This is a genomic window from Streptosporangium sp. NPDC087985, from assembly GCF_044741965.1.
Taxonomy (GTDB): Bacteria; Actinomycetota; Actinomycetes; order Streptosporangiales; family Streptosporangiaceae; genus Streptosporangium.
The window spans coordinates 604,730-661,279 of sequence record NZ_JBIUTQ010000002.1; the positions used below are offsets into that span (position 1 = coordinate 604,730).

The 56,550-nt window shown below is 70.7% G+C and carries 54 protein-coding genes and 1 riboswitch (2 of these 55 only partly in view); of the genes, 30 read left to right on the forward strand and 24 right to left on the reverse strand.

All coding sequences use genetic code 11. The annotated features are described in order from the left end of the window. Window positions 1-1,932: the 5' portion of an N-acetylmuramoyl-L-alanine amidase gene (locus ACIN94_RS08095; protein WP_400701200.1), read on the reverse strand. Its footprint begins 9 nt before the window's first position; 1,932 of the gene's 1,941 nt are visible here — the first part of the coding sequence; the start codon lies at window positions 1,930-1,932; its stop codon lies beyond the left edge, outside the window. Between the two features lie 158 nt (window positions 1,933-2,090). On the opposite strand from ACIN94_RS08095, the gene ACIN94_RS08100 reads away from it, so the two are divergent. From ACIN94_RS08100 to ACIN94_RS08120, 5 genes are all read left to right on the forward strand, one after another. Further along, window positions 2,091-2,360: a hypothetical protein gene (locus ACIN94_RS08100; RefSeq protein WP_400701696.1), complete on the forward strand. Its 270-nt coding sequence runs from the start codon at window positions 2,091-2,093 to the stop codon at window positions 2,358-2,360. Window positions 2,361-2,371: 11 nt separating this feature from the next. Continuing rightward, window positions 2,372-4,192, forward strand: coding sequence for a glutamine--fructose-6-phosphate transaminase (isomerizing) (glmS, locus tag ACIN94_RS08105; RefSeq protein WP_400701203.1), 1,821 nt, complete (start codon window positions 2,372-2,374; stop codon window positions 4,190-4,192). 103 nt (window positions 4,193-4,295) lie between these two features. Beyond that, entirely contained in the window at window positions 4,296-5,321 is a 1,026-nt protein-coding gene (locus ACIN94_RS08110) for a Bug family tripartite tricarboxylate transporter substrate binding protein (protein ID WP_400701206.1), read from the forward strand. After that, a riboswitch (cobalamin riboswitch) is annotated at window positions 5,320-5,524 on the forward strand. It overlaps the preceding gene by 2 nt. Before the next feature lie 119 nt (window positions 5,525-5,643). Beyond that, on the forward strand, window positions 5,644-7,839 hold the full coding sequence (locus ACIN94_RS08115; protein ID WP_400701209.1) for a ribonucleoside-diphosphate reductase subunit alpha: 2,196 nt from the start codon (window positions 5,644-5,646) through the stop codon (window positions 7,837-7,839). Window positions 7,840-7,865: 26 nt separating this feature from the next. Then, window positions 7,866-8,861: a ribonucleotide-diphosphate reductase subunit beta gene (locus tag ACIN94_RS08120; RefSeq protein WP_400701212.1), complete on the forward strand. Its 996-nt coding sequence runs from the start codon at window positions 7,866-7,868 to the stop codon at window positions 8,859-8,861. 4 nt (window positions 8,862-8,865) lie between these two features. Here ACIN94_RS08120 and ACIN94_RS08125 read toward each other — a convergent pair whose 3' ends face one another. Beyond that, entirely contained in the window at window positions 8,866-9,939 is a 1,074-nt protein-coding gene (locus ACIN94_RS08125) for a DUF5685 family protein (protein WP_400701215.1), read from the reverse strand. A gap of 67 nt (window positions 9,940-10,006) precedes the next feature. Between ACIN94_RS08125 and ACIN94_RS08130 the strand changes: the two genes are divergently transcribed. After that, window positions 10,007-10,762: an enoyl-CoA hydratase/isomerase family protein gene (locus ACIN94_RS08130; protein ID WP_400701218.1), complete on the forward strand. Its 756-nt coding sequence runs from the start codon at window positions 10,007-10,009 to the stop codon at window positions 10,760-10,762. A 38-nt stretch (window positions 10,763-10,800) separates the two neighbouring features. On the opposite strand, the gene ACIN94_RS08135 is transcribed toward ACIN94_RS08130, so the two are convergent. The 7 genes from ACIN94_RS08135 to glgC form a co-directional block, all read right to left on the reverse strand. Next, window positions 10,801-11,403, reverse strand: coding sequence for an energy-coupling factor transporter transmembrane component T family protein (locus tag ACIN94_RS08135; protein ID WP_400701221.1), 603 nt, complete (start codon window positions 11,401-11,403; stop codon window positions 10,801-10,803). Next, window positions 11,400-12,074: an energy-coupling factor ABC transporter ATP-binding protein gene (locus ACIN94_RS08140; protein WP_400701224.1), complete on the reverse strand. Its 675-nt coding sequence runs from the start codon at window positions 12,072-12,074 to the stop codon at window positions 11,400-11,402. The genes ACIN94_RS08135 and ACIN94_RS08140 overlap by 4 nt, the downstream gene beginning before the upstream one ends. Then, on the reverse strand, window positions 12,071-13,216 hold the full coding sequence (locus tag ACIN94_RS08145; RefSeq protein ID WP_400701227.1) for a thiolase family protein: 1,146 nt from the start codon (window positions 13,214-13,216) through the stop codon (window positions 12,071-12,073). Before ACIN94_RS08145 ends, ACIN94_RS08140 begins: the two co-directional genes overlap by 4 nt. A gap of 7 nt (window positions 13,217-13,223) precedes the next feature. Further along, a complete protein-coding gene (locus tag ACIN94_RS08150; RefSeq protein WP_400701230.1) occupies window positions 13,224-14,279 on the reverse strand; it encodes a class I adenylate-forming enzyme family protein in 1,056 nt (351 codons plus the stop codon). Then, entirely contained in the window at window positions 14,276-14,911 is a 636-nt protein-coding gene (locus tag ACIN94_RS08155; RefSeq protein WP_400701233.1) for a biotin transporter BioY, read from the reverse strand. The genes ACIN94_RS08150 and ACIN94_RS08155 overlap by 4 nt, the downstream gene beginning before the upstream one ends. 114 nt (window positions 14,912-15,025) lie before the next feature. Next, on the reverse strand, window positions 15,026-15,190 hold the full coding sequence (locus ACIN94_RS08160; protein WP_400701236.1) for a hypothetical protein: 165 nt from the start codon (window positions 15,188-15,190) through the stop codon (window positions 15,026-15,028). Window positions 15,191-15,280: 90 nt separating this feature from the next. Beyond that, a complete protein-coding gene (gene glgC / locus ACIN94_RS08165; protein WP_400701243.1) occupies window positions 15,281-16,507 on the reverse strand; it encodes a glucose-1-phosphate adenylyltransferase in 1,227 nt (408 codons plus the stop codon). A gap of 48 nt (window positions 16,508-16,555) precedes the next feature. Here glgC and glgA point away from each other — a divergent pair, with 48 nt between their 5' ends. Both glgA and pgeF read left to right on the forward strand, forming a co-directional pair. Next, a complete protein-coding gene (glgA, locus tag ACIN94_RS08170; protein ID WP_400701246.1) occupies window positions 16,556-17,734 on the forward strand; it encodes a glycogen synthase in 1,179 nt (392 codons plus the stop codon). A 144-nt stretch (window positions 17,735-17,878) separates the two neighbouring features. Beyond that, window positions 17,879-18,577, forward strand: coding sequence for a peptidoglycan editing factor PgeF (gene pgeF / locus ACIN94_RS08175; RefSeq protein WP_400701249.1), 699 nt, complete (start codon window positions 17,879-17,881; stop codon window positions 18,575-18,577). Window positions 18,578-18,631: 54 nt separating this feature from the next. Here pgeF and ACIN94_RS08180 read toward each other — a convergent pair whose 3' ends face one another. Together ACIN94_RS08180 and ACIN94_RS08185 are read right to left on the reverse strand one after the other, a co-directional pair. Then, complete coding sequence (locus ACIN94_RS08180) at window positions 18,632-19,447, reverse strand: sirohydrochlorin chelatase (protein WP_400701252.1); 816 nt, start codon at window positions 19,445-19,447, stop codon at window positions 18,632-18,634. Window positions 19,448-19,615: 168 nt separating this feature from the next. After that, window positions 19,616-20,173 carry a GNAT family N-acetyltransferase gene (locus ACIN94_RS08185; protein ID WP_400701255.1) on the reverse strand — a complete coding sequence of 186 codons (558 nt, stop codon included), beginning with the start codon at window positions 20,171-20,173 and terminating at the stop codon, window positions 19,616-19,618. A gap of 166 nt (window positions 20,174-20,339) precedes the next feature. Here ACIN94_RS08185 and ACIN94_RS08190 point away from each other — a divergent pair, with 166 nt between their 5' ends. The 10 genes from ACIN94_RS08190 (at window position 20,340) to ACIN94_RS08235 (ending at window position 31,299) form a co-directional block, all read left to right on the forward strand. Continuing rightward, on the forward strand, window positions 20,340-20,951 hold the full coding sequence (locus tag ACIN94_RS08190; RefSeq protein ID WP_400701258.1) for a helix-turn-helix domain-containing protein: 612 nt from the start codon (window positions 20,340-20,342) through the stop codon (window positions 20,949-20,951). A gap of 204 nt (window positions 20,952-21,155) precedes the next feature. Then, complete coding sequence (locus ACIN94_RS08195; RefSeq protein ID WP_400701261.1) at window positions 21,156-22,433, forward strand: MFS transporter; 1,278 nt, start codon at window positions 21,156-21,158, stop codon at window positions 22,431-22,433. Between the two features lie 16 nt (window positions 22,434-22,449). Further along, on the forward strand, window positions 22,450-23,814 hold the full coding sequence (locus ACIN94_RS08200) for an FAD-dependent oxidoreductase (protein WP_400701264.1): 1,365 nt from the start codon (window positions 22,450-22,452) through the stop codon (window positions 23,812-23,814). After that, window positions 23,811-25,001, forward strand: coding sequence for a CaiB/BaiF CoA transferase family protein (locus ACIN94_RS08205; protein ID WP_400701267.1), 1,191 nt, complete (start codon window positions 23,811-23,813; stop codon window positions 24,999-25,001). Before ACIN94_RS08200 ends, ACIN94_RS08205 begins: the two co-directional genes overlap by 4 nt. Continuing rightward, window positions 24,998-25,798 (forward strand): enoyl-CoA hydratase-related protein, encoded by an 801-nt coding sequence (locus ACIN94_RS08210; RefSeq protein ID WP_400701270.1) that lies wholly within the window; start codon window positions 24,998-25,000, stop codon window positions 25,796-25,798. The genes ACIN94_RS08205 and ACIN94_RS08210 overlap by 4 nt, the downstream gene beginning before the upstream one ends. 45 nt (window positions 25,799-25,843) lie before the next feature. Then, entirely contained in the window at window positions 25,844-26,746 is a 903-nt protein-coding gene (locus tag ACIN94_RS08215) for a dihydrodipicolinate synthase family protein (protein ID WP_400701273.1), read from the forward strand. Further along, complete coding sequence (locus ACIN94_RS08220; protein ID WP_400701276.1) at window positions 26,746-27,519, forward strand: SDR family oxidoreductase; 774 nt, start codon at window positions 26,746-26,748, stop codon at window positions 27,517-27,519. The genes ACIN94_RS08215 and ACIN94_RS08220 overlap by 1 nt, the downstream gene beginning before the upstream one ends. Window positions 27,520-27,564: 45 nt before the next feature. Further along, the gene (locus tag ACIN94_RS08225; protein ID WP_400701279.1) at window positions 27,565-28,995 is read left to right on the forward strand and encodes an aldehyde dehydrogenase family protein; all 1,431 of its coding nucleotides are present in this window, start codon (window positions 27,565-27,567) and stop codon (window positions 28,993-28,995) included. Continuing rightward, complete coding sequence (gene add / locus ACIN94_RS08230) at window positions 28,992-30,050, forward strand: adenosine deaminase (RefSeq protein ID WP_400701282.1); 1,059 nt, start codon at window positions 28,992-28,994, stop codon at window positions 30,048-30,050. The genes ACIN94_RS08225 and add overlap by 4 nt, the downstream gene beginning before the upstream one ends. 109 nt (window positions 30,051-30,159) lie before the next feature. Next, complete coding sequence (locus tag ACIN94_RS08235; RefSeq protein ID WP_400701285.1) at window positions 30,160-31,299, forward strand: alpha/beta hydrolase; 1,140 nt, start codon at window positions 30,160-30,162, stop codon at window positions 31,297-31,299. Window positions 31,300-31,340: 41 nt separating this feature from the next. Here ACIN94_RS08235 and ACIN94_RS08240 read toward each other — a convergent pair whose 3' ends face one another. Beyond that, a complete protein-coding gene (locus ACIN94_RS08240) occupies window positions 31,341-31,532 on the reverse strand; it encodes a ferredoxin (RefSeq protein WP_400701288.1) in 192 nt (63 codons plus the stop codon). Between the two features lie 279 nt (window positions 31,533-31,811). Here ACIN94_RS08240 and ACIN94_RS08245 point away from each other — a divergent pair, with 279 nt between their 5' ends. The 4 genes from ACIN94_RS08245 (at window position 31,812) to ACIN94_RS08260 (ending at window position 36,043) form a co-directional block, all read left to right on the forward strand. Next, complete coding sequence (locus ACIN94_RS08245) at window positions 31,812-33,119, forward strand: aminotransferase class V-fold PLP-dependent enzyme (RefSeq protein ID WP_400701291.1); 1,308 nt, start codon at window positions 31,812-31,814, stop codon at window positions 33,117-33,119. A 181-nt stretch (window positions 33,120-33,300) separates the two neighbouring features. Beyond that, complete coding sequence (locus ACIN94_RS08250; protein ID WP_400701294.1) at window positions 33,301-33,648, forward strand: hypothetical protein; 348 nt, start codon at window positions 33,301-33,303, stop codon at window positions 33,646-33,648. Between the two features lie 83 nt (window positions 33,649-33,731). Further along, window positions 33,732-34,790: a PLP-dependent cysteine synthase family protein gene (locus ACIN94_RS08255; RefSeq protein WP_400701297.1), complete on the forward strand. Its 1,059-nt coding sequence runs from the start codon at window positions 33,732-33,734 to the stop codon at window positions 34,788-34,790. Then, window positions 34,790-36,043: an MFS transporter gene (locus ACIN94_RS08260; protein ID WP_400701300.1), complete on the forward strand. Its 1,254-nt coding sequence runs from the start codon at window positions 34,790-34,792 to the stop codon at window positions 36,041-36,043. Before ACIN94_RS08255 ends, ACIN94_RS08260 begins: the two co-directional genes overlap by 1 nt. Before the next feature lie 54 nt (window positions 36,044-36,097). On the opposite strand, the gene ACIN94_RS08265 is transcribed toward ACIN94_RS08260, so the two are convergent. Next, a complete protein-coding gene (locus ACIN94_RS08265) occupies window positions 36,098-36,553 on the reverse strand; it encodes an NUDIX hydrolase (protein ID WP_400701303.1) in 456 nt (151 codons plus the stop codon). A 226-nt stretch (window positions 36,554-36,779) separates the two neighbouring features. Continuing rightward, window positions 36,780-37,214 (reverse strand): Lrp/AsnC family transcriptional regulator, encoded by a 435-nt coding sequence (locus tag ACIN94_RS08270; protein WP_400701306.1) that lies wholly within the window; start codon window positions 37,212-37,214, stop codon window positions 36,780-36,782. A 143-nt stretch (window positions 37,215-37,357) separates the two neighbouring features. Between ACIN94_RS08270 and ACIN94_RS08275 the strand changes: the two genes are divergently transcribed. Beyond that, window positions 37,358-38,212 carry a tryptophan 2,3-dioxygenase gene (locus ACIN94_RS08275; protein ID WP_400701309.1) on the forward strand — a complete coding sequence of 285 codons (855 nt, stop codon included), beginning with the start codon at window positions 37,358-37,360 and terminating at the stop codon, window positions 38,210-38,212. A 90-nt stretch (window positions 38,213-38,302) separates the two neighbouring features. Here ACIN94_RS08275 and ACIN94_RS08280 read toward each other — a convergent pair whose 3' ends face one another. After that, window positions 38,303-39,226: a LysR family transcriptional regulator gene (locus tag ACIN94_RS08280; protein ID WP_400701312.1), complete on the reverse strand. Its 924-nt coding sequence runs from the start codon at window positions 39,224-39,226 to the stop codon at window positions 38,303-38,305. A gap of 71 nt (window positions 39,227-39,297) precedes the next feature. On the opposite strand from ACIN94_RS08280, the gene ACIN94_RS08285 reads away from it, so the two are divergent. Then, complete coding sequence (locus tag ACIN94_RS08285; RefSeq protein ID WP_400701315.1) at window positions 39,298-40,164, forward strand: 4-hydroxy-tetrahydrodipicolinate synthase family protein; 867 nt, start codon at window positions 39,298-39,300, stop codon at window positions 40,162-40,164. On the opposite strand, the gene ACIN94_RS08290 is transcribed toward ACIN94_RS08285, so the two are convergent. From ACIN94_RS08290 to ACIN94_RS08320, 7 genes are all read right to left on the reverse strand, one after another. Further along, entirely contained in the window at window positions 40,165-40,974 is an 810-nt protein-coding gene (locus ACIN94_RS08290; protein ID WP_400701318.1) for an Fpg/Nei family DNA glycosylase, read from the reverse strand. A 33-nt stretch (window positions 40,975-41,007) separates the two neighbouring features. Further along, window positions 41,008-41,412 carry a DUF2809 domain-containing protein gene (locus ACIN94_RS08295; protein ID WP_400701321.1) on the reverse strand — a complete coding sequence of 135 codons (405 nt, stop codon included), beginning with the start codon at window positions 41,410-41,412 and terminating at the stop codon, window positions 41,008-41,010. A 62-nt stretch (window positions 41,413-41,474) separates the two neighbouring features. After that, window positions 41,475-42,761 carry a M1 family metallopeptidase gene (locus ACIN94_RS08300; protein WP_400701324.1) on the reverse strand — a complete coding sequence of 429 codons (1,287 nt, stop codon included), beginning with the start codon at window positions 42,759-42,761 and terminating at the stop codon, window positions 41,475-41,477. A 12-nt stretch (window positions 42,762-42,773) separates the two neighbouring features. Continuing rightward, the gene (locus tag ACIN94_RS08305) at window positions 42,774-46,682 is read right to left on the reverse strand and encodes a Pls/PosA family non-ribosomal peptide synthetase (protein WP_400701327.1); all 3,909 of its coding nucleotides are present in this window, start codon (window positions 46,680-46,682) and stop codon (window positions 42,774-42,776) included. A gap of 272 nt (window positions 46,683-46,954) precedes the next feature. Continuing rightward, on the reverse strand, window positions 46,955-47,458 hold the full coding sequence (locus ACIN94_RS08310; protein ID WP_400701330.1) for an NUDIX hydrolase: 504 nt from the start codon (window positions 47,456-47,458) through the stop codon (window positions 46,955-46,957). 53 nt (window positions 47,459-47,511) lie between these two features. Then, entirely contained in the window at window positions 47,512-48,579 is a 1,068-nt protein-coding gene (locus ACIN94_RS08315; RefSeq protein WP_400701333.1) for a DUF2332 domain-containing protein, read from the reverse strand. A 206-nt stretch (window positions 48,580-48,785) separates the two neighbouring features. Further along, window positions 48,786-49,634, reverse strand: coding sequence for an RNase H family protein (locus tag ACIN94_RS08320; protein ID WP_400701336.1), 849 nt, complete (start codon window positions 49,632-49,634; stop codon window positions 48,786-48,788). 159 nt (window positions 49,635-49,793) lie between these two features. On the opposite strand from ACIN94_RS08320, the gene ACIN94_RS08325 reads away from it, so the two are divergent. Next, on the forward strand, window positions 49,794-51,818 hold the full coding sequence (locus tag ACIN94_RS08325; protein WP_400701339.1) for an N-6 DNA methylase: 2,025 nt from the start codon (window positions 49,794-49,796) through the stop codon (window positions 51,816-51,818). A 19-nt stretch (window positions 51,819-51,837) separates the two neighbouring features. Here ACIN94_RS08325 and ACIN94_RS08330 read toward each other — a convergent pair whose 3' ends face one another. Next, window positions 51,838-52,299, reverse strand: a complete 462-nt coding sequence (locus ACIN94_RS08330) for an ATP-binding protein (protein ID WP_400701342.1) — start codon at window positions 52,297-52,299, stop codon at window positions 51,838-51,840. Between the two features lie 36 nt (window positions 52,300-52,335). On the opposite strand from ACIN94_RS08330, the gene ACIN94_RS08335 reads away from it, so the two are divergent. Next, window positions 52,336-53,211, forward strand: coding sequence for a helix-turn-helix domain-containing protein (locus tag ACIN94_RS08335; RefSeq protein ID WP_400701345.1), 876 nt, complete (start codon window positions 52,336-52,338; stop codon window positions 53,209-53,211). Then, window positions 53,202-53,441: a DUF397 domain-containing protein gene (locus ACIN94_RS08340; RefSeq protein ID WP_400701348.1), complete on the forward strand. Its 240-nt coding sequence runs from the start codon at window positions 53,202-53,204 to the stop codon at window positions 53,439-53,441. The genes ACIN94_RS08335 and ACIN94_RS08340 overlap by 10 nt, the downstream gene beginning before the upstream one ends. A 152-nt stretch (window positions 53,442-53,593) precedes the next feature. On the opposite strand, the gene ACIN94_RS08345 is transcribed toward ACIN94_RS08340, so the two are convergent. Next, a complete protein-coding gene (locus ACIN94_RS08345) occupies window positions 53,594-54,355 on the reverse strand; it encodes an ion transporter (protein ID WP_400701351.1) in 762 nt (253 codons plus the stop codon). 229 nt (window positions 54,356-54,584) lie between these two features. Here ACIN94_RS08345 and ACIN94_RS08350 point away from each other — a divergent pair, with 229 nt between their 5' ends. The 3 genes from ACIN94_RS08350 to ACIN94_RS08360 all read left to right on the forward strand — a co-directional run. Then, window positions 54,585-54,785, forward strand: coding sequence for a DUF6879 family protein (locus tag ACIN94_RS08350; protein WP_400701354.1), 201 nt, complete (start codon window positions 54,585-54,587; stop codon window positions 54,783-54,785). A 304-nt stretch (window positions 54,786-55,089) separates the two neighbouring features. Beyond that, a complete protein-coding gene (locus ACIN94_RS08355; protein WP_400701357.1) occupies window positions 55,090-55,473 on the forward strand; it encodes a hypothetical protein in 384 nt (127 codons plus the stop codon). 342 nt (window positions 55,474-55,815) lie between these two features. Then, a protein-coding gene (locus tag ACIN94_RS08360) for an alpha/beta hydrolase (protein ID WP_400701360.1) crosses the window boundary here: on the forward strand, window positions 55,816-56,550 show its 5' end (the start). It continues 1,170 nt past the right edge of the window; the window shows 735 of its 1,905 coding nt (coding positions 1-735); the start codon lies at window positions 55,816-55,818; its stop codon lies beyond the right edge, outside the window.

The window sequence follows — 56,550 nt, forward strand, 5'->3', positions numbered from 1 at the left end:
GTCTCCGTCGGAGAGCACCCGGACATCGGCGGCCCGGACGAACATGATCCGGTGGCCGAACTGGATCTGCCGGTAAGGGTTGCCCCCCCTGATGATCCGGTGTTGCGACGGGCTGAAGGCGCCCGCCCGCAGGTAGGTGGCAGGGCTCGTCATGCCGAGGCTGTAGAACTGCCCGGCGGGAAACGTGTACTGCAGGGGGACCAGCTCCTGCGGCGGGACCCCCCGGGGATAGGCCGCCGCCTCGGGGTAGGCCCTGCCGTACACCTTGACCGAGGTGAGGCCGGGCCTGGGCGTCACCAGGCGGCCGGTGGCGGGTACGGAGGTGCGGCCGGTCGCCGGATCGTGGAACCACGCCTTCTGCCCGAGGTACCAGATGGCGGTCCAGTCGCCCCTGCGCTCGGCGAGCGCGTAGCGCTGGCCGGTGGAGGCGCGGGCGGCCTGGTCGTAGACGCTGTAGGTGGAGTCGCCTCCCGGATGCTTGCCGACGTCCCTGACCAGCGGGGCCGCCTCCGAGGGGCGGCTGTGCAGCCAGACCGAGGAGGTGCTCCGCGTGGGGCACTCGCCGGACTTGGCGCAGCCGGTGAAGCGGGCCTGGTTGAGAGCGTAGTCCGGTCTGATCATCACCGAGCGCGCGGCGGGGTCGGAGGAGCCGGTCAGAGGGCTGCCGAGCAGTTCGAAGTAGTGGCTCCAGTCCCAGTAGGGGCCGGGATCTGAGTGCATGTCGCGCACGGTCGCCGGGGTGGTGCCCGGCACGTTGTCATGGCCGATGATGTGCGCCCGGTCGAGGGGGACCTTGTACTTGCGCGCGAGGTAGGCGACCAGCCTGGCCGAGGACCGGTACATCGCCTCGGTGTACCATGCGCCGCCCCTGGCCAGGTAGCCCTCGTGCTCCAGGCCGATGGAGCGGCTGTTGACGTACCAGTTTCCCGCGTGCCAGCCGATGTCGCTGCACCGCAGATGCTGGGCGATGTGGCCGTCGCTGGAGCGCAGGGTGAAGTGCCAGCTCAGATAGGCGGGGTCTGCGGACAGCCGGGTCATGGCGTCGTAGCTGGTCTCCCCGTCGTGGATGACGATGTAGTCGATCGGGCGGGAGCCGTTGTAGCGGTCGTGGTTGCCGTAGCCACCCTGCTTGAGCCGCTGGTAGGCGGCGGGCATCCACTCGCAGGAGACGGTGGGCGGGCAGTCGGGCGCGGGCACGGGCGCGGGCGCACGGCGCAGTCCGGCCGCTGTGGGCAGTCGCGGCGGGGGCAGGTCCGGGACAGCCCGCAGGACTACCCGCTCGCCGTCGTCGGTCACGCGTGCGGCTCCGGCGCGGATCGTCGCGTAGACCTCGTCGGCGAAGGAGCTCGCCGCCCCGGTGTCCGCCCCGGTGTCCGGCGGGCCCGGGTAGCGGGCCACCGCGCCGTACCATCGCGCCGGATCGGTGTCCGGTGGCTCACCGAGGTGCCGCTGGTGGTCGGCGAGTAGCGCCGCGCCGCCCTCGATGTTGGCCGCCGGGTCCCGGCGCAGCCGGCCAGGGGCGATCCCGGTCAGCTCCGCCGCCCGGTGCAGGGTGTCCTCGGGCCGGGGCACGGTGACGTCCTGGACGACGGGCGGGTGCGGACGGCGCTCGTCGCCGCGCGGGTCCTCCGCGCTGTGAGGGGGGCGGTCCGGACCGATGCGGGCGTCGACCAGGTGCATGGGGCCGTAGCCCGCCGAGACGCTGGGCAGCCCGTCGTTGACGTCCCACCGGGACTCCAGGTAGGAGACCGCGAGCAGCACGCTCTCCGGTACGCCGTAGGTCCGGGCCGCTCGGGCGAAGGCCGCCTGCCTGCTCTCCGGCGCGCCGTGGGTCCGGGCCGCCTGCCTGCCCTCCGGTGCCGGCTCTCCCGGGACGGGCGGGGCCAGTACGGCGAGAGCGGCGACGACGGCGATCCCCGGCAGACGGCGCATGGTGGTTCCTCCGGCCGATGGCTACGCAGAGTTAGAGTGGATTACCGAATGTCTCACGATTGGACGGGGTTGAGATCCACTGGGGCAAAGCTTGCCCGAAATCGGGCAGAAAACTTGGTGAAGGGCGTCAATGCTGCGTATGGTCCTGCTCTGTGTCCATGGCATGGCATCCGCATGAGGATCTGATTACCCACCTGACCCGGACGAGCGCGCTCGGTCCGGGGGAGGCGGCACGGGTGGTGGCGGACGTGCTGGCGTACTTCTCCGAGCCCGTCGAGGAGTTCGTCCGGCGACGTCACGCCGAGCTCAAGGCCAAGGGGCTGGTCAACGACGAGATCTTCCCCCGGATCGCCGCCGAGATCCTGGCCCGCCGTGTTGCGGCACCTGAACTCTCCCTGCGCCAGCTGCGCCGGATCGTCTACGGATAAGGAGCGGTTAGATGTGCGGAATCGTGGCCTATGTGGGGCCCAAGGACGCTGCGCCCATCCTGCTGGAGGGCCTGCAGCGCCTTGAATACCGGGGCTATGACTCGGCCGGCGTAGTGATCTCCAACAAGGGCCTGAAGATGCGCAAGGTCAAGGGCCGGGTGGCCGATCTGGCGGCGGCCGTGCCGGCGCGGTTCAAGGGCGGCCTGGGCATCGGGCACACCCGCTGGGCCACCCACGGGGCGCCCAGCGACGTCAACGCCCACCCTCACCTGTCCGCCGACGAGCGCATCGCGGTGGTGCACAACGGCATCATCGAGAACGCCGACGAGCTCCGTGCCAAGCTGGAGGCCGACGGCGCGGTCTTCCTGTCCGAGACCGACACCGAGGTGCTGTCGCATCTGATCGCCCGCACCGTCGAGGAGGCCGACTCGCTGGAGGAGGCGGTCCGGATGGCGCTCAAGCGGATCGTCGGCACCTACGGCATCGCGGTGCTCGACGCCCAGCGGCCCGGCGAGGTGGTGGTGGCCCGCAACGGCAGCCCGATCGTGCTGGGCATCGGCGAGAAGGAGATGTTCGCCGCCTCCGACGTCTCCGCGCTGGTCCGCTACACCCGCCAGGTGGTCCACCTGGAGGACGGCGAGCTCGCGGTGCTGAAGGCCGACGGCTTCACCACCTTCGCCGGCGACGCGCGCCAGACGGCCAAGGAGCCGCTGACCGTCGACTGGGAGGCCGGTCACTACGACACCGGCGGCTACGAGCACTACCTGCTCAAGGAGATCTCCGAGCAGCCCGAGACCGTGGCCCGGACGCTGCGCGGGCGGCTGGACGACCGCTTCCACGTCGCCCACCTGGGCGGCCTCAACATGGACGCGCGCGAGACGCGGTCGTTCCGCCGCGTGAAGATCATCGGTTGCGGCTCGGCCTACTACTCGGGCCAGATCGGCGCCCAGCTCATCGAGGAACTGGCGCGGATCCCGGCCGACGCCGAACCGGCCAGCGAGTTCCGCTACCGCAGCCCGGTCGTGGAGCCCGACACCCTCTACGTGGCGATCAGCCAGTCGGGGGAGACCTACGACACCCTCGCCGCCGTCCAGGAGCTCAAGCGCAAGGGCGGCCGGGTGCTCGGCATCGTCAACACCGTCGGCAGCGCCATCGCCCGCGAGTGCGACGGCGGTGTCTACCTGCATGCCGGCCCCGAGGTCTCGGTGGCGAGCACGAAGGCGTTCACCTCGACCGCGGTGGCCTTCGCGCTGCTCGCGCTCCACCTGGGCCGGGTGCGTGACCTGTCCCCGGCCGACGGCCGCCGCATCTGCGAGGGCCTGCGCAGGCTGCCCGGCCAGATCAAGGAGATCCTGGCGCTGGAGCCGCAGATCAGGGAGCTGGCGCACAAGTACGCCGATGCGCCGAGCATGATGTTCGTCGGCAGGGTCCGGGGTTATCCGGTGGCCCGCGAGGGCGCGCAGAAGCTCAAGGAGATTTCCTACGTGCACGCCGAGGCCTATCCGGCCAGCGAGCTCAAGCACGGGCCGCTGGCGCTGATCGGCCCGGAGATGCCGACCGTGGCGATCGTGCCCGATGACGAGCTGCTGGACAAGAACCTCACCACGCTGGGCGAGATCCGCGCGCGCGGGGGACGGGTGCTCATGGTCGGTCACCGTACGGCTGACCCGAAGCTGGCCGACGACTGCGTCGTGGTGCCGAGGAACGAGACCGAGCTGGACCCGATCCTGCTGTCGATCCCGCTCCAGCTCTTCGCGTACCACGCCGCCGTGGCGCTGGAGCGTGACGTGGACAAGCCTCGCAACCTGGCCAAGAGCGTCACGGTGGAGTGAGCCGGCGCCTCGATCCTCATAAGGCGATAAGGCCCCCAATATATGACAGAGAGTGATGCATCTGTAACCTGAGGTATTGAATGGTCTCGGGGAGGGGGCGCCTATGCACCGCCGGCGGTTCTTCGCGCTCGCCCTGGGAGTCATGGTCGCCGGCGGCTGCGGGGCGGGGGGCTCCCCCGCACCCACGGCGGGCCGGCTCACCGTCGTCGCGCCAGCCGCGCGCGGGCAGGGCTGGGACCGGGCCGCACGTGCGCTGGCCATGGTCCTGACCGGCGACCGGATGGCGCGGACGGTTGAGGTGAGCAACTATCCGGGTGGCCTGGGCGCCGCCGCGCTGGGGGCGTTCCCCGCCGCCCACGACCCGTTCATGCGCGAGGGCAGGCTGCTCCTCACCGGGATGCCGATGGTGGCGGGGGCGGAGATCGCCAATGCCGCCTCCGTGGTGAAGTCCACCACACCCCTGGCCCGGCTCGTCGGCGACTGGGCAGCCCTGGTCGTCCCGGCCGGCTCACGCCTGCGCGCCTTCGAGGACTTCGCCGCGGCGCTCCGCCGCGACCCGGCCAAGCTGACGGTGGGCGGCCGGATGGATGGTGGCTCCGACCACGTGCTCTACGGCATGATCAGCAAGTGCCTGGGAGTGGACACCCGGCTGCTGAACTACGCCGGCTACTCCAGCGGGGCCGAGGCCGCGCAGGCGCTCCAGGATGGCCGGGTCGCCGCGCTGCTGGGCTCGGCCCGCTCCTTTGTGCCCGAGATCGCCGCAGGCCGCCTGCGGCCGCTGGTGGTCTCCTCCGCCGAGCGGATCGACGGGATCGACGCGCCGACGATGATGGAGCTGGATATCCGTCTGGAGTACACCGACTGGTGCGGCATCCTCGGCCCCCGCGGCATGAGCTCCGAGGACAGGGACGCGGCCGTCGCTCTGTGTGACCGCGTCGACGCCTCACCCCGCTGGCGGGCCGTCTGCGTGGCCAACGGCTGGAACCGGGTCTACCTGAGCGGGGACGACTTCCGCCAGTGGCTCGTCACGGAGACCGGCCGCACCCGGGAGGTGCTCAACGAACTCGGCCTCCTGAGCACTTTCTCCACAAGTTGTTGGGGTAGTTGCGTCCGGCGGCCCTACATGTAGGATCCTGCTCGTTGCTGGTTCGCCCCCTTGCGAGGGCGAGGCAAGAGGGAACCCGGTGGGAGTCCGGGACTGCCCCGCAGCGGTGAACGGGAACGACCACCGTCATGAGAGCACTGGGCGCGCCATGCCTGGGAAGCGACGGTCAGTAGGCAAGAGTCAGGCGCCCGTGAGTCCGAAAACCTGCCGGCGATATGGAACTGTCCAGGGCTTCGAGGGAGGGCCCGCGGACTGAGGCGGTCCGGCGTGCCCGGAACCGCCCTCGGACGCGTGCGCTTTTCCGGCGAGAGCCGTGCGGGGAATTCGAGCGCGCGAGGGGTAGCACGTGACACAGACTTTGGCCGATGCCGCCGGGAAGACCGGCAACGACCCGGCTGCCCGCCGGTTGGCCATCGAGGAGGCCGCCGCCCGAGTGATCACCGATCCGGAGAACTCCAGGATCGCCGCCGGGCTGCTGGCGGAGCTGATCGCCGACGAGGCGGCTGAGCACGGCGTGCGGACCTTCTCCGAGTCCATCGCCGCCACCCACGAGGCCGGACTCGTCCAGGACGGGCTGGCCGCCTTCGTGGCCGCCCACGCCGAGGTGCTGGACGCGCTGGTGGCGGAGGACGCCGACGGCCGGTTCGAGTACTTCGGGCTGCGCACGGTCTACGACCGTTACCTGCTGCGCCACCCGCGGACCCGCAAGGTCCTGGAACGTCCGCAGCACTTCTTCCTGCGGGTGGCCTGCGGCCTGTCGGAGACGGTCGAGGAGGCCGCCGAGCTGTATGCGCTCATGGCCACCCTGTCCTACCTGCCGAGCTCGCCGACGCTGTTCAACTCCGGCTCGCGCAGGCCCCAGCTGTCGTCCTGCTTCCTGCTCGACTCGCCCCGCGACGAGCTGGAGGCGATCTACGAGCGCTACGGGCAGGTCGCCCGGCTGTCGAAGTACGCCGGGGGCATCGGCATCGCCTGGACCAGGGTCCGCTCGCGCGGCTCGCTGATCCGGGGCACCAACGGCCACTCCAACGGCATCGTGCCGTGGCTGCGCACGCTGGACTCCAGTGTCGCCGCGGTCAACCAGGGTGGCCGCCGTAAGGGAGCGGCCTGCGTCTACCTGGAGTCCTGGCACGCCGACGTCGAGGAGTTCCTCGAACTGCGCGACAACACCGGCGAGGAGGCTCGCCGCACGCACAACCTGAACCTGGCCAACTGGGTCCCCGATGAGTTCATGCGCCGGGTCGAGGCCGACGGCGTGTGGTCGCTGTTCGACCCCAAGGAGGTCCCGCACCTCACCGACCTGTACGGCGCCGCGTTCGAGGAGGCCTACCGGGTCGCCGAGGCCGAGGGCCGCTATGTCAGGCAGGTCCCGGCGCGGTCCCTGTACGGCCGGATGATGCGCACCCTCGCCCAGACCGGCAACGGCTGGATGACCTTCAAGGACGCGGCCAACCGGACCTCCAACCAGACGGCCCGCCCCGAGAACGTCATCCACCTGTCGAACCTCTGCACCGAGATCCTCGAGGTCACCAACGACGCCGAGACGGCCGTCTGCAACCTCGGCTCGATCAACCTCGCCGCCCACCTCGACGGCCAGGAGATCGACTGGGCACGGCTGCGCCGGACCGTCCGCACCGCCGTACGGTTCCTGGACCGGACCATCGACCTGGGCTTCTACCCGACCCCCGAGGCCGAGACGGCCAACCGGAAGTGGCGGCCGATCGGCCTGGGCCTGATGGGCCTGGCCGATGTGTTCTTCGCGCTACGGCTGCCGTTCGACTCGCCGCGGGCGCTGGAGCTCTCCACCCGGATCTCCGAGGAGATCGCGCTGGCGGCCTACGCCACGTCCGCGGACCTGGCCGTCGAGCGGGGCCGTCACCCTTCCTACGACGAGACCCGGGCCGCCGGCGGTGTGCTCCATCCCGACCACTACGGGGCCGGGCGGTCGCCGGAGTGGGAGCGGCTCAGGGAGCGGATCGCCGAGACCGGTCTGCGCAACTCGCTGATGATCGCGATCGCGCCCACCGCCACGATCGCCTCCATCGCGGGCTGCTACGAGTGCATCGAGCCCCAGGTGTCCAACATCTTCAAGCGTGAGACGCTGTCGGGGGAGTTCCTCCAGGTCAACCGCTACCTGGTCCGCGACCTTTCGGCCCGCGGCCTGTGGACCCCGCAGATCCGGGACGCGATCAAGCGGGCCGACGGCTCCATCCAGGACGTTCCCGGTATGCCGGAGGACCTCAAGGCGCTCTACCGGACTGCCTGGGAGCTGCCGCAGAAGGCGCTGATCGACCTGGCCGCGGCGCGCACGCCGTACATCGACCAGTCGCAGTCGCTGAACCTCTTCATGGCCACGCCGACCATCGGCAAGCTCTCCTCGATGTACGCCTACGCGTGGAAGTCCGGTCTCAAGACGACCTACTACCTGCGCTCACGCCCGGCGACCCGGATCGCGCAGACCACGGTGGCCCAGGCCACCCCCGATCCGGAGGCCGTCGCGTGCTCCCTGGAGAACCCCGAGTACTGCGACGCCTGCCAGTAGGCCCCTCTCCGAAAGGCTTCTCTGCGATGTTGCTCGACCCTGGCATGGACCTCACGCTGCGGCCCATGCGCTACCCGGAGTTCTACGAGCGCTACCGGGCCGCGATCCGTAACACCTGGACCGTCGAGGAGGTGGACCTCACCTCCGACCTGGCGGACCTGGCCAGGATGACGCCGGAGGAGCGTCACCTGATCAACCGCCTCGTCGCGTTCTTCGCCACCGGCGACTCGATCGTGGCCAACAACCTGGTGCTCAACCTCTACCAGCACGTCAACGCCCCCGAAGCGCGGCTGTATCTCAGCAGGCAGCTCTTCGAGGAGGCCGTGCACGTCCAGTTCTACCTGACCCTGCTGGACACCTACCTGCCCGACCACGACGAGCGGGTCAAGGCCTTCGCCGCGATCGAGCACATCCCCTCGATCCGCGACAAGGCCGAGTTCTGCTTCCGGTGGATCGACTCGCTGGGCGGGCTGAGGCGACTGGAATCGCAGGACGACCGGCGGGCGTTCCTGCTCAACCTGATCTGTTTCGCCGCGTGCATCGAGGGGCTGTTCTTCTACGGCGCCTTCGCCTACGTCTACTGGTTCCGCTCCCGGGGCCTGCTCAGCGGTCTGGCCACCGGGACCAACTGGGTCTTCCGGGACGAGTCCATGCACATGGAGTTCGCCTTCAGCGTGGTGGACACCGTGCGGGCCGAGGAGCCGGAGCTGTTCGACGACAAGCTCGGCGCGCAGGTCACCCAGATGATCGAGGAGGCGGTGAACGCCGAGCTCGCCTTTGCGGCCGACCTGTGCGGCGACGGCCTGTCCGGAATGGGGGTGGACCAGATGCGGCAGTACCTGGAGTACGTGGCCGACCAGCGCCTGGTCCGGCTCCAGCTCCCCATTCGGTACGGCACGGCCAACCCGTTCGCGTTCATGGAGCTGCAGGACGTGCAGGAGCTGGCCAACTTCTTCGAACGGCGGGTCTCTGCCTATCAGGTGGCCGTTGAGGGGAGCGTCACCTTCGACGAGGCGTTCTGACTCTTCAGGCTCCGCAGCCGCAGTCACAGTCGCAGCCTTCACAGCAACTGCAATCTTCACAGCAGCCGCAACAGTCGCATCCGCCGCATCCGCTGCAGCAGTCGCAATCCCGCAGATAGCAGCGGTCCTCGCACGGTTGCCCGTGCTTACTGCTCCACTCGGGCCGCCACATCCCGCAGGTGAGCAGGGTCGCCACCCCGGCGGCCGACGTGCCGACGACCCCGGGCCGCTTGTCGGATTGGGCGAACGTCCGGTCGACGGCCCGGCGCACCTCGGTGCCGAGCAGCACGTCCACCAAGTGCCGCTCGGCCAGGTCCAGCTCGCGCAGTGCCAGCTCCAGGCCGTGCGCGGCGTCGTCGCAGAGCCGCCGTGCCTCCTGCCGGGTGGTGCCGGTGGCGGCCAGCGGGTTGAACGCCCCGCGTGCGGCGTCTTCGGCCTGGTCCTCCACGGCGTCCAGCAGGTGGGCGATCCGGCCGAAGAACCGGCCCGCCTCCGCCAGCGGCACGGCGTTGCCGGGTCTGCCGGCCAGCACCGCGGTGTGTACGAACGCTGCGGCGACCGCCTCCTCGGTGGGAGCCGTCAGTTCCAGCAGGGTGATCTCCGGCGTACCCTCCCGTTCGAGCTGACGCTCGGCCGTCGAGGTCAGCACGGCCGTGTCGAAACCGATCGACGCGCCCATCCGCGCTCCGGCCGCCTCCCACCGGGCCGCCAGTCCCCGGCGGGCCAGGCCGGTGCCGGGGGCCGAGTCACCGTCGGCCACGTGGTCGCGCAGCTTGCCCGCGGCAAGGAGCAGCGAGACCGTGGCGGCCAGCCGTACCCCCTCGGCCCGCGCGTCCACCACGTCCGCCGGCCTGAACCCGCGCAGCGCGCAGGGCCCGGCGGTCCGGTGCGGGGAGGCGGACGGGCTCTGCGCCTCGGCCAGCACCGAGATGATCAGCCCGTCGTAGTTGGTGGCCAGCCGTGCACCCTGCCCCTGCCCGTCGCGGAGGGCCAGGCAGAGCCCGCACAGGTGTGCCATCCACGCTCGGTGTAACGACGGGCAGGAATGGTCACGGCAAGGGCGAACGATTCCGAACATCCGGCCTCTTCGATTTAGGGGTGGTCTGATTGGTTGATTTCGGGAATGTCCCGGCAGAATCTATCCCGTGCAGATCTCCGACGGTTTCATGCTGTCCATCGACGATCACGTCGCCACGTTACGGATCAACCGCCCCGGCAAGCGCAACGCGATGACCGCGGCCATGTGGCGGGCGCTGCCAGGGGTGCTCGCGCCCCTGGCGGTCGATCCCGCCGTGCGCGTCCTCGTGCTGACCGGTGCGGGCGGGACCTTCTGCTCCGGGGCGGACATCTCCGAGATCGCCGGGCTCTCCGAAGCCGGCGACGACACAAGGCTGACCGTCACCGCGGAACGGGCGCTGGCCGAGTTCCCCAAGCCGGTGATCGCGATGATCGAGGGGTTCTGCGTCGGTGGCGGCTGCCAGCTCGCCCTCGCCTGTGACCTGCGCTTCGCCGCCGAGGACAGCCGTTTCGGCATCACCCCGGCCAAGCTCGGCCTCGTCTACCCGCCCAGCTCCACCCGCCGCCTCGTCGACCTCGTCGGCCCGTCTACGGCCAAGCTCCTGCTCTACTCCGCCGAGCTCATCGACGCCGGCCGGGCGCTGCGCACCGGCCTGGTGGACGAGGTCCTGGCCTCTGCCGAGCTGTCCGAACGGGTGTACGGCCTCGCCCGCATCCTGGCCGGGCGATCCCAGCTCACCCTGGCAGCCGCCAAGGAGATCGTGGAAGGACGGGCCGACGAGGCACGCTTCCACGCGTGGCAGAAGGCGGCGCGCGACGAGGTCCCCGAAGGCGTCGCCGCCTTCCTGGAGCGCCGCCCGCCCCGCTTCACCTGGTCTCCCTGACCTTCCGGGACGTCTTTCAGCCGGAGGACCGGACGGCGTCAGTCGTCGACGCCGCGGGCGGCGAGTGCCTCGCCCAGGTTGTCCGCGTGCCGCAGCGTCCGCACCAGGAGGGGGACGGCGAAAGCGGTGGGGCTGTTGGTGATCCCGCGCGCCCGCTGGGCCTCGCGGACCTCCTGCGCCAGTGCCGCAGTGACGGATACGGCCCGGATCGCGAGGGCGAGTACGAGGGCGACCCGAGCTCCGTCGACACCCAGGAAGCGCAGAGGCCGGCAACCCCGTTCGATCACGTCGAGCAGTTCGCTGCTGCGCGTGGTGAGGGTGACCAGCCCGGCAACGGACACGCAGAGGATGAGCTGCCCGGTGACGACGAGAGCCCGGTCGAGTCCTGCGCTGAACATCTGGAATCCGCCGATGAACAGGGCGATCAGCAGGATCGGCCGCGTCTGTGACCAGGCGAGCCGAGCCGGGACGCCCGCGGCGGCATACAGGCCGGCCACCGACACGAGGGCGGCTCCGACGCTCCCCGGGCCGGGCAGCAGCAGCACGCCCGTCTCGGCCAGCACCAGGCCGAGGAGTTTCGCCCCTGCGGGGGCGCGGTGCAGCCAGGAACCGCCCGGGAGGTAGAGGCCGAGGGTGCTCATCGCATCAGCCGCCGGTAGTGGGCGATCGCGGCCGACGGCGGAGCGTCGCAGACCACCCGGCCCTCGTCGAAGACGAGCACCCGATCGAAGCCGTCCAAGAGGTTCAGATGGTGGGTGACGAGCACGATCCGTTGCGGCAGCGAGGCCAGCAGGTCGCCGACCATCGAGGCGTGGCGCAGGTCCAGCAGCGTCGTCGGCTCGTCGCAGACGAGGACCGACGGCTCCATGACGAGGATGGCGGCCAGGGCGAGCAGCTGTTTCTGCCCGCCGGACAGCAGGTGCGCCGGGGCGTCCGCGAAAGCGCTCAGGCCGAACTTTTCCAGAGCGGTGGCCACCTTCGCCGCGATCTCCGTGCGTGACAGTCCTGACCGGCGCAGGGAGAAGGCCACGTCCTCGGCCACCGTCGGCATGATGATCTGGGCGTCGGGGTTGGTGAAGCAGAAGCCGACCCGGCGCCGGATCTCCCGGCCCTGAGTGCGGCTGTCGAGCCCGTCGACGACGACCGTGCCGGTGGTGGGTATGACGAGCCCGTTGAGCAGGCGCGCGAACGTGGACTTGCCCGAGCCGTTGGCTCCGATCACGCCTACTCTCGCCTCGGTCAGCGTCAGCGAGACATCGCGGAGTACGGTCCGCTCGCCGTAGGCGTGACCGACCCCTTCCAGGCGGATCATCCGACACGCTCCACCAGGATCGAGACGCCCATGCCGCCACCGACGGCAATGGCGGCCAGTCCACGGCCGGCAGCGGGGTCGCGGGTCATCTGGCTGAACAGCCGGACCGCGAGCACGGCACCCGAGGCACCCCATGGGTGGCCCAGCGCCAGCGCCCCGCCCTCGCGGCAGACCCGGTCGGGGTCGAGGCCGAGTGCGTCGTAGCACGCCAGTACCTGACCGGCGAACGCCTCGTTGACCTCGATGACCCCGATGTCGTCCAGGCTCAGCCCGGCCCCGTCGAGCACCCGGCGTACCGCCGGGACCAGTCCGAGCCCGGGCAGGCGGGGATCCACCCCCGCGGTGTCCCAGCCCACGATGGCCAGCCCCGGCCAGCCGAAGCCGGCGCGCACCCGCTCCGGCACGATGACGACGGCGGCCGCGCCGTCGTTCACGCCGCTGGAGTTGCCTGCGGTGACGGTGCCGTCCGCCGCGAACGCCGGACGCAGCCGGGCCAGGCGCTCGACGGTCATCCCGCGGCGTACTCGCTCGTCCCGTTCGAGACCCGCCACGGGGACGGACTCCGCGGCGAAGCGTCCGGCGTCCTGGGCGGCGGCCGCGAGAGCATGGCTTCGGGCGGCGTAGGCGTCCTGGCGCTCACGGCTGATGCCCGCCCGGCGGGCGACCAGCTCAGCCGCCGGCCCCATCTCGGGGTCGCCGATCTCGGATGGCGCGAACGGCGCCCGCGAATAGCGGCGCGGCGCCTCACCGTCGGCCGAGGGGGGCCAGTGCCGCCAGGGCGCGGTGCTCGTGCTCTCGACGCCCCCGGCGATGTAGACGTCTCCGAGTCCGGCGCGGACGAAGGACGCCGCGGTGGTGATGGCGGCCAGGCCGCTACCGCACTGCCGGTCGACGGTGAGTCCCGGTACCGCGGAGGGGAACCCGGCCAGCAAGGTGCAGACCCGGGCGATGTTGCCTCCCGGCCCCATGCAGTTGCCCAGTACGACGTCGGCCACCTGCGCCGGGTCGAGGTCGAGGTCGGCGAGAACGGACCGGAGCACCGGCGCGGCCAGCCGTTCCGCGGTCATGTGACGCAGCGCGTGCCCGGCGGTGCCGATCGGGGTGCGCCGGGCCGCGACGATGACAGGTGTCAGAGGATCCATGGTGTCGTCAGGGAAGCACTCGCGCGCCGAGCGTGCCGTCGGCGAGCCCCTGCCGGATCCGCCCGCGGGCGGGTTTGCCGGCGGGGGTGAGCGGCATCTGGTCCACGGCGTACCAGCGACGGGGGCGGTGCGCCGGGGACAGCCGGGCCGCGGCGTGCCGGCGCAGGGCCGATCCGCTGGGCGGTCCGTCGGTGCTGGGCACGATGACGGCGGTGACCACCTGGCCGAGCGAATGGTGGGGCAGGCCGACCACCACGACGCCGGCCACCCCCGGCGCGTCGGAGATCACCTGCTCGACGTCGCCGGGCAGGACGGACGCGCCACCGGTGAGAACCATCTCGTCGCCGCGGCCGAGGACGGTCAGGCCCTCCGCGTCGCTCCAGACGGCACGGTCGCCGACGCTTGCCCAGCCCTCGTCGTCGCGGGTGAGCGGGCCGGTCGTCCGGCCGTCGTAACCTTCGGCCAGGAAAGGGCTGCGCACCCAGACGACCTCGTCCCTCAGTTCGATCTCGGCACCGGGAAACGCGCGCATCGCCCCGTCAGGGTGGCGGATCGCGACGAACGACAGTTCCGCCGCGCCGTAGTAGTCCACGACCCGGATGCCGGCCAGGTCCGCACGCTCCCGCGTGGCGCGGGGCAGCCCCGCGCCGCCGCAGATCACGGTGCGTAGCGGGCCGCCCGGCGGCAGGCGGTCCAGCAGCGCGTCGAGCATCGGGGGTGTCACGTGGGCCATTGTGCACTCTCCGGCCGCTGCGGCCGCCACCTGGGGGTGCCATCGGGGCAGGTCGAGGATGCCGGCGCCGGCAGCCGCGGTGTGTGCGGCCGCGAACGCGAACAACGAGGAGGACAGGGGAGCCGGGATCAGCACGCGGTCGGCCGCCCGGATCCCGGTGATCTCCGAGAGGGGGTCGAAACTGTCGGTCCACGAGTCGACGGTCCGTACGACGGCACGCGGAACGTCGGTGCTGCCGGACGTGTACAGAACCAGTAACTCGTGCCCGTCGCGGACGTGCAGCAGCCCCGCCCGGGCGAGAACCGCCACCGCGCGGTCGCGCGGGGTCATCTCCGTGCCGATCCCGCGGAGCCGGCGCCAGGCAGCACGGGATAGGCACGCCGGACCCCGCGGGTCACGAACGTGGAGACGACGGCCTTGATCACGTCACCCGGCAGGTAGACCGTAGCGGCGATGAGGGTGCCGACGAACGTTGAGGCGGAGATCCGCCACGACTGCACGGGGATGCCGAAGGCGTAGACGACGACGATGCCGCCGAGGACGTTGGCCAGCAGGCCCACGGGGATCGAGTAGCGGGGCGAGCGTTCGCTGATCCAGCCCGTGACGAACGCTCCGAGTGGCCAGCCGATGAGATACCCGGCGCTCGGGCCCGCGAACACCCCGAGGCCGCCACGGCCGCCGGAGAGCAACGGCAGGCCGATGGCCACCAGGGCGAGGAACACCAGGCAGGCCAGGAAGCCACGGCGTGCGCCGAGGACCGAGCCGGCGAGCATGACACCGAGGGTCTGCAGGGTGACCGGTACCCCTCCGCCGAACAGGTAGATCGGCGGGGCGACCCCCAGGGCGGCGATGAGGCCGGCGAACACGGCGATCAGTGCGAGGTCCTGAGCGGACCGGTGCGGGCGGCCGGGCCGCGCACCCGGTGAGGAGTCGACGTCGGTGTCGGGCGGGGTGTGTCGCATGGGAAACGGTCTTTCTCGGTAGGGCGTCGTTCCCTTGAAGCGGGATCAGCCGCAGCTCTTGGCACACAGGTGTTCACGCGGCGGTTCCGGGTCGATCCGGTGGCCGATGTCGCTCTACGGGACGGGATTCCTGCAGACGCCCGCCCGGCTCAGGGCATCGCCGGCGAGGTACGGCCTGTGGGCCAGGCCGCCCTGCTCGTTGGTCATGGACCATTCGCTGCCCTGCTCCAGCTGGGACTCCAGCGAGGGGTTTTTCAGCGTAGCGTACGTCTCCTCCACGACCTCCGGGTGCAGGCCGGGTCCGGTCCGGGACGACGTGGGGCCGGGCGCCGGGTTCTCACACGCGGCGGCCGAGGCGAGATCGTGCGCCTACCGCTCGATGACCTCGTTCTTACCGATGACCACGATGCCGTTGCGGGTCACCGCGAAGCGGCTGCGGTCGTATTCGAGGTCGAGGCCGATCCGGGCGCCGTCCGGGATGATCACGTTCTTGTCGATGATGGCCTTGCGGACGACGGCGCCCCGGCCCACCTGCACGTTGCCCATCAGCACCGAGTCCTCGACCTGGGAGTGGGAGTGCAGCACCACGCCGGGGGAGAGGACGGAACGCTCCGCCAGACCGCCGGAGACGATCACGCCCGGGGAGACCAGCGAGTCGATCGCCCGGCCGACCCGGTCACCGGCGTTGTGCACGAACTTCGCTGGAGGGAGCGGGTCGTGGCCGGTGTAGATCGGCCACTGGCTGTTGTAGAGGTTGAAGACCGGGTGTGCCGCGATGAGGTCCATGTGCGCCTCGTAGTAGGCGTCGAGGGTCCCCACGTCACGCCAGTAGCCCCGGTCCCGCTCGGTGGAGCCGGGCACGACGTTGTCGGCGAAGTCGTAGACCTCCGCGCTGCCCGACTTCACCATCATCGGGATGATGTTCCCGCCGAGGTCGTGCTTGCTGGCGGGGTCGAGCGCGTCCTCCCGGAGCGCGTCGAGCATCGCCTGGGTCCTGAAGACGTAGTTGCCCATCGACGCGTACACCTGGTCGGGCGCGTCCGGCAGGCCCACCGCGTTCTTGGGCTTCTCGCGGAACGCCACGATCCGCCGCCCCGCGGGATCGGTCTCGATCACTCCGAACTGGTCGGCCAGTGACAGTGGCTGCCGGATCGCCGCCACGGTCACCTCGGCGCCGGAGTCGATGTGCTGTTCCACCATCTGCCGGGGGTCCATCCGGTAGATGTGGTCGGCCCCGAACACGATGACGTGGTCGGGCATCTCGTCGTAGATCAGGTTCAGGTTCTGGAACAGCGCGTCGGCGGACCCGGAGAACCAGTGCGGCCCGAGCCGCTGCTGCGCGGGCACCGGCGTGACGTAGTTGCCCAGCATCGCCGACAGCCGCCAGGTCCGGGAGATGTGCCGGTCAAGACTGTGGCTCTTGTACTGGGTCAGCACCACGATCTTCAGGTAGTGACTGTTGGCCAGGTTCGACAGCACGAAGTCGACGAGCCGGTATATCCCCCCGAACGGCACCGCCGGCTTCGCCCGGTCGGCCGTCAGCGGCATCAGTCGCTTGCCTTCACCGCCGGCGAGCACGATCGCAAGGACTCTCATATCAGGACCTTAACCTGACAGACGGGGCTGAAACACTAGGCTGATCACATGCGCGTTGATCTGCTGAGTCGCGAGTACCCGCCCGAGGTGTACGGCGGAGCCGGCGTCCATGTCGAGTACCTCGCCCGGGAGTTGCGCAGGCTGGCAGACGCCCGCGTCCGCTGCTTCGGAGCGTCGCGGCCCGAGCATGGTGTCGAGGCCTACCGGGTGCCCGGCGGCCTGGAGACGGCCAACGCCGCGCTCCAGGTTCTCGGCGTCGATCTGGAGATGGCGGCGGCCTGCGAGGGCGCGGATCTGGTGCACAGCCACACGTGGTACGCCAATTTCGCAGGCCACGTGGCCAAGATGCTGTACGGCACGCCGCACGTGGTGACCACGCACAGCCTGGAGCCGCTGCGCCCGTGGAAGGCCGAGCAGCTCGGCGGCGGTTACACGCTGTCGTCGTGGGCCGAGCGGGGCGCCCTGGCGAGCGCGGACGCGATCATCGCCGTGTCGGAGGGCATGCGGCGCGACGTCCTCACCAGTTATCCCGAGATATCGCCGGAAAAGGTCACGGTGATCCACAACGGGATCGACACCGGCGAATACGCTCCCGACCGTGACACCGGCGTCCTGGTCGGACACGGCATCGACCCGAGTCGGCCGTACGTCGTGTTCGTGGGCCGGATCACCCGGCAGAAGGGTCTGGTCCACCTGCTCCACGCGGCCAGGGACTTCCACCCCGACGCCCAGCTGGTGCTCTGCGCGGGCGCCCCCGACACGCCGGAGATCGCCGCCGAGGTCACCGCGCTCGTGCGCGGGCTGGACCGGGAGGGCGTCATCTGGATCTCGGAGATGCTCCCGCGCCCCGAGGTGATCCAGATCCTCACCCACGCGACCGTCTTCGCCTGCCCGTCGGTCTACGAGCCGATGGGGATCGTGAACCTGGAGGCGATGGCCTGCGAGACCGCCGTCGTGGCCACCGCCACCGGCGGAATCCCCGAGGTGGTGGCCGATGGCTCGACCGGTCTGCTGGTCCCGATCGACCAGTCCGCGGCCGACGGCACCCCCGACGACCCCGGGCGGTTCGCCGCCGACCTCGCCGCGCGGGTCAACCGGCTGCTCGCCGACCCGGCACTCGCCGCGGAGATGGGCAGGGCCGGGCGGGTCCGGGCCGTGGAGCACTTCTCCTGGGAGCGGATCGCCCGGCGGACGATGGATCTCTACCGGTCGCTCCTCCGGCCCTGACACCCGCCCGGGTGGCGGGTCGCCGATCGGTGGGAGCCGCTGCCCGGGGCCGCCGCCGGCCCCGGTATCTCTCGGGGGATCTGCGCACTCGCGTAACGGACGCCCCAAGAGGGGGGTTCTCCGGGGGCGGGTAGGGTCGGGCCCGTGAATGTTCAAACCAGGATCACCGACCGACATGGCGGCGTCAGCGCAGAGCCGTACGGCAGCCGCAACCTCGGAGTCGGGTCCGGGGATGACCCGTTGGCGGTCGCCGCCAACAGGGCCAGGACCGCGGCCGAGTTCGGTCTGGACCGGGTCGTGTTCATGCGGCAGGTCCACAGCGCCGACGTCCGGTACGTGACCGAGCCGTTCGGCGACGACCCGCCCCCCCTGGACGGGATCTTCACCGATGTGCCCGGCCTCGGCCTGGCCGCGCTGTGCGCCGACTGTGCCCCCGTCCTGCTGGCCGACCCGCGGGCCGGCCTCGTCGGGGCCGCGCACTCCGGGCGGGTCGGCACCGTCCTCGGCGTGGTCCCGGCCCTGGTCGCGGCGATGGCCGCGCGCGGCGCCGACCCGGCGGACATGACCGCTCTGATCGGCCCGATGGCCTGCGGCAGCTGCTACGAGGTCCCCGCCGAGATGCGTGGCGAGGTCACGGACGTCCTTCCCGAGGCGTGGTCGATCACCCGCCGGGACACCCCCGCCCTCGACCTGCGCGCCGCCATCACCGCGCAGCTCGCCAGGGCGGGCGTCGGTGAGGTCACCCATGACACGCGCTGCACCATCGAGACCCCCGACCTGTTCTCCCACCGCCGGGATCGGACGACCGGCCGGTTCGCCGGTTACGTCTGGCTGGAGGCCTGAGAGCCGGCAGGTCACGCCCGGATAGGTCCCCCCGGAAGGGGGGGATCTCTCATCTCAGTCCGCGGCCAGAACGCTCCCGTAGGCGCGGGCGGCGAGGTCCGCGATGAGGCCGTGCGAGCCCAGAAGGTCGGCGTAGTCCGCCCCGATCCCGGCCGCCGCGTCGCTCGCGAGGCCGGGGGCCATCTCGGGACCGATGGCACACGGGGACAGGGCGATGCGCTGGGCGCCGATGCCCCGCAGCCGCTCGGCCGCGTCGGCGACGCTGGGAGCGCTGTCCAGGGAGGCGACCAGGACGGGGAGCGTCAGCCGGGAGGCCAGCAGCACCGCCGTCGGCTGCGCCTCCACCGCGGCGTTCTCGCCGCCGATCGTGGCGAGGATCACCGCGTCGACCGGGCTGGAGACGTTGAGCAGCCGCATCCGGTCCGCTCTCGCCAGGTCCTTCTCGGCGAGGCGGATGTGCAGGGCCTCGGCGAGCAGCGGATGCGGGCCGAGCGACTCGGTGACCGTCACCGTCGCCCCGCTGGCGGCGACCGCGGTGGCGATCAGCTGGTCCGCGACCGGGTGCGGTCCGGTCAGGAGCGGTACCACGACGGCGGCGACACCGCCCTCGGGACGCTCGCGGGCGGCCGTCTCCAGATCGGCGGTCAGCGCCTTGCCGTCCTCGCCGAGGTCGGCCAGGCGGACGTCGATCTGGGGATGATCACCCCGGATGAGGGCGGCCAGCTCGGCGGCGGCTCCTGTCTCGTCGCCGAGTGTGGCCAGCACCAGCGCGGGTGCCTCGGGCGGAAGCTGGGAGGGCACGGGCCTGCGGTGCCGGCCGGAGGGCCGTACGGCACGCCCGCGCACGGGGAGGATGGAACTCTCACTCACATGCGCGGACTCTAGGCCCATTTGGCTCGCTTTGTAGCGAAAAACGGCGGCAATTCCGTCACGACATCCGCGGAAGCGGGAATTCCTCTCGCACGGCGCCGGATCGGACAGCCGGGCGGGGTGGCGGCTCCCATGCCGCCCGCCGGAGGCCGGGCCCCTTCCCCGCTGTCACAGGTCCCTGTGTCCCTCCCACTCGTCCTCCAGGGCCGAGTGGACGATGGAGTCGCGCCAGGCGCCGCGTGCCCGCACGTGATGCCTGATCCTGCCCTCCTCGACCATTCCGGCGACCAGCATCGCGAGCTGGGCGGCGGTGTTGGCGGGGGAGCGGGCGCCCCAGAGGCGGTGCAGGCGCAGATCCCGGAAGCCGAACGTCAGTATCAGCCGGATCAGGTCGGTGCCCATGCCCCTGCCCCAGTGGTCGGGGCGCAGGCCGAGGCCGATCTCCGCGCTGTGCGGATGGTCGGTCTCGATGTGCAGCCGGGCGACGCCGATGGTCTCCTCGTCGTCCAGGTCGATCACGGCGAGCACATACAGCCCCCGGGGTTCGGCCTGTGCGGCCTCCAGCGCCTGGGCGACCAGCTCCTCGACCTCCTCGCGAGTGCGTGGGTCGAACGGCAGGTGCTCGGTGGCGGCGGGGTCGCCGTAGACGGCGTGCAGCGCTTCCACGTCGGCGACGGTGACTTCCCTCAGCCGGAGCCTCTTACCGGAGATCTCAACGTGACGCATGCGCAGACGCTAACGCCTCAGCACTCCCCAGGGCTAGAGACCGCGGGTGAGGACACCGCCACCTTCACAGGAGTGAAAAATTTCAGATAAATGCCGGTTAACCCTTGACGGAGTGAAGAGCTTCATTATGATGAAACCCACGCGGAGTGAGTGAAGGAGGCCAACGATGTTGGACCGTTCGGCGGCCCCCGGAGAGAACCTCCCGGTGGCTGCGATGCTGAGTGAAGTCGGCAACCAGATCCGCTCGATCCGCAAGGAAGCCGGACTCACTCTCGACCAGCTCAGCGAGCTGTCGGGTCTGAGTATCGGTATCGTCAGCCAGATCGAACGGGGACGCGCCAACCCCTCCTTCGCCACGCTGGTCCAGCTTGCCCACGGTCTCGGCATCCCGGTCGGAAGGCTGTTCCAGGTGCAGGACCAGCGCCGGTCACCGGTCGTCCGCAAGACCGAGCGCCGTCTGCTCGACGGCCACGGCGTCGGGATCCCGGACGACGGCAGTCGGTATGAGTTACTCACTCCCGACCTCAACGGCGCACTCGAGGTCACATGGGTGGAGACCCCACCCGGATATGACACGAGCGGCACGCCTTACCGGCACAACGGTGAGGAGTTCGGTCTCGTCCTCTCCGGACGCAAGGACGTCTATCTGGACGGCGTCCGTTACGAACTGGGCGCCGGCGACTCCATCCGATACCCGTCCACGACGCCGCACTGGTACGTCAATCCAGGGGACGAGACCTGCACAGCCGTCTGGGTGACCACTCCGCCCACCTGGTGATCAACCTGTGGCATTAGGCCACCGCGTACCGATCACGTTGTCGCTTCCGCATGCGCCCGCGTGCGTGGCCCCGCCATGCCCGGCGACGCATGCCACCCGGCGACGCCGTATGTGAGGACGTCCCCCCACCCCCCGTGTGGCGCGCGAGGACGTCCACCCCCACTCCCCACGCGCCACGCGGCGCGCGCCTCGGAAGGAGGCACCATGACCGCAACCCTTTCGGCTCCGGCCCCGTCCACCACCCGCAAAGGCATGCTCGGCCTCGGCCTGGGCAACACCCTCGAGTGGTACGACTGGATGATTTTCGGCCTGCTCTCGGCCTTTCTCGGACCGAAATTCTTTCCCTCCACCGAACCGCTCTCAGCGACACTGAACGCACTGGCGGTGTTCGCCGTCGGGTTCGCCGTCAGGCCTCTGGGCGGCGTCCTCCTCGGCACCGTGGCCGACCGGATGGGCCGGCGCAGGGTGACGCTGTTGTCGGTGGGGCTGATGGCACTCACCACCCTGATCATCGCGGTGACCCCGACGTACGAGTCAATCGGTCCCTGGGCGGGCGTCATCCTGGTCGTCTGCCGCCTCCTGCAAGGCATCTCGACCGGTATTGAGGCGCCGTTGTCCACGACCTACGCGGTGGAGCTCAACTCCGCCGGTCGCGAGGGCCGTGCCGCCGGTTACATGAGCTTCTTCGTCAACCTCGGCATCCTCCTCGCCTCACTGGTCAGCTTCGCCACCAGCTGGGTGGTCGGCGGCGACACGATGCAGGACTGGGGCTGGCGTATTCCGTTCCTGATCGGCGCCGTGATGAGTGTCGTGGTGATCTACCTGCGACGCGCCCTGCCCGAGACGCTGCACGAGACCGAGCGGGCCGAGAACTCGTCGGGCGCGGTGTGGCGCGGCATCGGCCGCAACTGGCTGGGCCTGCTCGCCATCGTCTTCGTCGTCGGCTCCGTCCAGGCCTACAACTACGCGTGGAACGTCGGACTGCCCAACCTCGCCCGCAGTTCGTTCGGCGAGGACCCCACCAAGGTGTTCGGTCTCACCACCGCGCTCGGCGTTGTCCTGCTCATCGGCTCTCCGCTCACCGGCATGCTGGCCGACCGCGCGAAGCTGTCGCGCACGTTCATCGTGACCCGCGTGCTCGCGGTGCCCTCCGTCTTCCTGATGCTGCTGTACCGCGAGCCCGGTCTCCTGGGCTTCGCCGCGGTGCTGCTGGGTGGGTCCGTCGTCCTGGCGCTGAACATGACGCTCTACAACGTGGTCGCGACGTCCCTGATGCCGAAGTCCTCTCGTGCGACGGGTGTGGCACTCGGGTACGGCGTCGCGGTCGCCCTCTTCGGCGGCACCGCGTCCTACCTCATGGTCTGGCTCCAGCAGCAGGACATCACGTGGATGTTCCCCGTTTACACAGCTGTTCTGTCCGTCGTCAGTGTGGTGCTCTACGTCGCGGTTCGCCGACGCGGCGGTGTTTTCATCGGTGAATGAGAAAGGCCTGAATTCGATGCAGTCTCTCGACCTGAGGGTGTCATCCGACAACCTGTCCGCCCCCGTGGTCCGGCGCTCCGACGTCGTTGTCGTCGGTGGCGGCCCGGCCGGCGTGAGCGCCGCCGTCGCCGCGGCCCGCACCGGGGCCAGCGTCACCCTGCTGGAGCGTTACTCGGCCCTGGGTGGCCTGGCGTCCGGCGGGATGGTGCTGGTCCTCGACGACATGTGCAACGGCAACGAGATCTCGGTGAGCGGGATCGTGTCGGAGTACGTCGAGCGGATGGAGAAGCTCGGCCTCGCCGTCTACCCGCCGGAGTCCGACCGGCACTCCTCGACCGAGACGTGGAACCGCTGGGGCCGTTGGGGCACCTTCGACTTCCACTCCCACTCCAACCCCAAGCCGATCTGCTACGCGGTCGCGTTCGACCCCGACGGGTGGAAGCGGGTCTCCAACGACCTGGTACGCGAAGCCGGCGTGAACCTGCGCCTGCACTCGTGGTTCTCCCGGCCCATCGTGGACGACGGGCGGCTGGCAGGCGTGATCTGTGAGACGAAGCAGGGACCCCAGGCCGTGCTCGGTGACGTGGTCATCGACACGACCGGCGACATCGATGTCGCCTCGCGGGCCGGTGCCGACTTCACGAAGGACAACTACCTGACCACTCTGGTCTTCCGTCTCGGCGGGGTGGACACCGATGCGGCTGAGCGGTTCGAGCAGGAGAACCCCCGCGAGGTGCGGGCGATCAACCGCAAGATCAAGCGCATGCTCGGCGGAGCCTGGGAGCTGTGGTGGCTGAAGACCCCCATCCCGGGTGTGGTCTGGTGCAACTGCCCGCACATGACCGGCTACGACGGCACCGACCCGGAGTCGCTCACGAATGCCGAGTACGACGCCCGTGACCGGATCGCGGCCGCGGTCGACTACATCAGCCAGCACCTGCCGGGCTTCGAGAACGCCCATCTGCTCGACGTCGCCGAGCAGATGGGAGTCCGGCAGACGCGCCTGCTCCAGGGTGAGTACGTGGTGACCAAGGACGACGTGGTCTCCCGCCGTCACTTCCCCGACTCGGTCGCCCGGGGCCGTGACTACTACACCCCGTACCGGGCGCTTCTCCCGCGCAACGTCGACCAGCTGCTGGTGGCCGGGCGTCACTACTCCGCCACGCCTGACGCACAGCGGATCGCCCGGGAGATCCCCCCGTGCATGGCGATGGGCCAGGCCGCCGGTATCGCCGCCGGACTGGCCGTGGACCAGGGGGTGACCGTCAGGGAGGTGGACGTGACGCAGATCCAGCGGCGGATGCGTGACCAGGGCGCTGATCCGGGCGACGTGCCCGCACCCAACGCCACGGTAGCCGAGTTCGAGGAGACACTGAATTGAGCAGCACCAACCTGCCGCTGGGCGGGGTCACCGTGGTCGACTTCACCCAGGTCTACATGGGGCCGAGCTGTACCCAGCTGCTCGGGGACTACGGCGCCGACGTGATCAAGATCGAGCGGCCCGGTGCCGGTGACCTCTCGCGGTCGTCCATCCCGGACCGTGACGGCCTGGACAACCCGATCTTTCTGTCGATCAACCGCAACAAGCGGAGCATCTCCGTGGACACCCGGACGGCGGAGGGCGTCGAGGTGATCCACCGCCTCGTGCGCGACGCCGACGTCGTCGTCAGCAACTTCCGCTCCGGCGTGATGGAGCGCATGGGCTTCGGCTACGAACGGCTCCGCGAGATCAACCCCAGACTGATCTGGGCGTCCGGTACGGGCTTCGGGGAAACGGGCCCCTACTCCCACAAAGGCGGCCAGGACGTCATCGCCCAGGCGTACTCCGGCGTGATGTGGAGGCGGGAGACCGAAGATCTCCCCCTGTCGGTGTACCCGACGCCACTCGCCGACTACACGACCGGGATGCACCTGCTGCAGGGGATCCTGCTCGCCCTCCTCGCCCGCAACACCACGGGGGAGGGGCAGAAGGTCGAAGTCACGATGTACGACTCGATGCTGCACATGCAGATGCAGGAGGCCTGCATGCAGCTGAACCGCGGCTACGAGATCAACTGGGCGTCCATGCCGCTGAGCGGGGTCTTCCCGACCGCCGACGGCGCGGTCTGCATGGTCGGCGCGTTCAAGCAGAACCCGCTGCGGGACATCTCCGTCGCCCTTGAATTCGACGAGGACCTGTCGCTGCGCGAGGAGTTCTCCACGCTGGAGCGGCAGTTCGAACGCCGGCCGGAGTTGCAGGCGATCTTCCGTGAGCGGTTCGCCGTCAACACCACCGACCACTGGGTCAAGCGGCTGGAGGAGCAGGACATCCTCTGCGCGCCGGTGCACACCCTGGCCCAGACCCTTGAGGACGAGCAGACGCTCGTCAACCGGATGGTGCTGGAGATGGAGCACCCGACGGTCGGCACCATCCGCGCGGTCGACGCTCCGATCCGCCTGTCGCGGACGCCGTCCCAGGTGCGCCGGGTGCCGCCGCGGCTCGGTGAGCACAACGCCGAGGTGCTCGCCGAGCACGGCTACGACGAGCAGTCCATCGCCGCCCTGGTGAAGGCGGGAGTCCTGCGATGAACGACCGATCACACGTCGACGAGGTGCGCTTCGAGGTCAGCGACCACGTCGCCCGGGTCACCATCGACCGGCAGCACGTGCTCAACGCGATCGACGACGCCACCCTCGCCCGCTGCAACGAGATCTGGGATGAGATCGAGCGCACCCCGAGCATCCGCGTCGTCGTGGTCACCGGCGCCGGCTCCCGCGCCTTCTGCACCGGCGCTGACATGTCGACGGAGGGCGTGGGGAAGAGCGGACTGGAGTACTGGGCCGACCTCGATCCCAACGGGTTCGCCGGGCTGAGCCTGCGACGCACGCTCGACGTCCCCGTCATCGCGCGGGTCAACGGTTACGCTCTCGGCGGCGGGATGGAGATCGTGCTCGGCTGCGACATCGTCGTCGCGTCGGACAAGGCCCAGTTCGGCCTGACCGAGCCGCGTGTCGGGCGCCTGGCCCTGGACGGCGGAATCGTGCAGCTCGTCCGCCGGATCCCGCGGACGCAGGCGATGTCGGTCCTGCTGACCGGACGCAGGTTCCCGGCCGCGGAGCTGCTGAGGATGGGTCTGGTCAACGAGGTCGTGCCCGGCGAGGAGCTGGACGCGGCCGTGGACCGCTGGGTCGACGACATCCTCGCATGCGCGCCCACGTCGCTCCGGGCGATCAAGCAGATGGTCAACCGGACGGAGCACATGACCGCCGGCGACGCCAGGGCCGCCCGGCTTCCGGCGCTGATCGAGGCGCTCGACAGCGGCAACGCCACCGAAGGGGTGCGCGCCTTCCAGGAGAAGCGCCCACCTGTGTGGTCCGACCGCTGACCTCGTGCCCGGCCTCAGGCCACGTTCTCACCGAAAGGATCTCCCATGCAGCTTCCTCCTCTGTCCTCCGGCGTCTGGGGTGTCGTCGCGACGCCCTTCTCCGGCTCCACCCTCGACGTGGACGAGACCAGCCTGGCCCGTCTCGTCGAGCACTATGAGCAGGTCAACGTCACCGGGCTCACCGTGCTCGGCGTGTTCGGCGAAGCCGCACAGCTCTCGACAGAAGAGCGCTCTGCGGTGCTCGAGACCGTCGTCGACGCGGTGGAGCTGCCACTCGTCGTGGGTATCACGTCGCTCGGCACGGCACCGGCCATCGAGGAGGTAAGGCACGCCAAGGACATCGTGGGGGATCGGCTCGCCGGTGCCATGGTGCAGGTCAACTCCCCGAACCCGGACGTCCTCGCGAAGCACCTGCGCGCCGTCCACGAGGCCACCGGTGCGCCGATCGTGGTGCAGGACTATCCCCTGGTCAGTGGCGTCGCCATCTCAGCCGAGTCGCTCGTCAGGGCGGTCCGGGATCTTGAGTTCGTCGTCGGTGTCAAGGCCGAGGCGCCGCCGACGCCCGTCTCGGTGGCGGCGCTGACCGCCGCCCTCGACGTGCCCGTCTTCGGAGGACTGGGCGGTCTGGGGCTGCTGGACGAGCTGGCGGCCGGCGCGGCCGGCGCGATGACCGGGTTCTCCTTCCCGGAGGGGCTGGTCGCCTGCGTCGACGCCTGGAAGGAGGGCGGCTACGACCGTGCCCGCGAGGTGTACACCGGCTACCTGCCGCTGGTGAACTTCGAGCAGCAGGCGAAGGTGGCCCTGGCCATCCGCAAGGAGTGCCTGCGTCAGCGGGGCCTGATCATGGAGTCGTCGGCGCGTCCCCCGGCCGCGTCCATGCCGGAGGCGCTGCGAGAGCAGCTGGTGCGGCACCTCGCCGCGGTGCCGGTGCCCGAGGTGGTGCGCTGATGGACCTGGGGCTGAAAGGCCGCACCGCCATCGTGTGCGCGTCCACCGGCGGCCTGGGCGAGGCTGTCGCCCGCGCCCTCGGGGCCGAAGGGGCACGGGTCGTGGTGTCCGGACGGCGCGGCGACCGGGCGCGCGAACTGGCCGCTGAGCTGCCGGACGCCATCGGCGTCGAGGCCGACCTCACCGCGGACGACGGCCCCGACCGTCTGCACGAGGCCGCGGTCGAGGCGTTCGGCGACGTGGACGTCCTGGTGCTCAACGGCCCCGGACCCGCGCCGGGTGCCGCGGCCGACGTCACCCAGGACGGGGTGGAGGCGGCGTTCCGCACGCTGGTGCGCCCGCAGCAGCGGCTCGTATCGCTCGCGCTGCCCGGGATGCGCGCCCGCGGCTGGGGGCGCATCCTCGCGGTCGGCTCAAGCGGTGTCGACGCTCCGCTGCCGAACCTGGCACTGTCCAACCTGGGCCGTGCCGCGCTCGCCGCCTACCTCAAGACGCTTGCCGCCGAGACGGCCGCCGACGGCGTCACCGTCAACCTGCTGCTGCCGGGCCGCATCGCCACCGACCGCGTGGCCCAGCTCGACCGGGCCGCCGCCGAGCGGCAGGGACTTTCTCCGGCCGAGGTGGAGAAGCGGTCGAGAGCCACCATCCCGGCCGGCCGGTACGGGCGGCCCGAGGAGTTCGGGGCCGTCGGCGCGTTCCTCTGCAGCGACCTGGCCTCGTACGTCACCGGCACCTCCCTGCGCTGCGACGGCGGTCTCGTCCGCAGCCTCTGACCCAGCACAGGACAGCCTCACACCATCCACGGACAGGAGACTCTCGTGACCACGCATGTGCAGAACCTCATCGACGGCCAGTGGACCGGCGACCCACAGACCGAACGGCACAACCCCGCGCGCCCCGAAGAGATCGTCGTGGTCTCCCCGCGCTCCGACGCCGGCACGGTCGACGCCGCCCTGACCGCCGCCCAGCGGGCCCAGCGCGGATGGGCGGCGCTGCCCGCTCCGGCACGTGGCGCCATCCTGATGGACGCGGCCGAGCTGCTGCGGGCACGCCAGTCCGAGGTGGCCCGTGACCTGGTGCGTGAGGAGGGCAAGACGCTGGCAGAGGCGATGGGGGAGGTACGCCGCGCAAGCGACGTGCTGCGGTACTTCGGATCCCAGGGCTGGCGGCTCGGCGGCGAGGTGCTGCCCAGCTCGATGCCCGCCACCTCGGTGCACACCCGCAGCGAGCCGGTCGGCGTGGCCGCCCTGATCACGCCGTGGAACTTCCCGATCGCGATCCCGGCGTGGAAGGCCGCGCCGGCACTGATCAGCGGTAACGCCGTCGTTCTGAAGCCCGCGGAGTTGACGCCGCTCAGCGCCACCCACCTGGCCGCCGCGCTGGTCGACGCCGGGCTGCCGGCCGGTGTGCTGAACGTGGTGCACGGCAAGGGGTCCGTGGTCGGTGACGCGCTGGCACGCGACCCGCGGGTGGGCGCGCTGTCGTTCACCGGTTCGACGGCCGTCGGCCTGGGACTGCACGACGTACTCAGCAGCCGGCGGGCGAGGGTTCAGCTGGAGATGGGCGGCAAGAACGGGTACCTGATCCTGGACGACGCGGACGTCGCCGCGGCTGCGCGAACCGTGGCGGCCAGCGGGTTCTCCCTCACCGGGCAGGCCTGCACCGCGACGTCCCGGGTGTACGTCACCCCGCGCGTCCGCGACGCGTTCATCGAGGCCCTGGCCAAGGAGGCCGAGAGGTTCGTCCCCGGTGACGGTCTGGCGGAGACGACCGGCATGGGCGCGGTCGTCAGCGAGCAGCAGCTGGCCGTGGACGTCGACGCCGTCCGACGCGCTCGCGAGCAGGGTGCCACCGTGGTCACCGGCGGCCGGACACCGGACGGGTCGTTCTTCGCCCCGACGGTACTGGCTGATGTGGCGCACGACTCGGACGTCGCCCGCAAGGAGGTTTTCGGGCCGGTGGTCGCGGTGCTCGGGGTCGCCGACTACGACGAGGGCCTGGCCCGGATCAACGACTCCGAGTACGGGCTGACGGCCGGCATCTGCACGACCGATCTGCGCGCGGCGCACGACTTCGCCGCCCGGGCGCAGGTCGGTGTCGTGAAGGTCAACCGGCCCACCACCGGCCTGGACCTCAATGTCCCGTTCGGGGGCGTCAAGGACTCCTCGTCCAACACGTTCCGCGAGCAGGGGCCGACGGCCGTGGACTTCTACACCTGGAGCAAGACGGTCTACCTGGGGCATGAGTGACCGCCTCGTCTGGCCTGACGGACGCCGACCTCGTCGCCCTGCCCAAGGCCGAGTTGCATCTGCACCTTGAGGGGGCGATCCGCGCGTCCACGGCGGAGGAGCTGGCTGATCGCTACGGCATGTCGGCTCCTCATGTCGGTTCCTTCCGGAACCTGAGCGAGTTCGTCGTCGCCTACGAGGCCGCCCGTGACCTGGTCGGTGACCTGGACGACCTGTGGCGGATCGCCCGTGAGCTGGTGGAGGACGCCGCCGCCCAGGGGGTGGTGTGGTCGGAGGTGCACGTGATCCCGCCGACCTACGCCGGCAGGATCGGGCCCGACGAGGCGGTGCTGGAGGCGGTGCTGGACGGCTTCCGCGCCGGCGCGGGTGACGGATCGGCGGCCGGTGTGATCGTCGGGGTGAACCGCGGACTGCCGATGGCCGCCGCGGAGCGGTCTCTGGCCCTGGCGATCCGCTACCGGGATTCGGGTGTGGTCGGGCTGGGACTGGCCGGTGACGAGGCGAACCACCCGCCGGGACTCTTCACGGACGTTTTCGCCCGGGCGCGCGAGGCGGGGCTGAGGGCGTTGCCGCACGGCGGAGAGGGAGCGGGCGCCGGTAACGTGCGCTCGTGCGTCGAGGATCTCGGGGCGGTCCGGGTGAACCACGGCGTGCGTGCCGTGGACGACCCCGCCGTCGTGGATCTGCTGGTTGAACGGCAGGTCTGTCTCGACGTGTGCCCGTCGTCGAACGTGGCCCTCCAGGTCAGCTCCTCACTGGAGGAGCACCCGTTGCCGGTGCTGATCGCGGCGGGAGTGCCGGTATCGCTGAGCAGCGACTGCCCGCTCTTCTGCGCCACGTCCGCGAACGCCGAGTACCGGCTGGCCCATGAGCGGCTGGGGCTCGGCATCGACACGTTGGCGCGCATCGCCCGGACGTCGATCATCGCGGGCTCGTGCCCCGACGAGCGTCGGATCGCGGCGCTGAGCCGGCTGGACACGTGGAGAGCTCGGTGCGGCGAGAGACGCGCGCCGGGTCCGACCGGCGGGGGCGGGGACGGCCGCCCCCGCCCGTGAGGCGCGTGGCGGTTTCAGGCCTCCGAGGGAGGAGACCGAGGCTTCTGGTGCGGGCTGTACGTCGACTCAAACCGTGATCACTGAGGCGTCGAGGGAGGACAATAAGTGGATGAACCATCCCACCCTCAACGTTCTCGTGGCCATCGGTCCCGGGCTGGTCGCCGACCTCCGGCTGCTCACCGAGGTGGCCGACCGTGAGTTCGCCGCCCTCGGCGTCAACGGGACAGTGGCATCGGCCGTCGACCTGCCCGGTCTCCGGGCCGCGCTGGAGTTTCCCGGGGCACTGGTCGTCGTACCCGGCCCGGACCCCGAGATCCGGAGCCTGTTCCCCGAGTACCCCCGTGCGGTCTGGCTCGACCTGACGAGGTCCGCCGCGTCCTCGCGTCCCACGTCCACCCCGTCTCCCGCGCCCGCCGCTCCGCCCACCCCGGACGGAGGAGACGGGGGAACCTACCTGCATGGGCGAGGCATCTGGGGACTGACCTGGGCGATCAGGCATGCCGTCCACCGGCTGCGGTGGCCGGCGCGGAGGATCGCCTACGGTGAGCACCCCGAGCAGTGGGCGGACGTACGGCTGCCACGCGAGACCACCGGCTCGGCGCCCGTCGCGGTGCTGCTGCACGGCGGCTACTGGCGCTCGATCTGGGGCGCGGACCTGATGGACGCGCTCTGCGTCGACCTGGCCGGGCGGGGGTTCGCCACCTGGAACCTGGAGTATCGGCGCCCTGACCTGCACGGCTGGGCCGCGACCACTGAGGACGTCGCGGGCGGGATCGCCCTGGCGGCCGAGGGCGCGTCCGGCCCGGTCGTGGTGATCGGCCATTCGGCGGGCGGCCAACTCGCCCTCCGCGCCGCCGCCGACGACCCCCGGATCACCCTGGCCGTCTCCCTGGCCGGAGTCCTCGACCTGGTGGAGGGCGACCGCAGGCATCTGAGCTCCGGCGCGGTCGCCGCAGCCCTCGGCGGTTCAGCCGCCGAGGTGCCCGAGGTCTACGGGCGGTCCAGCCCGCTGGCGCGTCTCCCCCTGGGGGTGCCCCAGCTCATCGTGCAGGGCGGCGGCGACGACCTGGACCTGGTCGACCTGGGCCGGTGCTACGCGCGCGCCGCCCAGGCCGCAGGCGATGAAGTGACATATCTGGAAATGTCGGGTGACCATTTCGACGTCATCGACCCCGCCTCCCCGATCTGGCGGGCAACGGCCGGAGTGATCGCCGACGGCGGGGCCCGGAACTGTCCCGCGGGCCCCTGAACACTCCCTGGACCGCACGGGGCGCCGGCCTCGCCGCCCCGTCAGGAGACGGACAGGGCCCCCGACGGGCACAGCTGCACGGCGCGGCGGACCGCCGCCTCCAGCGAGGCGGGCGGGTCGCCGTCCAGGACCACCACGGTCCCCTCCTCCTCGCTCTGGTCGAAGACCTCCGGCACGGTGAGCACGCACATGCCGGCCCCGATGCAGACAGTGGTGTCCGCGGTGATCTTCATGATCCTTTTCTCCTTACCCGATGACACTTACCTGAAGGTCTCTACCCGGTGACCGGCAGTCGGTGCACGCCGTAGACGGCCATGTTGGAGCGCGGGGAGACCTCCTGGTGCCGATCTTGGAGGTTGGACGGCGACGCGAGGTCCCGCGCCACGCCCGCACGGTGGGGATGCGGACCTCGCAGACAGGGCCGACGCACACTGGAACACGATCGCTGGAATCGCCCGAGGCTCCACCGTGGGGTGGATCCTCACTGCCCCGCGTGGAGTGCTTCGATGGTCATGTCCAGACGTCAGATGGTCGCCGGACTCGGCGGGCTGGCCGCCACCCTCGCCCCGCGGGCGCCCGCCTCCGCCTCGCCACCCATCAGGCCGCCGGTCGTTCCTGCCGGGGTGGCGCCCGACCGGCTGGCCGTGGACGAGGGCTTCTGGGGTACCGTCGCACAGCAGTACCGGGTCAGCCCGGACTTCGTCAACCTGGAGAACGGTTACTACGGGATCATGCCCGAGCTGGTGCGCCGGGCCTACCACCGCAACGTGGACTACCTGAACGAGCAGAACTCCTACCTGCTGCGTACCGCCTACAAGGCCCGGGCCGACCAGGTGAGACAGCGCATCGCCACTGTCCTCGGCGTGCTCGGGGAGGAGATCGCCCTCACCCGCGGCGGCACCGAAGCCCTGCAGAACCTGATCGCCGGTTACCACCGGCTCCGTCCGGGCGACGCGGTGATGTACACCGACCTCGACTATCACAGCATGCAGTACGCCATGAACTGGCTGCGCGACCGGCGTGGGGTGAGCGTCGAGCGGATGGTCGTCCCCGAGCCGGCGACCCGCCAGGCGTCGCTGGACGCCTATGCCCAGGCCCTGCGCGACCACCCCCGGGTCAGGCTGCTCCTGCTCAGCCACATGAACAACCGCACCGGCCTCGTGCTGCCGGTACGGGAGATCATCGAGATGGCCCGCGACAGGAACGTCGACGTCATCGTCGACGCCGCCCACTCGTGGGGACAGCTCGACTTCACCATGGGCGACCTCGGCGCCGACTTCGCCGGGTTCTCCCTGCACAAGTGGATGGGGGCGCCCCTCGGGAGCGGGTTCCTCTACATCCGTAAGGACCGCCTGGCCGACATCGACCTCGCCTACGCCGACGAGACCTATCCCGCCGACGACATCCGCTCGCGGGTCCACTCCGGCACCCTGGACGTCGCGCCGGTTCTCACGGTGGACACCGCCCTGGACTTCCACGACACCCTGGGGGCCGAGGTCAAGCAGGCGCGGCTGCGTTTCCTGCGCGACCGCTGGGTCCACCAGGTGCGTGACATTCCCAACGTGGAGATCCTCACCCCCGAGGAACCGGCCATGTACGGGACGATCACCTCGTTCCGGATAACCGGCCGAGTCTCGGAGGCCGACAACGTCGCGCTCACCACCCAGCTGCTCGAGCGCTACCGGATCTTCACGGTACGGCGGGGCGGTCCCGCCAGGGGCGACTGCGTCCGGGTGACCCCGGCCCTGTTCACCTCGCGAGACGACGTCGACCGGCTCGCGGTGGCGGTGCGGGACCTCGCCCGGCGTTTCCGCAGCTGACGGGCTCGCGGTCCGGCGCGGGCCGGCCACACCCGGCCCGCGTCGCCGCCGGGGTCGACGACCCTCCGCCGTGACGGCCATCCGGCATGAACACCGCCCCCGATTTCACTATCTGTAGTGACTTGAGTACATTGAGTCACTAGTTATGAGTATGCAGTGGAGGGCCCAGGACAGGCCACACGTGGCCGTGTGGCCTGTCCTGCTGCTCGGAATCATCACGGCGATCCACATGTGGAGCCACGCCGCGATCCCGTACAAGGACAGGACGTGCCGGGCCGTGGCGGCCGTCACCGCCGACTCCCACCCGTCGTCGCAGGACCATCACTGCGAACGGGCCCACGCGGTCGAATGTGTGCTTCCCGCCGCCTGGTCCGCGCCGCCGGTCCGGGCGGACGGCACCCTCACTCCGGCCGACACCGCCACCACGTCCCCTGCCCCGCCTCTGCTCGGACGGCTGGGCAGGGCCCCGCCGGATGGTTACCGGGCACGGTCCGTGCTCACCCACACCCTGGAGGTCTGTCGCTGCTGACGGGCACCGGGCGTCGCCGTCCACCGGGACGCGCGGCGCACCGACGTGCCGTCACAGACCAACGACCATCGCAAGGGTGCATCATGCCGTCGATTTCCACTGTTCACAGCCAACCGCCCCGCCTCACCGATCTGGTGGGCAGCACACCTGTCTGCCGGATCGGTGAACCCTTCGTCCCCGAGGGCCGGGCATTCTGGGCCAAGCTGGAGGGGGCCAACCCCGGCGGGCTGAAAGACCGTCCCGCACTGTACATCGTCCAGCGCGCCCGGGTCCGCGGCGAGCTGGCCCCGGGCGCGATGATCGTCGACTCCAGCTCCGGAACCTTCGGACTGGGTCTCGCCCTTGCCGGAATCGTGCACGGCCACCCGGTCACGGTGGTCTCCGATCCCGGCATGGAGGCCATCGTGCACGGCATGCTGGCCGCGTACGGCACGCACATCGAGACCGTCACCGAGCCGCACCCGGTGGGCGGCTGGCAGCAGGCCCGACTGAACCGGGTGGAGGAGCTGCTCAGAGCCCATCCGGACGCCTACTGGGCACGCCAGTACGACAACCCCGACAACGTCGACGCCTACGCGGAACTGGCCCACGAGCTCATCACCCAGGTGGGCCGCGTCGACGTCCTGGTGTGCAGCGTCGGCACCGGAGGACACTCGGCGGGCATCATCGGCGTGCTGCGCCGCTTCTCCCCGCGCACGCGTCTGATCGGCGTGGACGCCACCGGGTCGACGATCTTCGGTCAGCCGGCGCGACCCCGGCTGATGCGCGGTCTCGGCAGCAGCATCCGCCCGCGCAACGTCGCCTACGACGCGTTCGACGAGGTGCACTGGGTCGCCCCGCACGAGGCGGTGTGGGCCGCCCGCAGGCTGGCCGCCACCCACTACACCACCGGTGGCTGGAGCGTCGGCGCCGTCACCGTGGTCGCCGCCTGGTATGCCCGCGTGCTGCCGCCGCATACCCGCATCGTGGCGATCTTCCCCGACGGGCCCGCCCGCTACTACACGACGGTCTTCGACGACGCCTACTGCGCCGCGCACAACCTGCTCGGCCGCCCTCCCGCCGACGAGCCCGACGAGATCGCCCACCCCGGCGACGCCGAGGTGTCGCGCTGGACCCGCTGCGCCACAGTGGTGGGCTCCTGATGTGGCGGCGCCTGCGCTCCTTCGACCGCAGCGTCCAGCTGCTCATGCTCAACCAGCTCACCATCAACATCGGCTTCTACATGCTGATGCCCTACCTGGCCGGCCACCTGTCCGGCGGGCTGGGCATGGCCGCCTGGACGGTCGGGCTGGTGCTCGGGGTGCGTAACCTCTGCCAGCAGGGCCTGTTCCTGCTCGGCGGCACCCTGGCCGACCGGCTCGGTTACAAGCCCGTCATCGTCGCCGGATGCCTGCTGCGTACCGCGGGCTTCGCCCTGCTCGGACTGGTCGACTCTCTCCCGGCGCTGCTGGTCGCTTCAGCCGCGACCGGGTTCGCCGGAGCGCTGTTCAACCCGGCCGTGCGCGCCTACCTCGCCCATGACGCCGCCGCCCGCAGGGTGGAGGCGTTCGCGCTGTTCAATATCTTCTACCAGGCGGGCATCCTGGTGGGGCCGCTCATCGGGCTGGCCCTGGTCGCGGTGGACTTCCGGCTGGCGTGCCTGACCGCGGCGGCCGTCTTCGCGGCGCTGACCGCGCTCCAGATCCGCGCGCTGCCCCGGTGCCCCGTCGACGCCCCTGCCGCCCGGGGAGTCCTCGCCGACTGGCGGGCCGTGCTGTCGGGCCGGTCGTTCCTGCTGTTCTCGCTGGCGATGGCCGGGTCGTACGTGCTGTCGTTCCAGCTCTATCTGGGACTCCCGCTGCAACTGAACGGCGCCGGCGCCGTCAGCGTGCTGTTCGTGCTCTCTGCCGTCGTCGCCATCGCCGGCCAGCTACGCATCACCGACTGGGCCCGTCGCCGCTGGTCCCACCCCCAGGCCATCACCCGCGGCCTGCTCCTCATGGCCGTGGCCTTCCTGCCCCTGGCGCTGACCGGTACGGCATGGCCGCACTCCACCGTGCCGCGGGTGGGCGCGGTCCTGCTCTGCGCGGTGCTGCTGACACTCGCCACCACCCTGACCTACCCCTTCGAGATGGACACCGTCGTCTCATTGGCCGGCGACCGGCTGGTGGCCACGCACTACGGCCTCTACAACACCGTCGCCGGGATCGGCATCGCCCTGGGCAACCTGCTGACCGGCCTGCTGCTGGACAGCGGATCCACGGCACTGCCGTGGACCGTCCTGTCGGCCCTGGGCGGCGCGTGCGCGCTCGCCGTCCACCACCTCGGCCGTCGCGGACGGCTCACCGCGGAGGAGACGGCGGAAGGAGGGGAGGAGCGCGCCGGTGACGGCGGCAGAACGTCCAGGCTCCGTTGACCTGAGGCACGTTCCTCACGTCGGGGAGTGGCCCGGACACGAGGAGCGGCATGCTCAGCGTGGAGCGTGGAAGAGACCGAGGCTCTCGGCGAGCTGCGAGTGCAGCGGTCGCGGCAGCGCGTCCGGCGCGAACCAGCCCAGCTCGTCGAACTTGTGGAGTTCGCCGATGGCGACTCCGGCGGGGTCCACCCGGACCGCGAAGACCACCGCGACCCAGTGGGAGACCGGATCCTCCCGCAGGACGTTGCGGACACCGAGCGTCTCGATCTCCAGCGCGGTGGCCGAATACTCCTCGCGGACCTCGCGGGCGACCGCCGCCTCGAACGACTCGCCGTACTCCAGCGCCCCGGCGCCGCAGTCCCACGTGCCGGGCTCGTCCCGCGCACCGGCACCGCGCCGGGCCAGCAGCACCCGGCCGTGGCCGTCATGGCAGACGAACACGCAGGAGACGGCGGGCGTCTTCCGCTCCTGCCCGGCGGCGGGAGCTTCCGAGGGTGAGGCGGTGCTCACAGGGGTTTTCTCCGTTCTCAGAAGTGGTCTGGCAGCTCGGAGAACCTTCACAGCCGCGGCACCCCTCTGTCATCGGGGTCGAGCGCGGTCGCCGGCCGTCCGTGCAGCCGCACCAGGCAGTCGTGCGGCCTGCGAAGAGTACCCAACCGGCGCGACCACGCCCCACTGATTTTTCCGGCGGCGCGGGCGGCCCGGCCCTGGCACGTGGCGGAGCGGTCACCGGCCGTCAGCCGGGGGAGAGCGGCCGCCAGGGGACCGGGCTGGAGAGCACCATCATGCTCGACGGGTGCCCGTAGGGCGCGAGCCGGTCGATCAGCTCCTCGAAGGCCGTCATCGAAGAGGCGGCCACCCGCAGCAGGCAGCAGGTGTCGCCGGTCACCCGGTGGACCTCCAGGATCTCCGGCCAGGCCAGCGCCTGCTCGTCGCGGAGCACGCAGCGCGGCCCGTAGCACGACATCCTGATCAGCGCGGCCACCCCGCGCCCGGCCAGCGCCGGATCGACCCGCGCGTGATAGCCGATGATCACCCCGGACTCCTCCAGCCGCCGTACCCGCTCGGCCACCGCCGGAGCGGACATGTGGACCCGCCGGGCGAGCTCGCTGTAGGACAGCCGCGCGTCGCGTTGCAGCTCGGCCAGCAGCGCCCAGTCCATCGCGTCCATCGTCACTTTCCGTTACCTCATAACCCGGTTGCCTTACATGCCTTCCGTTCCGAAGGCGGAAACGCGAAATCACCTTGTCTGCATTATTTCCGGACCGGCTCATACGGGCCACCATGGAAGGGGACAATCTCAAGGAGCCACCAATGACCAGCACCAGGCAGCTCACCGAACGGGACCGGGAGGAACGGGCCACGGCCAACGAGGGACTGCCCACGCTCGGATTCGACGCGGCCACGCCGTACGACGACTACGTCGGCACCGCCACCCTGCACCGGCTCCAGCGCACCGTCACCGACGCTCCCGAGGAACTCGCGTTCCTGGTCACCACCCAGGTGATGGAGCTCTACTTCGGTCTGCTCCGCTCGGAGTGGCAGCTCGCCCAGCGGCAGCTCGACGATGACGACGCCGCCACCGCGACTGTGACGATCAAGCGTACGGTCCGGCACTTCGAGGCGCTCAACGCCGCGTGGGCCTCGCTCAGCTGGCTCACCCCCGCGCAGTTCAACCGGTTCCGCGATGCGCTCGGCGAAGCCTCGGGCTTCCAGTCGGCACTGTACCGGCACGTGGAGTTCCTGCTCGGCAACAAGTCCGAGGCGCTCATCCGCCCGCACCGCCGTAATCCCGACGCCTACCGGGAGCTCACCGAGGCGCTGGCCCAGCCGAGCCTGTACGACTCCGTGCTCGCCTTCCTCGCCCGGAACGGCCATCCGATCCCGCCGGAGGTGCTGGGGCGCGACTACGCCGCCGAGTACGAGCCCCGCCCCGAGGTCGAGGCGGTCTGGGCGGAGGTGTACGGCGGCCCGCTCGCGCCACTGGCCGACGCGCTGACCGAGCTGGCCGAGCAGTTCTCCGACTGGCGCTACCGGCACCTGATGGCGGTCCGCCGCTCGATGGGCGCCAAACCGGGCTCGGGCGGGTCGAGCGGCCTGAGCTGGCTGGAGAAGAGCATGCGCCGGGAGATCTTCCCCGAGCTGTGGAGCGCGCGCACGCTGATGTGAGGCCCTCCCGAGCCGGGGACCGCGTGCGCTGACGTGACGTCCCTGTCCGCCTGTGGGCGGCGCGCACGCTGAGGTGGCGTCCCTGACCCGCTACCCGGCGGGCCGCTTGTCACGGGCGCCGGGGATCGACGACCGCAGCGCGGCGGTGAAGGCGGCGACGGCCGGATGGGCCGCGGCTCCCCGGCGGAAGGCGACCCGTGTACGGCGGCGCATCGGCAGTTCGGTGAGCCGGACGCCGGCGGGCGGATCGGCCGCGCCCAGCTCCGGCACGAGCGCGACCCCCTGGCCGACCGCGACCATGGCCAGCACGGTGGCGAAGTCGTCGATGTGATGGCGGATCCTGGGGGCGAACCCGGCGGCCTGGCAGGCCCGCACCGTCATCGCGTGGCAGAGCGTGCCGGGGCTGGAAACGATCCAGGAGGCGTCGCGCCGCCCTGCCAGGGAGTCCTCGCCGTCGCCGGGCGCGTCGCCGTACCGTGCGGGCGGGCCGGAGGCGAGATACATGGGCTCCTCCAGCAGGGGTTCGGTGTCCAGGGCGAGGTCGGGGACGGCGGGGACGAAGTCGTACTCGTGGACGAGGGCGACGTCCAGCTCGCCCGACCGGAGCCGGGGCGCCACCTCGGCGGGGTCGATCTCGTCCACCATCGGCTCCAGCTCGGGATGGTCACGGCCGAGGGCGGCCAGGGCGGCGGGCAGGATGGTGCGGGTGGCGGTGGGGAATGCGCCGACCCGGATGGTCCCGGCCAGGCCCGTGCGCGTGGCCGCCAGCTCGGCCGAGGCCTGCTCCAGCCTTTCCAGCACGGCCTCGGCGTGCCCGACCAGCGCGACCCCCGCCGGGGTGAGCGCCACCCGGCGGCCGGTCCGCTCCAGCAGCGCCACCCCGGCCTCCCGCTCCAGGGCCGCGAGCTGCTGGGAGACCGCCGAGGGCGTGAACGTCATGGCCTCGGCGACCGCCGCGATCGTTCCCCGGTAGGAGAGTTCACGGAGCAGCCGGAGCCGTCGCACATCGAGCATCAGTTCAGCTTAATGGTCTCGGAAGAAAACGGAACTGGACCTGCATGGTTGATGGCCGCGAGGCTGGGGGCATGACATTTCGCGGTGTTTACGTCCCCCTGATCACCCCGTTCGCCGAGAACGGCGAGGTCGCCGTGGAGGCGCTCGACGGCCTGGCACGCGCCGTGCTCGACGAGGGCGCGGCCGGGCTGGTCGCGCTCGGCACCACCGCCGAGGTCGCCATGCTCGCCGGCGAGGAGCGGCGGGCGGTCGTCGAGGTGTGCGCGAAGGTCTGCCGGGAGCGGGGGGCCACGCTGGTCGTCGGCGCCGGGAGCAGCGACACCCGCGGCTCCGTCGAGGCCCTGCGCGGGCTCAAGGACCAGGCGGACGCCGCGCTGGTCACCGTGCCCTCCTTCGTCCGCCCGTCCGAGGCCGGGGTGCTCGCCCACTTCACCGTGCTGGCCGAGCAGAGCCCGGTGCCGCTGATCGTTTACAACATCCCCTACCGGACGGGGCAGTCCGTGGGCGCGGCCACCCTGCGACGGCTGGGCGAGCTGCCCATGGTGACCGGCGTCAAGCACGCCGTCGGCGGCGTCGACCAGGACACCGTCACCCTGCTGGCCGACCCGCCCGAGGACTTCGCGGTGCTCGCCGGTGACGACCCGTTCTTCTCCGCCCTGCTCGCTCTGGGCGCCTCCGGCGGCATCCTCGCCTCGGCCCACCTGCACACCAGCCGGTTCGTCGAGCTGGTGGAGGCCTGGGGCTCCGGTGACGTCGCCCACGCCCGCGCGCTGGGCCACCGGCTCTCCGTCATGTCGGCGAGCCTTTTCGCCGAGCCCAACCCCACAGTGATCAAGGGAGTGCTGCACGCCCGGGGGCTGATCCCCACCGCCTCGGTCCGGCTCCCGCTGCTCCCCGCGGGCCGGGCGTCGATCGAGGCGGCCACGCGCCTGCTGTGATCACCCGGTCTGGCAGGTCGGACACCAGAAAAGATTGCGGCCGGCGAGCGCCCCGGTGCGGACCTCGGAGCCGCACAGGAAGCAGGGCATGCCCGACCGCCGGTAGACGTAGACCTCGCCGCCATGGTCGTCGACACGGGGCGGGCGGCCCATTGCCTCCGGCATGTGCTCGGGCCTGACCGTGTCGATCCGGCCCACCCGCACCCCGTCGGCCATCAGCGACACCAGATCCGCCCAGATGGCCGTCCACTGCCCGTGGGCGAGGTCGCGGCCGGGGCGGGACGGGTCGACGCCCTGCCGGAACAGAGCCTCGGCGCGGTAGATGTTACCCACACCCGCGACGACCGACTGGTCCATCAGCAGGACGCCGACGGAGGTGCGGCTGCGGCCGATCCGCCGCCAGGCGAGCTCCGGATCGGCGTCGGCGCGCAGCGGATCGGGACCGAGCCTGGCGTGCAGGGCCTTCTTCTCGGTGGGGTCGAGCAGCTCGCAGGTGTTGGGCCCGCGCAGGTCCGCGTACCGCTCAGGGCTGCTCAGGCGGAGCCGTACCGCGCCCGTCGGTGCGGGCGCCGGCGCCGGGCCGAAGGCGTACTTTCCGTAGATGCCCAGGTGGACGTGGAGCCAGCGGTCGTCGTCGAACCCGAGCAGCAGGTGCTTGCCGTGCGCGTCGGTCTCCCGCAGCACCCGCCCGTCGATCTGACGGGCCCCGGCGGCGAACCTCCCCTGTGGGCTCTCGGCGCGGACCACCCCGCCACCGAACACCTGCCGGTGCCGCGCGGCCAAATGGTGAATGACGTGTCCTTCGGGCATGGTCTGGAAATCATACGGTGCGTATGCCGGCGGTCAGGCTGACAGGGTCTCCCGCCCCGGCGAGCCGCGCCGGAGAAGGGTGTGGGCCGCCCAGGCGAGTACGGCTCCGGCGGCGTAGGCGACGAGGTCGGCGACGCCGAACGTGCTGCCGAGCACCAGCCTGGCCAGCACGCTGGCCTCTGACAGGGCGGCCGGGACCGGTGTGAGCTGGGCGAACTCGATCACCCAGCTGAACGCCAGGGCGCCGATCGCCGCCCGGCCCGGAGAGACGCGGGGCCATACGAGCACGATCAGCGCGTACACGAGAACGGTGTAGAGGGCGTCACCGGCGTACTTGCCGAACCAGCCGCCGGTGACCGCCCGGACGGTCAGTCCGGCTGCGACGGTCACGACGGCCGCGAGCGCGGCGGGCAGGCGGCTGCGGAGGGCGGAGGACACCCGCCCACGATAACGATCACCCGCCCCGACCGCGCGCCGCCCTCGGTGCGGCGCCCCCTGGGTCAGGGGCGTGCGGGCAGGCGGGAGCCGTACAGCCAGGCGGAGAACAGCTCCTCCAGCGGCCGGGCCGTACGGCGCGCGGCCAGGGCGGTGAACTGCTCAGTCGTGACGGACCCGTGGCGGTGGCCGGCCGTCCACTCGCGCAGCAGCGCGAAGAACGGCCCGTCCCCCATGGCGCGCCGGAGGGCGTGCAGGGTGAGCGCGCCGCGCCTGTAGACGCGTTCGTCGAACAGGCGCCGCTCCCCGGGATCGGCGAGGACGACGTCCTGGGTGAGCGCCGACAGCCGCCGGTGGCAGCGGGCGGCGAGAACATCGGCGGGCGCGCCGCCGGAGGACTCCGACCAGATCCACTCCGCGTAGGTGGCGAACCCCTCGTGCAGCCAGATGTCACGCCAGTCGGCCACGGTCAGGCTGTTGCCGAACCACTGGTGCGCCAGCTCGTGGGCGATCAGCCGCTCCTCGCCGCGTCCGCCGTCCACGTGGTTGACACCGAAGATCGACATACCCTGCGCCTCGACCGGGATCTCCAGCTCGTCGTCCACCACCACCGTGACGTGGGAGCCGAACGGGTAGGGGCCGAACCGTTCGCAGAAGACCGCCATCATCCGCTCCTGGCGGTCGAAGCCGTGCCGGACCCGGGGGGCGAGCCGGGCGGGGAAGACCAGCCGCATCCCCGGAGCCGGCTCGGCCTGCCGGTAGCGGCCGATCTGGACGCTCGCCAGGTAGGAGGCCATCGGCTCGGCCTGCTCGTACACCCACGTGGTCGTCGATGCCGCCCGCCGCCTGGCCACCGGCTCCCCGTTGGCGATCACCGCGTACGGCGAGGCCGCGGTCACCGAGATCCGGTAGGCGGCCTTGTCGTCCGGCCTGTCGTTGCACGGGAACCACGACGGGGCCCCGGTCGGCTGACCGGCCACGATCACACCGTCGGTGAGCTGCTCCCAGCCGAGCCCGCCCCAGTGACTGGAGACCGGCCGGGGGTTGCCCGCGTAGCGGACCTCGACGGTGAACGGTCCCGAGACCGGCCGCACGGGCGCGACGTGGAGCTTGCCGCCGCGATGGGTGAAACGCGCGGCCTCGCCGTTGACCAGCACCCCGCCCACCTGGAGGGCGCCCAGATCCAGCGACACGCGGCTCAGCGGCCGGAGCGCCACCGCCGACAGCCTGGCGACCCCGTCCAGCCGGTTCGGGCCGACCCGGTAGTCCAGGGACAGGTCGTAGTGCTCGACACGGTAACCCCCGTCGCCGTGCGCGGGAAAATAGGGTGGGCGGGCGGTGCTCGGAACCACGTGTCTCCTCTGCTAGACGTGTTTGCTCCATGCCGCGATCGGGTTGCCGTACCAGCGGGTCCCCGCCGGTACGGACTCGCCGCGCATCACCAGGGACGCCGGTCCGACCGCGGTGTTCTCCCCGATCGTCGCCGCGGGCAGGACCACTCCGTTCGGGCCGAGCGTCGATCCGTCCCGCAGGACGACGGCGTCGACGCTCATGACCCGGTCATGGAACAGGTGTGTCTGCAGCACGCAGCCCCGGTTCACCGACACCCCGTTGCCCAGGGTGACCAGGTCCACCTCCGTTGTCAGCCAGTAGGTCTCGCACCACACGCCGCGGCCGACACGCGCGCCGAGCGAGCGCAGCCACAGGTTCAGCGGCGCCGTGCCCAGCCAGTTCTGGGCGAACCAGGGCGCGGCCAGCACCTCCACGAAGTTGTCGGCCAGCTCGTTGCGCCAGACGAACGAACTCCACAGAGGCCGGTCACCGGCTCTGATACGGCCGACCAGCACCCACTTGGCCACGGTGGTGACCGCCGCGGCCAGCACCCCCGCGCCGAGCAGCACCACGCCGCCGAGCAGTGCCGCGACCTTGAAACCGTACGATTCGGCCAGCCACTCCAGGGCGGCCACCACGAGCACGGTGATCGCCACCGTGCATATCTCCGGGACGATCCGGCACACCTCGACGGCGGCGCGGGCGGCCTTCAGCCGCAACGGCGGCTCGTAGGTGCGGCTGCGGTCGCCGTCCCTGGCCTTCCGGCGCAGCTCCACCGGCGGCATGCCGAGATAGGACGATCCAGCCCTGGCCGTCCGCGGCGCGGCCGACAGCACCGCGACCAGGCCGTCATCGGGCACCTCACGGCCGGGCGCGGTCATTCCGGAGTTGCCGAGGAAGGCGCGCCTGCCGATCCGCACGCGGTCGACCCGGAACCGCCCGCCCTCCAGCTCGTACGGTGCGATCAGCGCGTCGTCGCCGAGGAACGCGCCATCCCCGACGGAGGTCATCGACGGCAGCGCCAGCACCGTGGACAGCTCCACGTCCCGGCCTACCTTCATGCCCAGGGCACGCAGCCACGCGGAGGTGACCATGCTCGCGTACAGCGGGAACAGCCAGACCCGCGCCATCGACATCAGGCGGCCGATGGCCCACGCCTGCCAGGCCTGACGGCTGTGGACCGGATGACGGCCGGGGTGCAGGCCAACCGAGAGCAGCCGCACCAGGACGAGGGTCACCACGGCGAGGACGGCCATCGAGGTGACGGTGGCGAGCGGGACGCGGTACATGACAACGGTCAGCGACGCCGGGCCGCCACGCAGGAGCACGGCGAGGCGGGGCAGCACCGTGATCAGCGGGACGAGATTGAGAGCCGGCGCGGACAGCCCGTAGATCGCCGCCCAGCGCCACGAGCGCGCCGGCCAGTCGGTGTGCCGGTCCGCCTCGCCCCTCCTGCTCGCGGGCACCCCGGCCCAGCGTTCTCCGGGCGGCACCGAGCCCGCCACCGCGGAGCCCGGCGCCACCTGGGCGTTCTCGCCTATCCGCGCACCCGGGAACAGGACGGTGCGGGCACCGACCGTGGCAGCGGCGCCGATCCGGATCTCGCCGACGTGCACCTGGTCGCCGTCGATCCAGAAGCCGTTCATGTCGACCTCGGGTTCGACGGCCGCGTTCCTGCCCAGACTGAGCATCCCGGTGATCGGTGGTGCGGAGTGCAGTTCCACGCCGTCACCGACCTGGGCGCCGAGCGCCCGCGCGTAACGGGTGAGCCAGGGGGCGCTGGACAGCTCGACCAGGCCGAGCTGTTCGCCGAGCCGCTGGGAGAACCAGAGCTTCAGGTGCGTCGCCCCGCCCCGGGGATAGGTGCCCGGTCTCAGCCCCCTGAGCAGCAGCCGGGCCACGCACGCGGTCAGCGCGATCCGCCCGGCCGGGGTGACGAAGACGACGGCGCCGACCAGCACCCACCACCACGAGACGAGGGGCATCCATCGCAGGTCGAGCAGGTTGTTGAACGCGGCCAGGGTGACCAGCCAGCGCAGCGCGCCGGCGGTGAGCAGCGGCACGGTGAGGGCCACCTGCGCGATCGCGGCCCGGCGCGGCATCGGAGTGACGATCCGTTCGGTGATCGCGACCTCGGGCGCGTCCAGCGCGCAGAGATGCCCGGCCAGCCCGCGCAGCGTCGGATGGTTGTAGACGTCACCGACGGTGACCGCCGGATAGCGGGCCCGCAGCGCCGACACCAGCCGGGCCGCGGCCAGGCTGGTGCCGCCCTCGGCGAAGAAGTCACCTTCGGTGCTGCCGAGGACGTCCTGCCAGCACGCGGTCACCCACGGGTCGACATCGGGACGCTCGGCCGCCTCGCACCGGGGCAGCGGCCACGGCAGGGCGTCTCTGTCGATCTTCCCGGAGGTGCGGGTCGGCAGGGAGTCGACCAGGGCGATGCGGGGGACCAGTGCGGCGGGCAGCGTGTATCGCAGCCGGTCCCTGGCATCCGCCTGGTCGAATCCCTCGCCGGGCACGACGTAGCCGACGAGCAACCGGTGCCCGCCGCCGGTCGTGCGCACCGCCGCAGCCGCCCCGGCGACCCCGGGAAGCGCCCGCAGGGCCGCGTCCACCTCGCCCAGCTCGATCCGGCGCCCGCCGAGCTTGACCTGCTCGTCCGCCCTCCCGACGAAGAGCAGTCCCTCGGGCTCGGCCCGGACCAGGTCACCACTGCGGTAGGCCCGATCCCAGCCGAGGGAGCCGAGCGGGGCGTACTTCTCGGCGTCCTTCAGCGGATCGAGATACCGGGCCAGGCCGACCCCGCCGATGATCAGCTCGCCGATCTCGCCCATCGCGACAGGTTCGCCGTCCGGGCCCACGACGGCCAGGTCCCACCCGGCCAGCGGCAACCCGATCCGCACCGGCCCCTCCCCGGTCAGCGGCGCCGCGCACGCGACCACGGTCGTCTCGGTCGGTCCGTAGGTGTTCCACACCTCCCGCCCCGGCACGGCCAGCCGCTCGGCCAGCTCGGGCGGGCACGCCTCCCCGCCGAAGATCAGCAGCCGCACGTCGTCAAGCGCCTCGACAGGCCAGAGCGCCGCCAGCGTCGGCACCGTGGACACGGCCGTGATGCCCATCTCGACCAGCCACGGGCCCAGGTCCATGCCGGTACGCACCAGCGCCCGGGGCGCGGCGACCAGGCAGGCGCCGTGCCGCCAGGCCAGCCACATCTCCTCGCAGGAGGCGTCGAAGGCGACCGAGAGCCCGGCCAGCACCCGGTCGCCGGGACCGAGCGGCTCGCCGGTCAGGAACAGCCGCGCTTCGGCGTCCACGAACGCCGCCGCGCTGCGGTGGGTCACCGCGACGCCCTTCGGCCTGCCGGTCGACCCCGAGGTGAAGATGATCCACGCGTCGTCGTCCGGTTCCGGGCGCGTGCCCCGGAAGCGCGTCCGATCCGCGGGTGCGGGCCGTACGTCGCCGGGGCGCGGCCGACCGCCGGACACGGGCTGTACGCCGGTCTCGGTCTCGGGCGGTGCGCTCCGCCCGCCGAAGGGCGTGATCTTCTCCCCCTCGCCGATGACTGCGCACACCCCGGCTTCGGTGAAGAGCAGCTCGGCCCGCTCGTCGGGGTCGTCGGCGTCCACGGGAACGTAGGCCGCACCGACGGTGAGCACGGCGAGGATCGCGACATAAAGCCCGGCGGTACCCGAGGGCACCCGCACGCCGACCCGGTCGCCGCGCCCGACTCCGGCCCGTCTCAGCTCGGAGGCCAGCCGGTCGACCTCGCCCCGCAGGCCGGAGTAGTCGAGGCGGATCCGTCCGTCGTCGAGCGCGGCGGCGTGCGGGTGCCGTCGAGTCGTCTGATCGAGGATGTCCAACAGTGTCCGGACCTGCGGTGCGGCCCCTCCCGGCAGGACTGCCTGCGGCGGTAGACCGGTCTCCACTGATAACGGGTCCATGTTTTCCCCCATGTATCAGGTTTCCCTTCGTATCAAGTCCCCCGAATCGCAACAGCCCGCGCGCATGAATTGAGCACGCTTTGCGATCATCCCTGTACGCTCAGTGAAGTTTAGTCATCAGTCCGGCCAGACGGGCGCCGCCTCGACGACATTGACCAGGCGGCGCGCGCCGTCAGGGCGCGCCACGCTGACGCGCCCGAGTGCAGGGGCGGAGAACGGGGGCTACCGGGCGGCGCCGGGTTCCGGACGCACGGTGATCCGGCGTGTGGCGGTCACCAGTCGGGATGCCAGGGGAGGACGACCGGTTCGGCGGGGATGTCGCCGGTGAGCAGGCGTGGCAGGAGATCTCCCACCCCGATGGGGAAGACGATGTCGCCGGTGGTCTGGAGTTCGGGCACGGTCCACCAGCGATGCCCGGCGATCTGCTCGCGTTCCTGCTCCTCCTGGAGGGAGGTGTCCAGGACCGGCAGGTCGACGCGGGCGAAGAAGAACGAGTCGACGGCATTCACGATCCGCTCGCCCAGGACGGCGGGGCCCGACGCGACCGCCACCACCGGGCCGAGCAGGTCCGGGCTCAGCACATGGCCGGTCTCCTCGAACAGCTCGCGCGCCGCCGCCTGCGGAAGCTCCTCCCCGATGTTGACCCCACCGCCGGGCGTGGCCCAGAAATGCGTGTCCGGCCAGCCCTGCGGAGCGCGGAAACGGAACAGCAGGATCCGATCGTCATGGTCGGCCAGAAGGACGCGGGCGCTGGGACGCAGGACAGGGGAGGACACCTCGTGATCATAAATCGCCCGTGGAAGGAACGGGAGTGAGCCGGTGAAAAGACCTACGCGTGGGCCGGGAGGCCGTGCGGGGGTGCATCCGCCAGAACCTCCTCGGCCGCGCCGCCGAGCCGTACGGTCAGCTGGAAGCGGCGCCGCCCGCCGACCCTGCGGGGCTCGAAGAAGACATGGGCGAAGCCCGCCTCCGCCGTACTGGCCGCGGCGAGCCGGTCCAGCTCGCGCTCGACCCGTGCCCATTCGGCGGCCGGGACGTACTGGCGCATGATCGAGTGCCAGACCACGGTGAGCGTGCCGGGCTCCAGCCGGACACCTGCCAGGAAGTCGGCGGCACCGACGGCGTCGACCTCGGCCGGCACCTGCGCGGCCAGCCGCAGGGCGCCCTCCAGCCGCGCCGCACGGGCGGCCTGGTCCGCCCAGACGTAGGCCCGCAGGGCCAGCGCCCCGCCGGGCGACAGCGGATCGAGGGGTGTCAGGTCACAGCCGCGCCGTTCGACGACGGCCAGGCCCGGGTGCTCGGCGGCGGCTTCCACCAGCCATGCGGGCGGGGCGCCCTGCCAGGTGTCCTCCAGGAGGACCGGCGAGTCAGCCGGACCCCAGGCGAAGCCCGCCGAGACGTAGCGGAACCGGTCGGCACGCAGATTGAGCCCGGCACTGGAGCCCAGCTCCAGCAGTCTGATCGGCAGCGGGCAGACCTGCGAGGCCCGCAACAGCCCGGCGATCAGCAGGTTGGCCCGGCCGACCTCGTTGGTCTGCGGCGGCCGGGTCATCCAGTCGCGGACCCATCCCGTCTCGGCGGCGACGGCGGCCCGGAAGGCGTGCCAGCAGGCATCCGACCGGCCCGGGTCGAAGACGCCGCCCGCGCTGGAATAGCAGGCGGCCAGGCCGGGTGCGCGGCCGGTGAGGGCGAGGGCGTGCACACCGCCCAGCAGCCGCAGCGCCATGGCGTCGTACCTGGGTGCGTCCTCGTAGCCGGCGAAAGCCTCGCCGCAGGGACCTCCTTCGCGCACGTCCTGGGCCACCCGCTCCAGCAGGAACGCATACAGCGGCGAGTCGAAATCGGCGCAGTCTCGCGCCTGGTCCTCGACCATGACGGCGACCCGCTCCTGGGACATCGGCTCCTCCTCGTTCGATACCGATGATCATCCTCCACCATCCCGGCCCGTACCGCGGAGCCGGGATGGGGTGAGCCAGATCTTCGCCGGCCACCCCCCCGAAGGTGAAGGGGAAGGGGATCGTCGGCGATCTGGAGGAAGGTGTCGCGGGTCTCGACCGCCCGCGTCCGGTCGGCGGCCCGTACGGCCGAGACCTGCGGGAGAGATCAGGCGGCCATGGGCCGCTGGTGCCAGGAGGACAGGAAGGAGGAGACGAGACCGGTGGCCCGGCCCGTCGCGTCGAACCTCTCGGTGACCGATCGGCGGGCGATGGAGGCCAGGGAGTCGGCCGCCTCGTTGAGCAGGTGCCCCGAATGCCCCTTGACGTGCCGAAACGTAAGTCCGTCGAGCTCGGCGACGTGCTCGGCGAGACGGACCAGGGTCGGCGGGCCGTTCCGGCGGGGCCGCAGGTCGTAGTCGTCAGGCATGCGTCCGGTGTCGCCCCGCTGCCAGGTATGCAGGAAACTCAGCGCGCAGAGGCTGTCGACCAGCAGGACGTCGGGCCTGCCCACGGCCCGGAGCAGCAGGTCGACCGCGCGCAGTTCGTTGACCAGGACCTTGGAGGCGCCGGTGGGGTCGCGGCGGTCCGCCGCCCAGCCGCGCAGGCCCCAGCATCCCTCGCTGGTGATGTAGCCGATCCCGCAGACCCGGCTCTTCCAGCTGGCGTCGGTGGCGGCCGTCAGCAGTTCGGTGGCGGCCCATCGCCCCGTCACCCGGCCGTGGTTTCCGGACACGCCCCTGATCGACCGCAGGCCGCCGCGCCCGCATCCGGTCGCGTGCGAGGCCGGCCGGGCACTCCGCTCCGCCGCGGTGAGCAGCCGCTCGGCTGCCGGGATGTCCCCGAAATGCGCGGCGCTGAAGGCGTGGCGGACGGAGTCGCCCGTGCGCTCGCAGTCGGGACAGCGGGGACGGTGTGTCACGTAGAGCTGAAGTGCCTCGGCGCGGCACGCCAGGTCGGCCGGGAGCAGTGCGACGCCTGCCCGGAACTCGTCGATACGCAGGGGGGAGGTGATCACGAGCCACCGTTCCTTCCGTCGATGATGCAACGCGGCCAACATCATTCAGTAGAGCACGTGTTGATGGAATCAACCAATAATTTTCACGACATTGCTTGTAGAAGACTCCCCACGGTAGGGTCCGGTTTACATCGGGGGTCCTTGCGGAAGGCGACTGACATGCGGCGAGACGTCCAAGTGACCGCTGCGGACATCGCGCGGCTGGCCGGAGTCGGCCGGGCGGCGGTGAGCAACTGGCGGCGACGCCACGACGACTTCCCCCAACCGGCCGGTGGCACGGCGACAAGCCCGGCCTTCTCGCTGGGGGAGATCCGGGGCTGGCTGCTCTCCCACACCGAGGGCCGGGAGCTCCCGCCCGACGAGTGGCTCTGGCAGGACCTGCGGGCTGTCGCCGACGACGACGAGCTCGCCGGCCTGATCGCCGACCTAGGCGCGTTCCTCGTCTACACGCACCGCCGGAGTGGAGACTGGACGAAACTCGCGGCCGACGACGACGCGACTGTCGCGGCCGAGCTCCCCGGCAGGGTGCGCGAGGTCATCGGGGCCTTCCCCGCGTCCCTGACCCCGGACACGGTGCCCCTGATCCGTTCCATCGCCGCACTCGCCGAGGAACGCGGGGCCCCGGACGCCTTCGCGTTCCTGCGTGAGCGCTACTTCGAGGTGCACTCTCGGCGGGTCTACCTCACGCCTCCCGAGATCGTCGCGCTGAGCCTCGGCCTGGCCGGAGCGGACACCCGGACCGATGCTCGGACCGATGCCGACTCCGGCGTCCGGACCGTCTTCGACCCCGCCTGCGGGACCGGCGGCTTCCTCGTCGGCGCCCTGGATCGCCTGCCCGAGGCCAGGGTCACGGGCCAGGACGCGGACCCGGCCACCGCCCGGCTCACCGCCGTACGGCTCGCGCTGCGCACCGAGAACGCCGACATCCGCACCGGTGACTCCCTGCGCGCCGACGCCTTCCCCGGCGAGACGGCCGACGTGGTGGTGAGCAACCCGCCGTTCAACGACCGCGCCTGGGGATACGAGGAACTGGTCGCCGACCCCCGGTGGGAGTACGGCCTGCCACCCCGGATGGAGCCCGAGCTCGCCTGGGTCCAGCACGCGCTCGCCCACCTCAGGCCGGATGGCGTCGCCGTCCTGCTAATGCCGCCGGCGGTCGGTAACCGCAGATCCGGCCGCCGCATCCGGGCCCAGCTCCTGCGCCGCGGAGCCCTGCGCGCTGTCATCGGGCTCCCCGCCGGTAGCGTTCCCAACATCGCGGTCGCCCTGACGCTCTGGATCCTGCGCAGACCCACCGAGGCTCGCACCCCGAGCCACGTCCTGATGGTCGACACCTCCGCACACCCGGACGACTACGCCGAGGTGGCCCTCACCGCCTGGCGGCAGTTCAGCGCCGAGCGCGAGCTCGACGAACCCGGGGTGAGCCGCTCGGTCCCGCTCGTCGACCTGCTGGACGACGAGGTCGACCTGACACCCGCCCGCTACCTGTCCACGGCCTCGGAGGACCTGTCTCCCGAACAGGTCACCGGCGCCAGGAACCGGGTGGTGGACCTGCTCCACGTCCTGGCCGAGCTGGTCCCCTCCACCAGGACCGAGCCGCGCGACCTCCCCCTGGTGCCGCTCACGGAGCTCATCCGGCGCGGCATGCTCACCCTCCACCAGCAGGTCCCAGCCCGGCCGGGAGAGGAGTCCGAGGTCGCCGACGGCACAGCCGTACTGACCGCCGAGGACGTCGTCGCCGACCGGCCCCCCTCGGGCAGCACCCCCGAGCGCGCGGTGCAGCGGGAGATCCTCACCCGGCCGGGCGACGTCGCGGTGCCCCAGATCGTCCGCACCCCCGTCGCGCGCGTCCTCACCCGGGGCGGCGCCGTACTCGGCACGAACATTCACCTCCTACGGCCCGACCCCGCGGTGCTCGACCCCGACTTCCTGGCGGGTTTCCTCTGCGGTTCTGGCAATCTGCGCCATTACAGCGCCACATCCACCACTATCCGAGTGGACGTACGCCGTGCGGAGGTGCCGTTGCTGCCGATCGAGGAGCAGCGGTCGTACGGCGAGGCGTTCCGGCGCCTGGCCACGTTCGAGTCCGCGCTCCGCCAGGCAGCCGAGCTGGGCGAGAACCTGATCCGGCTGACAGCCGACGGCCTGACACACGGCAGCGTCCAGCCCGTCCACCGACGATGACCTCTGTCTCTCCGGATGCTCAGAGCCAGGCCAGAAGTTGGAACCAGACGGACTTGCCGTACGGGTTGAGGGTCCATCCCCATTCGCTGGAGAGGTCCTTGACGATGGCGAGTCCTCGGCCGGATATCTCCATGTGGTCCGCCCGTCTCATCCGGGGGATCGCGGTGCAGGAGTCGTAGACGTCCACCGTCAGAAACCTCTCCTCCTTGCCGACCGTGATGCGGATGGCCCTTGAGGCGGGAATGTCCGCCGAGCCGTACGCGATCGCGTTGGTGACGAGCTCCGAGGCCAGGAGCTCGGCGATTTCCGGGACGTCTTCCGTCGCCTTCCAGTCGGCGGCCACGTCGTGCACGAACCGGCGGACGGATGCCACGCTCTCCGGTTCGGGGAGTATCCACTTCTCTCCCAGCAGGGAATGCGCAGGGCTCATCGTGTAGCGATATTCGGCCAGAATCGCGTTCGCCTTGAGAGCCTCTTCCATGAGCTCTCTTTTTTCATCGGATTTCATTTGTTCAGCGTGTCGAAGAGTAGCTACTCTAGGTATCTGAACGGTTACCGACGTCGAGCGTTGGGATTCGCACCCCCGCTGTTGAATTCCGGCAAGGAGGGCATGGTGGTAAACCTCTACACGCCTCAGGCAATCTGGGGCAGAGAGCTGCGTCACTACCGGAAAGAGGCGGGCTTCACCCAGGGCCAGCTCGCCCAGAAGATTCATTTCAGCGAGTCCCTGATCAGCGGCGTCGAGACCGGCCAGCTCCCCGCGAGCCCGGAGTTCGCCGAGACCTGCGACGGAGCCCTCAACACGGGAGGCGCCCTCCGCCGCCTCCTTGACTGGAGGAAGGGACAGCAGATCCCTTCCTGGTTCGGGAGATGGAGGGACAAGGAGCGGGAGGCAACCGCGCTGCGTGCCTACGAACCTCTCGTATTCCCCGGTCTGCTCCAGACGGAGGGCTATGCCCGCGTGCTGCTGCGCGGCAACGAAGCGGCCGTGGAGGCCCGCCTGGACCGTCAGGCCGTTCTCGTCCGTGAGGAGCCTCGGCCCCCGGCTCTCCGGTGTGTGATCGATGAGGCGGTCCTCTATCGCTCGATCGGCGGCTCCGAGGTGATGCGAGGGCAGCTGGAGCACCTCATATCTATGGTCAATCCCCGGCTGAGCGTTCAGGTGGTCCCGCACGGAATGCATTCGGGTTTGATGGGCGGGTTTGCAATCGCCACGCTGGATGGCGGAAGCGACGTACTGTATGCGGAGACGGCCGTAAGAGGTCTCACCACGAGCGACCAGGAAGACGTCGCCGCGGCCGTGGAGCGTTTCGAGGCCATTCGGAGCGAAGCGTTGCCGATAAGTATGTCCATCGATCTCATCCAGAAGGCGGTAGAGGAAAAATGGACCTGAGTGACGCCACGTGGTTCAAGTCGAGTTTCTCCGGAGACAATGGCGGCAACTGCGTTGAGGTTGCGGAGCTCAAAGATGTCACCGACGGCCCCGGCCACAAGGCCGAGCACGCCGAGCTGATCGCCGTGCGCGACTCCAAGGACCCTGACGGTCCCAAGCTGTTCTTCACCCCCGCCGAGTGGGACGCCTTCGTCAACGGTGTGAAGGCCAGCGAGTTCGATCTCGGCTGAGACGACCCCTACCGGCCGCCAAGGCGAAGATCCTCGGCGGCCGGTTCCAGCCCTTCGCGGTTGAGCGCGGCCAGGGAGTGTCCAGTGGAGACCTGGCACAGTGGGGGTGGATCTGGGGTTCCTGTATACGTCGGCTCCCGTATGAGCCCCGATCAGCGGGAGCGGCGGGCGGCGCCTTTGCGCGGTGCCTTGACGGGCTGGGGCGTTTGCGGGACACCCTGTATCGCGTCGATCCTGGCGTGCAGGCGGCCGAGCTCGTTCAGGATGGCGGTGAGCTGGTCGTCGATCCGTTGTTCCTCGGCGGAGGTGTTCTGGTCGTCCATGGCGTTGACCACCACGGCGACGAACAGGTTGAGCACCACGTAGGAGGCCGCCAGGATGTAGACAACGAAGAAGACCCACGCCCAGGGTCTCTGGGCCATGACCTCCTGGGCGATGTCCGGCCAGGCTTCGCCGGTCATAACCTGGAACAGGGTGAACAGCGACGTGGGCAGCCTGCCGAAGTGGTCGGGGGCGACCTCACGGAACAGCTGGGTCCCCAGGACCGCCGCGATGTACGTGACCAGGAGCAGCAGCCCGACGATCGCGCCCATCCCGGGCATGGCGGTTAACAGCGCGCCGACGACCTTACGCATGCTGGGGACTGCCGTGACCAGGCGTAGTGCCCGCATGATTCGCAGGGTCCGTAGCACCGAGGCCGGGCCGGACGACGGGATCAGCGCGACGATCACGATGATCGTGTCGAACCAGTGCCACGGATCCCTGAAGAACGCGCCCCGGTAGGCGTACAGCCGAGCGACGAGTTCGACGGCGAAGACCGTCAGGGCGATCCGGTCGACGACGTGCAGTAACCCGCCGATCCGATCCGTCAGATAGGAAGAGGTCTCGCAGCCGATCGTGATCGCGTTGATCACGATGACGGCTATGACAGCCCGCTGAAAACGCTGACTTTCGAGGAAGGAACGGATGCGTGCTTGCCCTGGCAAGGGGTCTACTCCTGGAGGGGAAAGAGTCAAATGCCGATCATCGTAAGCCTCCGCGCGGAATCCCTCATGAGCGACCCCGAAAAGCATGACACACGTCATGGGAGAGCGGGGTGTTGATCTAGGTGAAGAACTCCGGAGCGGGCCGACTCCGCCTGGGATGGGGATTCTGATCACTGACGGTGCCGCCTTCCTTACCCTGTTCTCGGAGTTCGAGCACGTGGCCTACCGCCTGGAGGCGCGCACCGCCTATGGCGTCCCTGAGGAGAACGAGCTGTTCCGGAGCTTCCCGGCCGGACACGGCTCCGGTGAGGAGCGGCTCGGATCATGGCTGGAGCTTATGGTCCTGCGGAGCGGATGAAGGAGACCGCGCTGCATGCATTGAATTACGACCGCTGGCTTCTCTGGTCCCTTGGGCGCACATTCAAGAGGTGGCCTGAAGTTGTGACGATGAGTTTGAAGACCGTTGAGGGGACAGGAGGATGCGGTTACCGCGAAGATAGGGGAAGGAGACGGCGACCACGCGCGGACGGTGAACCTGTCCGGTCACGGCGGCATGGCCCTCTCGAAATCAAAGAGCCGATTTACCTGCTCCTCGTCAGGCGACCCCCGCTCCATCATCCGGAGGTTTGGTGTCCGAGCCCCGTATTCCGTTAGATCCGCAGGTGAAGGCGCGCATGCCTGGGGAGATAAGAGCAGTCCAGTGGATTATGTGGATACAGACGGTCCTCGGAGCGCTGGAGATTCTGCTCGTCCTCGCCGTCCTTTTCATGAGTGGCATGCCCGGCTTTGGGAGCCTTCCGTGGTTCTTCTACCCGGTCATCGCCCCCCTAGTGCTGATGGGCCCGCTGTCGATCGGCTTCCGCTCGCGGAGGCAGTGGGTGCGCCGGGCGAGCATCGGGGTTGAGGGAGTTTCGATCCTGGAACACGGATACAGCATGTTTCTCATGCTCGGCGTAAGCATCCCCGCGCTGATCAACACGGTGCTGGCCGTCATCGCGGTCGCCATACTGTTCGGCACTGGGGCAACCCGCTGGTTTGAGCGGTAGAAGCGTCCTGGCGTGGGCCGGTCTGCCTTGGGCGGGCCGGCCTATTTTTATCTGGTCGATCAGCCTCCGAGCCGGCTTGCCGTTCAACGAACGGCGATCATTTGACCCTCACATATCGGGAGATCCTTTATTTATTAGTCGAAGTTGGTGATTTGCGGCGAGCATGTGATCTGAATGCCGGATTTGAGTGACTTCAACGTCAGATCTTGCTCCTATAAGGTTCCTGTGAGACTCTGGCGCGTTGTGGCGTCGAATGCGACAGCGGAATTAGAGGCGGCGTTATCGCGGGTCACGGGGCTCGCCGAAGCGTTTGCCTCGGCGCTGGATCCGTGTGTGCGGGGCATGGCGGCACACGCGTGGGTCGGCGGGGGAGCCCCGGTTTTCGCCCAGAAGCTGGCGGGCCGGCGCGCGAGCCTTCAGCTGGCTTTTCAGACGGCGGCCGAGGGGATAGCGCAGCGGATCAGGCAGCTCGGCGGGCAGGCACACGTGCTGTCGTTCTCGACGTCGATCAGTGCGATGGGGGCGTCGCCTAACTCTTTCTCCGGGATGGACGTCACCGCCATGAACCGCATGGTGGCCGACCTGCGACGGGCCGGGTGGGAGCTGTCCGAGGCCGGCAGCCGGCTGGGCGGCGAGCTGTCGGCACTGTGCCTCTCCTCCCCGTCCGGCCAGCAGGTCCGCGACATCGGAGTCTGGGCAGGCGAGCAGGCCAGGGACCTGCAGGGGCGGCTGACCACGATCCAGCAGCAGCATGATTTCGGCACGGCCTCCCAGGCGGTGACCGGCTTCGGGCTCTTCGGCGGGTATGCCCCCGATCCGGACGGGACCGGGAAGCTGACAGCCGCTGCGGGTGACGGGGACGTCGTGGCGTTGAAGGCGCTGCTGGACCTGCAGCGGACCGGTAAGGACACAACTCTGGCCGCCCGGCTCAACGCCTGGTGGGGGCAGCTCGGCCCGGCGGCCCAGAGCCGGCTGATCGCCGCCTCCCCGAGCTTGATCGGCTCCCTGAACGGCCTCCCGGCCACGGTCCGAGACCAGGCCAACCGGAACTATCTGGCCGGTCAGAAGGCCGCGATC

Excerpts from the sequence above, each read along its gene's own strand:
- ACIN94_RS08100 (WP_400701696.1), top strand. The coding sequence starts at position 2,091 with ATGGCATGGCATCCGCATGAGGATCTGATTACCCACCTGACCCGGACG.
- glmS (WP_400701203.1), top strand. The coding sequence starts at position 2,372 with ATGTGCGGAATCGTGGCCTATGTGGGGCCCAAGGACGCTGCGCCCATC.
- ACIN94_RS08110 (WP_400701206.1), top strand. The coding sequence starts at position 4,296 with ATGCACCGCCGGCGGTTCTTCGCGCTCGCCCTGGGAGTCATGGTCGCC.
- ACIN94_RS08120 (WP_400701212.1), top strand. The coding sequence starts at position 7,866 with ATGTTGCTCGACCCTGGCATGGACCTCACGCTGCGGCCCATGCGCTAC.
- ACIN94_RS08125 (WP_400701215.1), bottom strand. The coding sequence starts at position 9,939 with ATGTTCGGAATCGTTCGCCCTTGCCGTGACCATTCCTGCCCGTCGTTA.
- ACIN94_RS08135 (WP_400701221.1), bottom strand. The coding sequence starts at position 11,403 with ATGAGCACCCTCGGCCTCTACCTCCCGGGCGGTTCCTGGCTGCACCGC.
- ACIN94_RS08140 (WP_400701224.1), bottom strand. The coding sequence starts at position 12,074 with ATGATCCGCCTGGAAGGGGTCGGTCACGCCTACGGCGAGCGGACCGTA.
- ACIN94_RS08145 (WP_400701227.1), bottom strand. The coding sequence starts at position 13,216 with ATGGATCCTCTGACACCTGTCATCGTCGCGGCCCGGCGCACCCCGATC.
- ACIN94_RS08150 (WP_400701230.1), bottom strand. The coding sequence starts at position 14,279 with ATGACCCCGCGCGACCGCGCGGTGGCGGTTCTCGCCCGGGCGGGGCTG.
- ACIN94_RS08155 (WP_400701233.1), bottom strand. The coding sequence starts at position 14,911 with ATGCGACACACCCCGCCCGACACCGACGTCGACTCCTCACCGGGTGCG.
- glgC (WP_400701243.1), bottom strand. The coding sequence starts at position 16,507 with ATGAGAGTCCTTGCGATCGTGCTCGCCGGCGGTGAAGGCAAGCGACTG.
- glgA (WP_400701246.1), top strand. The coding sequence starts at position 16,556 with ATGCGCGTTGATCTGCTGAGTCGCGAGTACCCGCCCGAGGTGTACGGC.
- ACIN94_RS08185 (WP_400701255.1), bottom strand. The coding sequence starts at position 20,173 with ATGCGTCACGTTGAGATCTCCGGTAAGAGGCTCCGGCTGAGGGAAGTC.
- ACIN94_RS08190 (WP_400701258.1), top strand. The coding sequence starts at position 20,340 with ATGTTGGACCGTTCGGCGGCCCCCGGAGAGAACCTCCCGGTGGCTGCG.
- ACIN94_RS08195 (WP_400701261.1), top strand. The coding sequence starts at position 21,156 with ATGACCGCAACCCTTTCGGCTCCGGCCCCGTCCACCACCCGCAAAGGC.
- ACIN94_RS08200 (WP_400701264.1), top strand. The coding sequence starts at position 22,450 with ATGCAGTCTCTCGACCTGAGGGTGTCATCCGACAACCTGTCCGCCCCC.
- ACIN94_RS08210 (WP_400701270.1), top strand. The coding sequence starts at position 24,998 with ATGAACGACCGATCACACGTCGACGAGGTGCGCTTCGAGGTCAGCGAC.
- ACIN94_RS08215 (WP_400701273.1), top strand. The coding sequence starts at position 25,844 with ATGCAGCTTCCTCCTCTGTCCTCCGGCGTCTGGGGTGTCGTCGCGACG.
- ACIN94_RS08220 (WP_400701276.1), top strand. The coding sequence starts at position 26,746 with ATGGACCTGGGGCTGAAAGGCCGCACCGCCATCGTGTGCGCGTCCACC.
- ACIN94_RS08235 (WP_400701285.1), top strand. The coding sequence starts at position 30,160 with ATGAACCATCCCACCCTCAACGTTCTCGTGGCCATCGGTCCCGGGCTG.
- ACIN94_RS08240 (WP_400701288.1), bottom strand. The coding sequence starts at position 31,532 with ATGAAGATCACCGCGGACACCACTGTCTGCATCGGGGCCGGCATGTGC.
- ACIN94_RS08245 (WP_400701291.1), top strand. The coding sequence starts at position 31,812 with ATGTCCAGACGTCAGATGGTCGCCGGACTCGGCGGGCTGGCCGCCACC.
- ACIN94_RS08255 (WP_400701297.1), top strand. The coding sequence starts at position 33,732 with ATGCCGTCGATTTCCACTGTTCACAGCCAACCGCCCCGCCTCACCGAT.
- ACIN94_RS08260 (WP_400701300.1), top strand. The coding sequence starts at position 34,790 with ATGTGGCGGCGCCTGCGCTCCTTCGACCGCAGCGTCCAGCTGCTCATG.
- ACIN94_RS08270 (WP_400701306.1), bottom strand. The coding sequence starts at position 37,214 with ATGGACGCGATGGACTGGGCGCTGCTGGCCGAGCTGCAACGCGACGCG.
- ACIN94_RS08275 (WP_400701309.1), top strand. The coding sequence starts at position 37,358 with ATGACCAGCACCAGGCAGCTCACCGAACGGGACCGGGAGGAACGGGCC.
- ACIN94_RS08280 (WP_400701312.1), bottom strand. The coding sequence starts at position 39,226 with ATGCTCGATGTGCGACGGCTCCGGCTGCTCCGTGAACTCTCCTACCGG.
- ACIN94_RS08285 (WP_400701315.1), top strand. The coding sequence starts at position 39,298 with ATGACATTTCGCGGTGTTTACGTCCCCCTGATCACCCCGTTCGCCGAG.
- ACIN94_RS08290 (WP_400701318.1), bottom strand. The coding sequence starts at position 40,974 with ATGCCCGAAGGACACGTCATTCACCATTTGGCCGCGCGGCACCGGCAG.
- ACIN94_RS08305 (WP_400701327.1), bottom strand. The coding sequence starts at position 46,682 with ATGGACCCGTTATCAGTGGAGACCGGTCTACCGCCGCAGGCAGTCCTG.
- ACIN94_RS08315 (WP_400701333.1), bottom strand. The coding sequence starts at position 48,579 with ATGTCCCAGGAGCGGGTCGCCGTCATGGTCGAGGACCAGGCGCGAGAC.
- ACIN94_RS08325 (WP_400701339.1), top strand. The coding sequence starts at position 49,794 with ATGCGGCGAGACGTCCAAGTGACCGCTGCGGACATCGCGCGGCTGGCC.
- ACIN94_RS08330 (WP_400701342.1), bottom strand. The coding sequence starts at position 52,299 with ATGGAAGAGGCTCTCAAGGCGAACGCGATTCTGGCCGAATATCGCTAC.
- ACIN94_RS08340 (WP_400701348.1), top strand. The coding sequence starts at position 53,202 with ATGGACCTGAGTGACGCCACGTGGTTCAAGTCGAGTTTCTCCGGAGAC.
- ACIN94_RS08350 (WP_400701354.1), top strand. The coding sequence starts at position 54,585 with ATGGGGATTCTGATCACTGACGGTGCCGCCTTCCTTACCCTGTTCTCG.